Annotated in this window: 47 protein-coding genes, 1 tRNA gene and 1 pseudogene (1 of these 49 only partly in view); 21 read left to right on the top strand and 28 right to left on the bottom strand. The window is 66.4% G+C overall.

Annotated elements, in window-relative coordinates; genetic code table 11:
* The 3 genes from AC1MH0_RS13640 to AC1MH0_RS13630 form a co-directional block, all read right to left on the bottom strand.
* On the bottom strand, positions 1–122 hold the beginning of the coding sequence (locus AC1MH0_RS13640) for a hypothetical protein (protein WP_353470453.1). It extends 307 nt beyond the left edge of the window; 122 of the gene's 429 nt are visible here — the first part of the coding sequence; the start codon lies at positions 120–122; the stop codon falls past the left edge of the window.
* Between the two features lie 86 nt (positions 123–208).
* A complete protein-coding gene (locus AC1MH0_RS13635) occupies positions 209–451 on the bottom strand; it encodes a DUF2312 domain-containing protein (RefSeq protein WP_197942503.1) in 243 nt (80 codons plus the stop codon).
* A gap of 214 nt (positions 452–665) precedes the next feature.
* Positions 666–968, bottom strand: coding sequence for a DUF1244 domain-containing protein (locus tag AC1MH0_RS13630; protein ID WP_480963222.1), 303 nt, complete (start codon positions 966–968; stop codon positions 666–668).
* Between the two features lie 80 nt (positions 969–1,048).
* On the opposite strand from AC1MH0_RS13630, the gene pyk reads away from it, so the two are divergent.
* The 4 genes from pyk (at position 1,049) to AC1MH0_RS13610 (ending at position 5,822) form a co-directional block, all read left to right on the top strand.
* Entirely contained in the window at positions 1,049–2,512 is a 1,464-nt protein-coding gene (gene pyk, locus AC1MH0_RS13625; RefSeq protein ID WP_480963221.1) for a pyruvate kinase, read from the top strand.
* 555 nt (positions 2,513–3,067) lie between these two features.
* On the top strand, positions 3,068–5,122 hold the full coding sequence (locus AC1MH0_RS13620; RefSeq protein ID WP_480963220.1) for a carbon starvation CstA family protein: 2,055 nt from the start codon (positions 3,068–3,070) through the stop codon (positions 5,120–5,122).
* On the top strand, positions 5,119–5,307 hold the full coding sequence (locus tag AC1MH0_RS13615) for a YbdD/YjiX family protein (RefSeq protein ID WP_121904345.1): 189 nt from the start codon (positions 5,119–5,121) through the stop codon (positions 5,305–5,307). Before AC1MH0_RS13620 ends, AC1MH0_RS13615 begins: the two co-directional genes overlap by 4 nt.
* A 5-nt stretch (positions 5,308–5,312) precedes the next feature.
* Positions 5,313–5,822 carry a biliverdin-producing heme oxygenase gene (locus AC1MH0_RS13610; protein ID WP_480965746.1) on the top strand — a complete coding sequence of 170 codons (510 nt, stop codon included), beginning with the start codon at positions 5,313–5,315 and terminating at the stop codon, positions 5,820–5,822.
* A gap of 15 nt (positions 5,823–5,837) precedes the next feature.
* Here AC1MH0_RS13610 and AC1MH0_RS13605 read toward each other — a convergent pair whose 3' ends face one another.
* Positions 5,838–6,140: a polyhydroxyalkanoic acid system family protein gene (locus AC1MH0_RS13605; RefSeq protein ID WP_480963219.1), complete on the bottom strand. Its 303-nt coding sequence runs from the start codon at positions 6,138–6,140 to the stop codon at positions 5,838–5,840.
* A gap of 9 nt (positions 6,141–6,149) precedes the next feature.
* A complete protein-coding gene (locus AC1MH0_RS13600) occupies positions 6,150–6,569 on the bottom strand; it encodes a VOC family protein (RefSeq protein ID WP_480963218.1) in 420 nt (139 codons plus the stop codon).
* Positions 6,570–6,932: 363 nt separating this feature from the next.
* Between AC1MH0_RS13600 and lnt the strand changes: the two genes are divergently transcribed.
* A complete protein-coding gene (lnt, locus tag AC1MH0_RS13595) occupies positions 6,933–8,465 on the top strand; it encodes an apolipoprotein N-acyltransferase (protein ID WP_480963217.1) in 1,533 nt (510 codons plus the stop codon).
* A gap of 73 nt (positions 8,466–8,538) precedes the next feature.
* The gene (gene metK, locus AC1MH0_RS13590) at positions 8,539–9,756 is read left to right on the top strand and encodes a methionine adenosyltransferase (RefSeq protein WP_480963216.1); all 1,218 of its coding nucleotides are present in this window, start codon (positions 8,539–8,541) and stop codon (positions 9,754–9,756) included.
* A gap of 216 nt (positions 9,757–9,972) precedes the next feature.
* Here metK and AC1MH0_RS13585 read toward each other — a convergent pair whose 3' ends face one another.
* The 4 genes from AC1MH0_RS13585 to AC1MH0_RS13570 form a co-directional block, all read right to left on the bottom strand.
* Complete coding sequence (locus AC1MH0_RS13585; RefSeq protein ID WP_480963215.1) at positions 9,973–11,049, bottom strand: AI-2E family transporter; 1,077 nt, start codon at positions 11,047–11,049, stop codon at positions 9,973–9,975.
* A 119-nt stretch (positions 11,050–11,168) separates the two neighbouring features.
* Entirely contained in the window at positions 11,169–11,453 is a 285-nt protein-coding gene (locus AC1MH0_RS13580; protein ID WP_056061318.1) for a lipoprotein, read from the bottom strand.
* 141 nt (positions 11,454–11,594) lie between these two features.
* The gene (locus tag AC1MH0_RS13575) at positions 11,595–12,224 is read right to left on the bottom strand and encodes a phosphatase PAP2 family protein (protein WP_480963214.1); all 630 of its coding nucleotides are present in this window, start codon (positions 12,222–12,224) and stop codon (positions 11,595–11,597) included.
* Positions 12,224–13,048 carry a formate/nitrite transporter family protein gene (locus AC1MH0_RS13570; RefSeq protein WP_480963213.1) on the bottom strand — a complete coding sequence of 275 codons (825 nt, stop codon included), beginning with the start codon at positions 13,046–13,048 and terminating at the stop codon, positions 12,224–12,226. Before AC1MH0_RS13570 ends, AC1MH0_RS13575 begins: the two co-directional genes overlap by 1 nt.
* A 65-nt stretch (positions 13,049–13,113) precedes the next feature.
* Between AC1MH0_RS13570 and trmB the strand changes: the two genes are divergently transcribed.
* Positions 13,114–13,794, top strand: coding sequence for a tRNA (guanosine(46)-N7)-methyltransferase TrmB (trmB, locus tag AC1MH0_RS13565; RefSeq protein WP_480963212.1), 681 nt, complete (start codon positions 13,114–13,116; stop codon positions 13,792–13,794).
* 130 nt (positions 13,795–13,924) lie between these two features.
* Here trmB and AC1MH0_RS13560 read toward each other — a convergent pair.
* A pseudogene (locus AC1MH0_RS13560) lies at positions 13,925–14,328 on the bottom strand (efflux RND transporter permease subunit); the annotation flags it as partial.
* A gap of 7 nt (positions 14,329–14,335) precedes the next feature.
* Positions 14,336–14,409, bottom strand: a tRNA-Gly gene (locus AC1MH0_RS13555).
* A 232-nt stretch (positions 14,410–14,641) separates the two neighbouring features.
* Here AC1MH0_RS13555 and AC1MH0_RS13550 point away from each other — a divergent pair.
* Positions 14,642–17,923, top strand: coding sequence for a hybrid sensor histidine kinase/response regulator (locus tag AC1MH0_RS13550; RefSeq protein WP_480963211.1), 3,282 nt, complete (start codon positions 14,642–14,644; stop codon positions 17,921–17,923).
* A 244-nt stretch (positions 17,924–18,167) separates the two neighbouring features.
* On the opposite strand, the gene AC1MH0_RS13545 is transcribed toward AC1MH0_RS13550, so the two are convergent.
* Together AC1MH0_RS13545 and acs are read right to left on the bottom strand one after the other, a co-directional pair.
* Positions 18,168–18,791 (bottom strand): response regulator transcription factor, encoded by a 624-nt coding sequence (locus tag AC1MH0_RS13545; RefSeq protein ID WP_480963210.1) that lies wholly within the window; start codon positions 18,789–18,791, stop codon positions 18,168–18,170.
* Positions 18,788–20,743 (bottom strand): acetate--CoA ligase, encoded by a 1,956-nt coding sequence (gene acs, locus AC1MH0_RS13540; protein WP_480963209.1) that lies wholly within the window; start codon positions 20,741–20,743, stop codon positions 18,788–18,790. The genes AC1MH0_RS13545 and acs overlap by 4 nt, the downstream gene beginning before the upstream one ends.
* A gap of 154 nt (positions 20,744–20,897) precedes the next feature.
* Between acs and AC1MH0_RS13535 the strand changes: the two genes are divergently transcribed.
* Positions 20,898–22,346: a DcaP family trimeric outer membrane transporter gene (locus AC1MH0_RS13535; RefSeq protein ID WP_480963208.1), complete on the top strand. Its 1,449-nt coding sequence runs from the start codon at positions 20,898–20,900 to the stop codon at positions 22,344–22,346.
* Positions 22,347–22,378: 32 nt separating this feature from the next.
* Positions 22,379–24,046: an MFS transporter gene (locus AC1MH0_RS13530; RefSeq protein WP_480963207.1), complete on the top strand. Its 1,668-nt coding sequence runs from the start codon at positions 22,379–22,381 to the stop codon at positions 24,044–24,046.
* Positions 24,047–24,173: 127 nt separating this feature from the next.
* Here the strand turns inward: AC1MH0_RS13530 and AC1MH0_RS13525 are convergent, their stop codons facing one another.
* The 3 genes from AC1MH0_RS13525 to AC1MH0_RS13515 form a co-directional block, all read right to left on the bottom strand.
* The gene (locus tag AC1MH0_RS13525) at positions 24,174–24,815 is read right to left on the bottom strand and encodes a general stress protein (RefSeq protein WP_056484945.1); all 642 of its coding nucleotides are present in this window, start codon (positions 24,813–24,815) and stop codon (positions 24,174–24,176) included.
* Between the two features lie 23 nt (positions 24,816–24,838).
* Positions 24,839–25,150 carry a hypothetical protein gene (locus tag AC1MH0_RS13520; RefSeq protein WP_056484947.1) on the bottom strand — a complete coding sequence of 104 codons (312 nt, stop codon included), beginning with the start codon at positions 25,148–25,150 and terminating at the stop codon, positions 24,839–24,841.
* An 86-nt stretch (positions 25,151–25,236) separates the two neighbouring features.
* Positions 25,237–25,506 (bottom strand): GlsB/YeaQ/YmgE family stress response membrane protein, encoded by a 270-nt coding sequence (locus tag AC1MH0_RS13515; protein ID WP_056061356.1) that lies wholly within the window; start codon positions 25,504–25,506, stop codon positions 25,237–25,239.
* A 185-nt stretch (positions 25,507–25,691) separates the two neighbouring features.
* Here AC1MH0_RS13515 and AC1MH0_RS13510 point away from each other — a divergent pair, with 185 nt between their 5' ends.
* Positions 25,692–27,167 (top strand): PAS domain S-box protein, encoded by a 1,476-nt coding sequence (locus tag AC1MH0_RS13510; protein WP_480963206.1) that lies wholly within the window; start codon positions 25,692–25,694, stop codon positions 27,165–27,167.
* A gap of 6 nt (positions 27,168–27,173) precedes the next feature.
* Here AC1MH0_RS13510 and AC1MH0_RS13505 read toward each other — a convergent pair whose 3' ends face one another.
* The 4 genes from AC1MH0_RS13505 to AC1MH0_RS13490 form a co-directional block, all read right to left on the bottom strand.
* Positions 27,174–28,370 (bottom strand): multidrug effflux MFS transporter, encoded by a 1,197-nt coding sequence (locus AC1MH0_RS13505; protein WP_480965745.1) that lies wholly within the window; start codon positions 28,368–28,370, stop codon positions 27,174–27,176.
* A 151-nt stretch (positions 28,371–28,521) separates the two neighbouring features.
* A complete protein-coding gene (locus AC1MH0_RS13500; protein WP_480963205.1) occupies positions 28,522–29,265 on the bottom strand; it encodes a class I SAM-dependent methyltransferase in 744 nt (247 codons plus the stop codon).
* Positions 29,266–29,330: 65 nt separating this feature from the next.
* Entirely contained in the window at positions 29,331–29,603 is a 273-nt protein-coding gene (locus AC1MH0_RS13495) for a DUF1488 family protein (protein ID WP_056061362.1), read from the bottom strand.
* A gap of 76 nt (positions 29,604–29,679) precedes the next feature.
* Positions 29,680–32,886, bottom strand: coding sequence for an autotransporter outer membrane beta-barrel domain-containing protein (locus tag AC1MH0_RS13490; RefSeq protein WP_480963204.1), 3,207 nt, complete (start codon positions 32,884–32,886; stop codon positions 29,680–29,682).
* 135 nt (positions 32,887–33,021) lie between these two features.
* Between AC1MH0_RS13490 and AC1MH0_RS13485 the strand changes: the two genes are divergently transcribed.
* On the top strand, positions 33,022–33,513 hold the full coding sequence (locus AC1MH0_RS13485) for a hypothetical protein (RefSeq protein WP_480963203.1): 492 nt from the start codon (positions 33,022–33,024) through the stop codon (positions 33,511–33,513).
* Between the two features lie 132 nt (positions 33,514–33,645).
* Here AC1MH0_RS13485 and AC1MH0_RS13480 read toward each other — a convergent pair whose 3' ends face one another.
* The 4 genes from AC1MH0_RS13480 to AC1MH0_RS13465 all read right to left on the bottom strand — a co-directional run bounded on the left by AC1MH0_RS13480 (position 33,646) and on the right by AC1MH0_RS13465 (position 38,914).
* A complete protein-coding gene (locus AC1MH0_RS13480) occupies positions 33,646–36,060 on the bottom strand; it encodes a TonB-dependent receptor (protein ID WP_480965744.1) in 2,415 nt (804 codons plus the stop codon).
* A gap of 2 nt (positions 36,061–36,062) precedes the next feature.
* Positions 36,063–36,980, bottom strand: a complete 918-nt coding sequence (locus AC1MH0_RS13475; protein ID WP_480963202.1) for a FecR family protein — start codon at positions 36,978–36,980, stop codon at positions 36,063–36,065.
* A gap of 36 nt (positions 36,981–37,016) precedes the next feature.
* Positions 37,017–37,529, bottom strand: a complete 513-nt coding sequence (locus tag AC1MH0_RS13470; protein ID WP_480963201.1) for an RNA polymerase sigma factor — start codon at positions 37,527–37,529, stop codon at positions 37,017–37,019.
* Between the two features lie 107 nt (positions 37,530–37,636).
* Positions 37,637–38,914, bottom strand: coding sequence for a chymotrypsin family serine protease (locus tag AC1MH0_RS13465; protein ID WP_480963200.1), 1,278 nt, complete (start codon positions 38,912–38,914; stop codon positions 37,637–37,639).
* Positions 38,915–39,039: 125 nt separating this feature from the next.
* Between AC1MH0_RS13465 and AC1MH0_RS13460 the strand changes: the two genes are divergently transcribed.
* Positions 39,040–41,070: a S9 family peptidase gene (locus AC1MH0_RS13460; RefSeq protein ID WP_480963199.1), complete on the top strand. Its 2,031-nt coding sequence runs from the start codon at positions 39,040–39,042 to the stop codon at positions 41,068–41,070.
* Between the two features lie 269 nt (positions 41,071–41,339).
* On the opposite strand, the gene AC1MH0_RS13455 is transcribed toward AC1MH0_RS13460, so the two are convergent.
* Positions 41,340–42,275: a DUF808 domain-containing protein gene (locus tag AC1MH0_RS13455; protein WP_480963198.1), complete on the bottom strand. Its 936-nt coding sequence runs from the start codon at positions 42,273–42,275 to the stop codon at positions 41,340–41,342.
* Positions 42,276–42,408: 133 nt separating this feature from the next.
* On the opposite strand from AC1MH0_RS13455, the gene AC1MH0_RS13450 reads away from it, so the two are divergent.
* From AC1MH0_RS13450 to AC1MH0_RS13440, 3 genes are all read left to right on the top strand, one after another.
* Entirely contained in the window at positions 42,409–43,431 is a 1,023-nt protein-coding gene (locus tag AC1MH0_RS13450; protein ID WP_480963197.1) for an adenosine deaminase, read from the top strand.
* Positions 43,428–44,408 carry a bile acid:sodium symporter family protein gene (locus AC1MH0_RS13445; protein ID WP_480963196.1) on the top strand — a complete coding sequence of 327 codons (981 nt, stop codon included), beginning with the start codon at positions 43,428–43,430 and terminating at the stop codon, positions 44,406–44,408. Before AC1MH0_RS13450 ends, AC1MH0_RS13445 begins: the two co-directional genes overlap by 4 nt.
* Before the next feature lie 79 nt (positions 44,409–44,487).
* Positions 44,488–46,644 (top strand): histidine kinase dimerization/phosphoacceptor domain -containing protein, encoded by a 2,157-nt coding sequence (locus tag AC1MH0_RS13440; RefSeq protein WP_480963195.1) that lies wholly within the window; start codon positions 44,488–44,490, stop codon positions 46,642–46,644.
* Here the strand turns inward: AC1MH0_RS13440 and AC1MH0_RS13435 are convergent, their stop codons facing one another.
* On the bottom strand, positions 46,645–48,939 hold the full coding sequence (locus AC1MH0_RS13435; RefSeq protein ID WP_480963194.1) for a TonB-dependent siderophore receptor: 2,295 nt from the start codon (positions 48,937–48,939) through the stop codon (positions 46,645–46,647).
* 89 nt (positions 48,940–49,028) lie between these two features.
* Between AC1MH0_RS13435 and AC1MH0_RS13430 the strand changes: the two genes are divergently transcribed.
* From AC1MH0_RS13430 to AC1MH0_RS13410, 5 genes are all read left to right on the top strand, one after another.
* The gene (locus AC1MH0_RS13430; RefSeq protein ID WP_480963193.1) at positions 49,029–49,352 is read left to right on the top strand and encodes a hypothetical protein; all 324 of its coding nucleotides are present in this window, start codon (positions 49,029–49,031) and stop codon (positions 49,350–49,352) included.
* Positions 49,349–50,908, top strand: coding sequence for a PepSY-associated TM helix domain-containing protein (locus AC1MH0_RS13425; protein WP_480963192.1), 1,560 nt, complete (start codon positions 49,349–49,351; stop codon positions 50,906–50,908). The genes AC1MH0_RS13430 and AC1MH0_RS13425 overlap by 4 nt, the downstream gene beginning before the upstream one ends.
* Complete coding sequence (locus AC1MH0_RS13420; RefSeq protein WP_480963191.1) at positions 50,901–51,206, top strand: hypothetical protein; 306 nt, start codon at positions 50,901–50,903, stop codon at positions 51,204–51,206. The genes AC1MH0_RS13425 and AC1MH0_RS13420 overlap by 8 nt, the downstream gene beginning before the upstream one ends.
* An 86-nt stretch (positions 51,207–51,292) precedes the next feature.
* The gene (locus tag AC1MH0_RS13415; protein ID WP_480963190.1) at positions 51,293–52,639 is read left to right on the top strand and encodes an amidohydrolase family protein; all 1,347 of its coding nucleotides are present in this window, start codon (positions 51,293–51,295) and stop codon (positions 52,637–52,639) included.
* A gap of 133 nt (positions 52,640–52,772) precedes the next feature.
* Complete coding sequence (locus AC1MH0_RS13410; protein ID WP_480963189.1) at positions 52,773–53,903, top strand: alpha/beta hydrolase; 1,131 nt, start codon at positions 52,773–52,775, stop codon at positions 53,901–53,903.
* A gap of 698 nt (positions 53,904–54,601) precedes the next feature.
* Here the strand turns inward: AC1MH0_RS13410 and AC1MH0_RS13405 are convergent.
* Together AC1MH0_RS13405 and AC1MH0_RS13400 are read right to left on the bottom strand one after the other, a co-directional pair.
* Positions 54,602–56,170: a peptide chain release factor 3 gene (locus AC1MH0_RS13405; RefSeq protein WP_056484981.1), complete on the bottom strand. Its 1,569-nt coding sequence runs from the start codon at positions 56,168–56,170 to the stop codon at positions 54,602–54,604.
* 331 nt (positions 56,171–56,501) lie between these two features.
* Positions 56,502–57,383, bottom strand: a complete 882-nt coding sequence (locus tag AC1MH0_RS13400; RefSeq protein WP_480963188.1) for an aldose 1-epimerase family protein — start codon at positions 57,381–57,383, stop codon at positions 56,502–56,504.
* Positions 57,384–57,671: the final 288 nt, after the last annotated feature.

Genomic DNA, 57,671 nt, shown 5'->3' with positions numbered 1-57,671 from the left:
GTTTTCATACCGAGCTCGGTCGCGATCCGCTGGCAGAAGCTGGCGTTGGCCGCCCCCTCATCCGACTGGGCGGGGGCGGCCATAGTGGCCAGCGCGAGGGCGGCGAGGAAACGGATGTTCATAGCCGGACACTAATCCACAACCGATGACAGTTTTGTTAAGCACGTCAAAACCGACGCGTTTGGCCGTCTCACCGCCCTGGCGAAACTCAGATCATCCCCAACGCCTGGAGATACACCTCGAGGATCGCTTCCTCCTCCTGATATTCTTCCTTCTTCTTCTTCCGGATCGACAGGATTTTCCGGATCGCCTTGGGGTCGTAACCGCGGCCCTTGGCTTCGGCCATCACGTCCTTGATGTCGTCCGAGATACCCTTCTTCTCTTCTTCGAGACGCTCGGCGCGCTCGATCAGCAGGCGCAGTTCGTCCGCTGCGACCGCGCCGCCGCCCATGCCGTGTTGCCGTTCGTCAGACATCGAAAATTCCCCACTCGCCAGCGCCCACGCGCCGGTCAAAAGCCAATCAAGATACAAGCCCGCACCGGTGATCGCCGTCCGGAGACGTCCTGAATCATGCCGAATTGGGTGCGGGCCAGCGTCTAGGCGTTTACCGTGTTCGGCTCAAGCGACCCTTCGGGGGATCGTCGCGAATCAATTGCGGCCGTTCTCAGACCACTGCGTTCTTCGCGACGCTCGCCTTCATCCGTTCGAGCTGCTTGGGCGTCGCGTCGCCCTGGTGGTGCGCCTTCCACTCCGCGTACGGCATCCCGTACACCGTCTCCCGCGCCGCATCCTTCGACAGGCCGCCCGCCTCTTCCACCCAGTCGGACAGGCAATTGCGGCAGAAACCGGCGAGCCCCATCAGGTCGACGTTCTGCGCGTCCTCGCGGTGGCGGAGATGACGGATCAGGCGGCGAAAGGCCTGTGCCGCTACGGCATCGTCCAAAGTATCGAGGCGATCGGGGTTCATTACTATGCTCCGTGGTTGATCCCGCGGAGATAGGGTTTAAGGCCCGTCGCGGCAAAGACCTCCCCCAGGAAACGCACCGCATGACCCACGCCATTGCTCCCCGTTTGCGAAAAGTCCGCATCCTCGCGACGCTAGGCCCTGCCAGCAGCACGCCCGAGATGATCGCGACGCTGTTCCGCACCGGCGCCGACGCGTTCCGAATCAACATGAGCCACGGCGACCAGCAGTCGAAGATCGCCGTGATCCAGGCGATTCGCGCGCTGGAAAAGGACTATGGTCGTCCGTCGACCATTCTTGCCGATCTCCAGGGGCCGAAGCTGCGTGTCGGCAAGTTCGACGGCGGCCGTACCGTGCTCGAAACCGGCTCGACCTTCGTGCTCGATCGCGACCCGACGCCGGGCGACGCGACGCGGGTCGAACTGCCGCATGACGAGATCTTCGCGGCGATCGAGCCGGGCGCGCGCCTGCTGCTCGACGACGGCAAGCTCGTGCTGCGCGTCGTGTCGCATAGCCCGCGCGAGATCACGACGCGGGTCGAGGTCGGCGGCGCGCTGTCGAACAGCAAGGGGCTGAACGTCCCCGACGTCGTGCTGCCGATGGCGGCGCTGACCGAGAAGGATCGCAGCGATCTCGACTTCGCGGTCGACCAGGGCGTCGACTGGATCGCGCTCTCGTTCGTCCAGCGCCCGGAAGATCTCTGGGAGGCGCGCAAACTGATCGGCGGCAAGGCAGCGCTGATGGCGAAGATCGAGAAGCCGGCGGCGATCGAGCGGCTCGAGGAGATCGTCGAGGCCTGCGACGGCGTGATGGTCGCGCGCGGCGATCTCGGCGTCGAACTGCCGCCGCAGCAGGTGCCGCCGTTGCAGAAGCGCATCGTCGAGGTCTCGCGGCGGATGGGCCGCCCGGTGGTCGTGGCGACGCAGATGCTCGAATCGATGATCACGTCGCCCTCGCCGACGCGCGCCGAAGTGTCGGACGTCGCGACTGCGGTGTATGACGGCGCGGATGCGATCATGCTGTCGGCAGAGAGCGCGGCGGGTGCGTGGCCGATGGAATCGGTGGCGATGATGGATGCGATCGGCGTATCGGTCGAGGGCGATCCCGAACACGGCGACCGCATGCACTTCACCGTGATGAAGCCCGATCCGACGACCGCGGATGCGCTCGCGGAGGCCGCGAAGAACATCGCTGCGACGGTGTCGGCGGTGGCGATCATTTGCTTCACGACCTCGGGTTCGACCGCGCGCCGGATTGCGCGCGAGCGACCGTCGGTGCCGCTGCTGGTGCTGACTCCGAGCCAGGAAACGGCGCGCCGGCTCGGGCTGCTGTGGGGGACGCACGCGGTGCACACGCGCGACGTCGAGTCGTTCGAGGACATGGTCGCCAAGTCGAAGCGGATGGCGCTGCGCCACGGCATGGCGAAGGCGGGCGACCGGGTCATCGTCCTCGCTGGCGTGCCATTCCGGACGCCTGGGTCGACGAATGTGCTGCATGTGGTTCGGATCGTGGGCGATGAGCTGAAGGGGCATCATTCGCAGGTTTGAGTTGGGGGGGGCTTGAACTGGCGGCGCGCGCGACTTGCCGGTCGTTGCCATGCAAGCACAGCCCGGTGATGGGGAAAGTGGACCCCGCCCCAACTGTTCCCCCGCGAAGGCGGGGGTCCAGGGTACCGGTGCGCTACGGTATTCCGCTGGGCCCCCGCGTCCGCGAGGGAACGGTCTTGGTGGAGGTACGTCCGCCTCGTATCAGCACTGCATTAGGCTGGGGCACCAACGAACGCCACCCATGCCCGTCATGCCGGACCGTTCTGGCACCCACCGTTCCGCATGCTGCGCGCGCTTTGCAGGCCAACCGTTCCGATTGAGAACGCGAACCGGCAGCGCGCTATCATACTACCAGCAACCACCCCGGCGGAGGCCGGGGCCCAGTTTGGGGACGTTGCTAACTGAGGTCGGCGCTCCATTGTCTCGACCTTTCCAACTCGGCCCCGGCCTTCGCCCGGGTGGGGCTGTGCAGGGGTTAGTGCCTGCATCGGGGCTAGCGCTCCGCGCCTGAATACGCGATGCCGCGCAGACGGACCGCGCGGGAGGGCGAAGGCAATGACATTACGCGAGAAGATCGGCTGGGGCGCCCTCGCGCTGCTCGCAGCCTGCGCGCTGGCAGTCGTCGCGTTCGAGCGCGGCGAGCATGTCAACGCGTTGTGGATCGTCACCGCCGCGGTCTCGGTCCAGCTGATCGCGTACCGCTTCTACGCGCGCTACATCGCCCGCCACGTCATGCAGCTCGATCCATCGCGGCAAACCCCCGCCCTTCGCCGAGCCGACGGCCTCGACTACGTCGCGACCGATCGCAACGTCCTATTCGGCCACCATTTCGCTGCGATCGCCGGCGCCGGCCCCCTCGTCGGCCCGGTGCTCGCCGCGCAGATGGGCTATCTTCCCGGCACGCTCTGGATCCTCGCCGGCGTCGTGCTCGCCGGCGCGGTGCAGGACTTCATGATCCTGTTCATCTCGATGCGCCGCGACGGGCGGTCGCTCGGCGAACTGATCCGCATGGAGATGGGCGCGATCCCCGGCGTGATCGCGCTGATCGGTGCGTTCGCGATCATGGTGATCATCCTCGCCGTGCTTGCGCTGATCGTGGTGCGTGCGCTCGCGGGCAGTCCATGGGGACTGTTCACCGTCGCCGCGACGATCCCTCTGGCGTTCCTGATGGGTATCTACACGCGCTGGATCCGACCCGGAAAGGTCGGCGAAGTCTCCGTTCTCGGCGTCATCGGGCTCCTCGCCGCGATCGTCTATGGCGGTACCGTCGCCGCCTCGCCGACGCTCGCGCCGCTGTTCACGCTGACCCCGGTGCAGCTCTGCGTGCTGATGGTGGGATACGGCGCGGTCGCCTCCGTACTGCCGGTATGGCTGCTGCTGGCACCGCGCGATTATTTGTCGACCTTCCTCAAGATCGGCGCGATCGTCGCGCTGGCGATCGGCATCGCGGTCGTCGCGCCGCCGCTGCGGATGCCTGCGCTCACCCCGTTCATCGACGGCAGCGGCCCGGTCTGGTCCGGCGGGCTCTTCCCGTTCCTGTTCATCACGATAGCGTGCGGCGCGGTGTCGGGCTTCCACGCGCTGATCGCGAGCGGCACCACGCCGAAGCTGATCGCCAGCGAAGGCGATGCGCAGTTCATCGGCTATGGCGCGATGCTGATGGAGAGCTTCGTCGCGATCATGGCGCTGGTCGGCGCGTCGATCCTTGATCCGGGCGTGTATTTCGCGATGAACAGCCCGGCGGCGGTGGTCGGCACCGACTTCGCGTCGGCTGCGACTGCGGTCACCTCGATGGGCTTCCCAATCACGCCGGAAGTCCTGGCCCAGACCGCGAAGGACGTCGGCGAGACGACGATCGTCTCGCGGACGGGCGGCGCACCGACGCTGGCGGTGGCGATGTCGGAGATCTTCAGCCACCTCGTCGGCGGGCAGGCGATGAAGGCGTTCTGGTATCACTTCGCGATCCTGTTCGAGGCGCTGTTCATCCTCACCGCGGTCGATGCGGGGACTCGTGCCGGGCGGTTCATGCTGCAGGATCTGATCGGGCTCGCGGTGCCCTCGTTCCGCAATGCCTCGGCGATCGTGCCGGGGCTGATCGCGACCGCACTCTGCGTGATCGCGTGGGGGTTCTTCCTGTACCAGGGCGTTACCGATCCCTTGGGCGGCGTGAACACCTTGTGGCCGCTGTTCGGTATCTCGAACCAGATGCTGGCGGCGGTCGCGCTGGTGCTGGCGACGGTCGTGCTGTTCCGGATGAAGCGGCAGCGCTACGCCTGGGTGACGATCCTGCCCGCCGCGTGGTTGTGCCTGTGCACGATCACCGCCGGGCTGATGAAGCTGTTCGCGAGCGATCCGAAAGTGGGCTTCCTGGCGCACGCATCGAAGTTTGCAGAGGCAGCGGCACGCGGTGAATTGCTCGCGCCGGCCAAGACGATGGCGGAGATGCAGCGGATCGTGCTCAACGACCGGATCGATGCTGGGCTGTGCGCGCTGTTCCTCGCGGTGGTGCTGTCGATCGTGTTCTTCGGCATCCGTACCTGTCTGGCGGCGCTGAAGATCGACCGGCCGACGGTGACCGAAGTCCCGCCGCAGTTGGTGGCCGCAGAATGATCCGCGCACTCTACGCCAAGGCGCGCGAGACCGCGCTGCTGATGGTCGGCGTGCCGTCTTACACAGCCTACGTCCAGCACATGGCCGAGCGGCATCCGGATCACGCGCCGATGGACGAGCGCGCGTTCTTCCGCGATCGGCAGGAGGCGCGATACGGCAGCAAGGGCGGGGGACGCTGCTGTTGACCGACGTGCTTTCGACTGTCGCGCGACTCCGGGCGGCGACGGCGAGTGATCACGACGCGGTCGATGCGGGTTTCGGGCGCTACGACCTGACCGATGCAGACGATTACCGCGCGTTTTTGATCGCGCATGCCAGGGCATTGCCGGCGGTCGAGGCATGGCTGGCCGCCATTCCGGGGCTGGCGGCGGTCCGGTCGCGAGGGGCGGCCCTGGCCGAGGATCTTGCCGCGCTGGGCGAAGACATGCCTGCGCCAATGGTGTTCGACGTTCCGGCGAGCACGGCCGCCGGCTGGGGCGCGATGTATGTGGTCGAGGGCTCGCGGCTCGGCGGCATCATGCTGTCGCGGTCGGTGCCCGACGGGATGCCCTCGGCCTATCTCGGCGCGAAACATCTGTCGGGCGAGTGGCGCGCGTTGCTGGCCGCGATCGACGGTGAGCCCGCCGACGAGACCTGGGTCGAGCAGGCCATCGTCGGCGCCAGGGCGGCGTTCGAGCTGTATCGGCGCGCGCCTGCCTGAACTCACCACCTGATCTTAGCGCAGGAGTTTCGGCGCTTCCTTGCGGATCATGTCCTGCACCTTGCTCGCGAACAGGCCGAGGATGCCCGGCAGGTCGACGATCGCGTGGACGTTGGTCTCGAACACCGTGACCGCGCTCGTGATGGTCTGGCCCATCACCTGGATGGTGAAGTGCAGCGTGTCGCCGTCCCAGCGATGGTCGGTCACCGAGCCTCCAGGGATGCTGGCGCTGATCTTGTCGATCCCGCCGTCGAGCCGCGCGCGGACCGCCGCCTTGCCGAGCTGGTGGGGGACGTCGACGGTGATGGGGTTGGCCATGGAAAGTCCTTAAGTCGCGAAAAGCATGTCGTCGTGGGCGAACGCCTTGAACTCGAGTGCGTTGCCGCTGGGATCGAGAAAGAACATCGTCGCCTGTTCGCCGGGTTGGCCCTTGAAGCGGATGTACGGTGCGATCCCGAACTGGACGCCGGCGGCGGTGACGCGTTCGGACAGCGCGGTCCAGTCGTCCATCGTAAGGACGACGCCGAAATGGGGGACCGGGACGGCGTGGCCGTCGACCGCGTTCTCGACCGCGACGGGTTTGGCGGCAGGATCGAGGTGCGCGACGATCTGGTGGCCGAACAGGTCGAAGTCGATCCACTGATCGCTGGAGCGGCCTTCGCGACAGCCGAGCGTGGCGCCGTAGAAGTTGCGGGCTGCGTCGAGGTCGTGGACCGGGAAGGCTAGGTGGAAGGGGCGTAGGGTCATTTGGGGAAGATAGGTCGGGAAGGTAGGTTCGTCGAGCCGGGGGATTGCGTGGGTGCTTTCACCTACCGGGACGGTGGCCATCTCTTGTTCTCCCGCGAAGGCGGGAGTCCAGTCTGGGCTCCCGCCTTCGCGGGAGAACAAGCTTTGGGCAGGTGTGCTCACAACTCTACACCACCCCGGCGAAGGCCGGGGCCCAATTGGGGAACGTTGCTAACGGAAGGCAGCGTGTCGTTACTCCCACCTTTCCAATTGGGCCCCGGCCTTCGCCGGGGTGGTGCTAGCCGCCGGGAGGCGCTCTTCATCCCCCCGCCCCATCACACCGAAAACATTGCCCGGTCCCTTCCGCCACGCCATAGCGCGAGCGTGAACCGTTACCCTGCTCTCGCCTGCCTCGTCCTCGGTGCGCTTGCCGCGACCGGGTTTGCTCCGCTCGATCTGTGGCCGCTGACGCTGATCGCGTTCGCGCTGTGGATGAGGATCGTCCACGACGCGCCGACGTTGCGCGCGGCACTGTGGCGTGGGTGGGTGTTCGGGCTCGGTCATTTCACCGTGAACAACAACTGGTTCCAGCATGCGTTCGACTTTCAGGACGCGATGCCGCCGGTGCTCGGGTATTTTGCGGCGGTCGGCCTCGCGATCTACCTCGCGGTCTACCCGATGCTCGCCGCGGCGCTCGCCTGGCGGATCGCGCGACGGCCCGGTACACCCGATGCGACGTTCGTGCTGGTCTTCGCCGCTGCCTGGATCACGACGGAGTGGCTCCGCGCAACGCTGTTCACCGGTTACGCCTGGGACCCGCTGAGCGTCGTCTGGCTCCCCGCGATCGGCGTCGCGCGGCTGTCTGCGTGGATCGGGACCTATGCCCTGTCGGGTGTGACGATCCTCGCTGCGGGCGCGCTGCTGATGCTCGCGGTACGCCGTTGGACACTGCCAGCCGTCGCGCTTCCAGCGCTCGGCCTCGCCGCATTGTCCGCACTCTGGACGAATGCGCCGCCGCCCGCTCCCGGCACGCCCCTGGTCCGCGTGATCCAGCCCGATATTGGCCAGGAAGACCGCAGCGAGACCGATGGCGAGCGCGTCCTTACCGCGCTCGAAAAGCTGTCCGGCCAAGGCGGCGCAACCCCGCGCCTAGTCGTCTGGCCCGAGGGCGTCGTCCGCGACTATGTCGAGGACGGTTACCCGTTCTACGCGTACGGCTGGTCGAGCCCGCTCTACCTCCGCCGCCGCATGGCGCGTCTGCTGGGGCCCGAGGACATTCTGCTGATCGGCGGCACCGCATTAGAGTTCAATGCCAAGGATCAGATCTCGGGCGCGGCGAACTCGGTGTTCGCACTCGACGCGCAAGCACGACTCCGCGGCCGCTACGACAAGGCGCACCTCGTGCCGTACGGCGAGTATCTCCCGATGCCGTGGCTCCTGAAGCCGCTCGGCCTTGCGCGCCTTGTCCCCGGCGACATCGACTTCACCTCGGGCAAGGGCCCTGCGAACCTGACGCTGCCGGGCTTCGGCTCGATCGGCATGCAGATCTGCTACGAGATCATCTTCTCCGGTGAGGTCGTCGACCGCGCGCATCGCCCGCGCATCCTGTTCAATCCTTCGAACGACGCGTGGTTCGGCAAATGGGGTCCGCCGCAGCATCTTGCCCAAGCGCGGATGCGGGCGATTGAGGAAGGCTTGCCGATTCTTCGTGCCACCCCGACCGGCATCTCCGCGATCATCGCCGCCGATGGCCGCCTTCTCGCGACCGTTCCGCACGAGACTGCCGGCGCGATCGAGCAGCCGATGCCGTCCGCCCTGCCTCCCACGCTGTTCTCACGCGTCGGCAATGCGATGGCGGCGATCGTTGCAGCACTCATGCTTGCCAGCGCGGTTGCTCTCCGCCGCCGCCATCGTTAGAAGGTCATATAAAGCTTTCCTTATATGACGCTCAACCGGCAGTTTTGTCGGCGGGCATGACAAAGAGGCCCTTATGCGCAAGTCCTTCCTGTTCACGTCCGAATCGGTCTCCGAAGGCCATCCCGACAAGGTCGCCGACCAGATCAGCGACACGATCGTCGACCTGTTCCTCGCCAAGGACCCGCAGGCGCGGATCGCCTGCGAGACGCTGACGACCACGCAGCTCGTCGTCCTGGCCGGTGAAATCCGCGGCAAGGGCATCTACGAGAACGACCAGTGGGCCGATGGCGTGCTCGAAGAGATCGAGGCGGCGGTTCGCAACACGGTCAAGGAAATCGGCTACGCGCAGACCGGCTTCCACTGGGAGACGTTCCGCTTCGAGAACAACCTCCACGGCCAGTCCGCGCACATCGCGATGGGCGTCGACGAGAGCGGCAACAAGGACGAGGGCGCCGGCGACCAAGGCATCATGTTCGGCTACGCGACCGACGAGACCCCAGGCCTGATGCCGGCGACGCTGTATTACAGCCACAAGATCCTCGCCAAGATGGCCGAAGACCGCCATTCGGGCGCCGCGCCGTTCCTTGAGCCCGACGCCAAGAGCCAGGTCACGCTGTCGTACGAGAACGAAGTGCCGGTCGGCGCGACCGCCCTTGTCGTCTCGACCCAGCACGCTCCGGGCTACTGCGAGAAGGGCGACAACGCCGATCCCGCCAAGTACGCCGTACTGCGCGATTACGTGATGGGCGTGTTCAAGGACGTGCTGCCCGACGGCTTCATCACCGACGAGACCGCGATCTACATCAACCCGACCGGCCAGTTCGAGATCGGTGGCCCCGATGGCGACGCTGGCGTCACCGGCCGCAAGATCATCGTCGACACCTACGGCGGCGCGGCCCCGCATGGCGGCGGCGCATTCTCGGGGAAGGATCCGACGAAGGTCGATCGCTCGGCAGCGTATGTGGCGCGGTATCTGGCGAAGAACGTCGTCGCTGCGGGCCTTGCGCGTCGTTGCACGATCCAGCTGAGCTATGCGATCGGCATCGCCGAGCCGCTGTCGGTGTATGTCGACACGCATGGCACCGGCACCGTCGAGGAAGCCAGGCTCGAGGCGGTCCTGCCGAAGCTCGTTCGCCTGACGCCGAAGGGCATTCGCGAGCACCTCAAGCTTAACGCGCCGATCTACAAGAAGACCGCAGCCTATGGGCATTTCGGTCGTGAGCCCGACGGTGACACGTTCACTTGGGAGAAGACCGACCTGGTCGACGCGCTGAAGGCTGCTGTTGCCTGATAGAGGCGCCTTTGGGGTTACGAAAAAGCCTCCCGCGGACCAGTCCTCGGGAGGCTTTTTTTTAGCTGATCTTCCAGTCCCTCGCCCCGCCGGGGAGAGGGAGGGAGGAGCCGCTTGGCGACGGAAGGGTGAGGGGTTTAGGGGAGAGGGTTATCGAGGACGTGTCGCGACCCGAACGACCGGTCGCTCGCGCCATCCTTTGACAACGCTCAGCAGCTACTCGGGACGAACGGGGGAAACTTGGGCATGCCGCTGCTCGGTGAGGATCTGCCACGCCGTCAGGAACAGCGCCGCGACTAGCGGGCCGACGACGATACCGCTGAGCCCGACGACCTCGATTCCGCCCAGCGTCGTGACCAACACAATATAATCCGGAATCCCCGTATCGCGCCCGACCAGGATCGGCCGCAGGATGTTGTCGGCCAGACCGATCACCACCACGCCCGAGACGATCACGACCACGCCCTGCCAGATCGCTCCCGTCGCCAGCAGGTACACTGCAACCGGCACCCACACGATCGCAGGCCCGAGCGCGGGCAGCAGCGACGTCAGCGCCATCAGCAGGCCCCAGAGCAGGGCAGCCGGCACGCCGACGATCCAGAACGTCAGGCCGCCCAGCGCACCCTGGACGAGCCCGACGATCACCGATCCCTTGATCGTCGCACGCACCACCGCGACGAACTTGTCGACCAGCTTCACAGCCACCGAATGCTCGAACGGCAATGCGCGACGGATCGCAGGTCCCACCTTGTCACCGTCGCGGAGCAGGAAGAACGTTACGTACAGGCCGACGCCGAACGACAGCAGGAACGCAGCGGCGTTACGGCCGATCGATAGCGCCTGCCCGGCGATCGAGCGGACGCTGTTGCCGAGGATGTTGGACACCCGCGACTGTGCCTGTTCGAAGCTGTTAAGCCCGGCCTTGTCGAGCGCACCCTGGATCCGGTTCGGCATTGCGTCGTGGATCTGCTGGAAATACGCACCGAAGTTGATCTGGCCGTTCTGCAGCTTCGCATAGACCGAGGCGGACTGGTCGATCATCAGGCTGCCGATGAACAGCGTCGGGATGATCACGGCGACGAAGATGATTAGCAACGTCAGCGCGGCGGCGAGATTGCGGCGGTCGGGCCAGCGCTTGAGCAGCCACTGGTACAGCGACTGGAACAGGATCGCCGCGAGTGCGCTCCACAACAGCGCCGCCGCGAACGACGACACGACCACGCACAACGCGATCGTGATCGCCACCAGGAAGGTGATGAAGCCCCCCGTTTCCAGTCGACGCCTGTCGATCATTGCCGTGTCCCCCGTGATAATAGCGACCGATCGAGCCGGTCCTTTCAAAACGTCAAAACCGCCCTCCGGTGTGTACCGGAAGGCGGCCAAGACGCCGGCGCTGGTGTGCGCCTACAAGATCAACGGAGCTTTTCGCTGCCGTTGACCAGTGCATCCTTCTGCGCCTGCGGCATCGCCTGCGCGTTCACGTCGGCATCGTCGATCGCGTCCGACTGGCGGTCGCCGTCCTTGCGGACGGCCTTAGCCTGCTCTTCGAGATTGTCGGCAGTCGCTTCGAGTGCGTCGGCACGGTTGTCCGCGGCCTTCTCGACCTGGCTGCCGAGCTTGTCATCGCCCTTGCCGCCGCAGGCTGCGAGCGACACGGCCATGGCGGCGAGCGTGACGGCGATGGAAAGCTTCTTCATGGGGATAGTCCGTTCTGGTTACGATGCGGTGGCAACCGTCACGCGGGCGTAACGGTTCCGCTATCCCCTTGCCGATCCTTACAAATATTGATTTCGCCGCAATCTGTGGTCAACGGGTAACACTCGGTCGCGTCGAACCGCTCAGGCCTTGGCATGCTCGATCAGCAATGGTGCCTTGGTCGCCACGGCCGTCTCGACCGCGGGCGCGACCCGGTCGAAGACCGCGCTGACGAGCGCTTCGGCGATCCACCCGACCGCCGCACCGACGACGAGATCGGAGAGGTAATGCTTCCCGTTCACCGGTTGCGCCGCCGCGACGGCGCCAGAGATCAACGCCGCCGGACCGCCAGCGCCCGTGATGTCGCGCGACGCGGCACGCGCGACCGCAACCGCACCCGCGGTGTGGCCAGACGGGAACGACGTCTGGTCGTGATCGTCGCTCTTGCCGGGCTCGAACCGCGCCTTGCCGTCCTCAATCGCTTTTTCGGGGCGGGTGCGGTCGACCGATGCCTTGATCGCCGACTTGACGAAGGTCGCCGCCGCATGCGCCGCCAGCATCCGCACGCCGCCACGGATCACGTCCGGCCTGCGCGCGATCAGACCGATCACGACCGTGCCGATCGACGTCGCCACCAGCTGCGGCTGGTCGCCGATCTCGGCGAGGAACCCGGTCGCCTTGACCAGCGGTTCGTCGCGGTGCTCGGCAGCCTTGTGCGTCGCCTTGCGGTCCGCCTTCTCGACGGCCTTTGCGGCGTCCTTGGTCTTGCCCATCAATTTTCGCCCTGTCCGTCCATTTCACCGCGCACCTGTGCATGCGCGAGCAAGGCGAACAACCCCGCACCGCCCAGCAAGTTGCCGAGGATCGCCGGGACCATGAGGCCGCCGAACGCCTGAGCGACGCCGACCTTACCCGAAAACACCAGCAGCCACGCCTCCACCGATCCGACGATCGAATGGCTGAACGCGGCGATCGCGACGACGTAGGTGATCGCGACGATCACGAGGAACGACTGTTCGCGCGCATTCGGCAGCGACCAGGCGAGGATCGCGATCATGAACCCGGCCGGGATCGCGTTGACGAACGTCGCGCCGGGCGAGAGTTCGGTGATCGCCATCGACACCTCGATCATCGCGGTACGAAGCTCGCTGCCGCCGAGCAGGCCGGCCGCGATCATCCCGCCGGCCAGCGCCGTCCCGATGAGGTTGGCACCCAGCACGACACTCCAGAGCCGCAAGGTGCGCCGCAATGCCCAGCCCGACGGCTTGGTCACCAACGGCAACATCGCGGTGATCGTGCTCTCCGTGAACAACTGCATCCGCCCCAGGATCACGACCAGGAAGCCGATCGGATAGCCAAGCGAGACGATGATCGTCCGCCACGGCGTATCGGGCAGCGCGTGGTGCAGCGCGCCTTCCGCGATCAGCGAACTGGCGATCGCCATGCCCGCGGCGAGCCCGGAGAAGAACAGCGACGACACCGGTCGATCGAGTTCTTCCTCGCCCTCCTCGCGAACCGCCTTGTGCAGGTCCTGCGCATCGGCGGCCTTGAGATCCTCGACGTCTTCGCCGGGCGGATTGGAAGCGTTATCGACCATTACGAGAGTGCAACGGTCCGCGTCGCGCTTTGCTCCGGCGCAATCGCCCGCTAGAGCGCGCGGCGATGAACGATCCTTCTGTTATCCGCCGCCTCTATGGCCGTCGCCAAGGCCACAAGCTGCGCCTGGGCCAAGCCGCGCTCGTCGAGGAAACGCTCGCCGACCTCTCGGTGCCCGAGGAAGGGCCAATCGATGCGATGACGTTGTTCGGCGAGGACCGCCCCTTGCACATCGAGATCGGCTTCGGCGCGGGCGAGCATCTGGCGGGACAGGCCGCGATGAACCCCGACGTCGGCTTCATCGGCTGCGAACCGTTCCTCAACGGCGTCGTCGGCGCGCTGGCGCACATCCGCGACGGCGAGCTGACCAACGTCCGGCTGCACATGGGCGATGCGCTGGAGGTGATCGAGCGGCTGCCCGACGCGAGCCTCGACCGGCTGTACCTGCTGCACCCCGATCCCTGGCGGAAGGCGCGCCACGCCAAGCGCCGCATGGTCAACCACGGCCCGCTCGACACGATCGCCGCCAAGCTGAAACCCGGCGCGGAGTTCCGGCTCGGCACCGACGATCCGACCTATTGCCGGTGGTCGATGATGATCATGAACGCCCGCCGCGATTTCGAATGGCAGGCGAAGACGCCGCACGACTTCCTGACGCGCCCGGACGACTGGCCCGAGACGCGGTACGAGCGCAAGGCGCGGCGGCAGGGTCACGAGGTCTGGTATTACCGCTACCTGCGGGTCTGACCCCGCGGCGGCGATCCGGCAGTCAGGTCGTGACGCCGCCGCCGATCGCGCGGACGGTGTCGACCGCGATCTGTAGCCGCGTACTTTGCACTTCGAGCAACAGGCGTTGCGCGTCGAGCGCCGCGGTCAGCGCAGACAGACCCTTCGATTGCAGCGCCTGCGGTTCGAGGTCGATGTGCACCTGGCGCTGTTGCCCGCCCGATGGGTACGGGATCCCCGCGCCCCGGCGGTGACGAGGCCGGGGCGGATCTGGTTCACCGCGGTGTCGAACAGCTTGCCCTCGGACAGCCCGACCCTCGACAGCGCGAACTGCGGGATCGGCATTGGTCGAGCTCTAAAGTTGAGGATAAGCGGCGGGGTGACGCCCGGTGGCAACTGGCGCAGCACCGTCTGCGACACCGGCATGACCTGCGCGGCAGCAGTGCGGGTGTTGGCACTGGGCTGGAAATAGATCTTCGTGACGCCGATCCCGGGCATCGACCGGCTCTCGATATGGTCGATGTCGTTTACGGTGGCCGACAGCGCGCGCTCGTACAAGGGATGGAGCGGGTAACGGGAATCGAACCCGTGTATTCAGCTTGGAAGGCTGCTGTACTACCATTGTACTATACCCGCATGCTATTGAAACCGATGGGTTTCCAAGCAGGCTCCCGGTAGTGTTCCGACACGAGAGCGGTGCGGCGATAGCGCGGGCGGGTGATCGGTGCAAGCCGCTAGCCGCCGCGGGACGTCACATAGCGGTCGACGACCGGCGCCTGTCCTGTGCTAGGTCGTCGCGTCAATCCTGAACCGGAGCGCCGCCATCGTCGGGCCAAGTGTCATCATCGCGATCCTGACCTATGGCGCGTTGCTGTTCGGGATCGCCTGGATCGTCGACCGGCGCGGGCTGTCGACACGGCTCCAGCGGATCGCCTATCCGCTGTCGCTGGCGGTGTATTGCAGCAGCTGGACGTTCTTCGGCGGGGTCGGCACGGCGGCGACGCGGGGGTGGGATTACCTCGCCATCTATCTCGGGCCGGCGCTGGTGTTCCTGCTTGCGCCGAAGTTTCTCGCGCGGCTGGTAAGGCTGGCACGCGAGGAAGGGTCGAGCTCGATCTCGGACTTCATCTCCGCGCGCTACGGACGCAGCCGCGGGACCGCGGCGATCGTGGCGGGGACGGCGCTGCTCGCGTCGGTGCCGTATATCGCGCTCCAGCTTCGATCGGTCACGCTGAGTTTCGGCGCCATCGCGGGCGTCAGGAGTTCGGCGGAGGTCGGCACGTTCGTCGCGTTGCTGCTGGCGGTGTTCGCGATCGTGTTCGGCGCGCGGCGGTATGAAGTTGCGGGGCGCAACCCCGGCGTCGTCGCGGCGATCGCGGCGGAGTCGCTGATCAAGCTGTTGTGCTTCGTCGTACTCGGGATGGTGACGGTGGCGCTGCTGGCCGACGTGCCGGCGGAGATACTGGCGCCGCCGATGGCGCGGCTTCGGTCCGGCTTCACCTGGGGGGCGCTGACGTCCGATTTCTGGGTTCGTACCTTGTTGTCGGCGCTCGCGATCCTGTGCCTGCCGCGGCAATTTTATGTCGGGGTGATCGAAGCGCAGGGTCCGGACTCGATCGCCCGAGCGCGCGGGCCGTTCATCACGTACATGGTGGTGATCTCGCTCCTCGTGCTGCCGCTGGCGCTCGCGGGGATGACGCTGTTGCCGGATGGTGCAGAGCCCGATCTGTACGTGCTGGCGGTGCCGCTGCAGCAGGGCGCGCATCTCGTCGCGCTGCTGGCGTTTCTAGGCGGGTTTTCGGCGGCGACGGCGATGGTGGTGGTCGAGACGATCGCGCTGTCGACGATGGCGACCAACGATTTGCTCGCGCCGTTGCTGCTCCGGCGGCATGGCGAGGCGGGCGAGGGCGAACTCGGGCGGCGGATGCTGCGCGTTAGGCGGGTGATTATCGCTGCGATCGTCGCGGTTGCGCTGGTGTATGGGCGGAGTCTTGGCGCGGACCTGCCGCTGGCATCGATCGGGCTGATCGCGTTCGCCGGGGTCGCTCAGTTCGCGCCTGCATTGATTGCAAGCGTTGGGTGGAACTTCGCCAACCATACCGCGGCGCGCGCGGGACTGGTCGGGGGCGTGATCGTCTGGATCTATTGCCTGTTGCTGCCGTCGATCGGTGAAGGCGTCGGGCCGGCATTGGCGCAATTTACGCGGGGTTGGCTCGATCCCGATGCGTTGCTCGGCTGGCGGATCGGCTCGCCGTTGGTCAACGGCACGGTGTGGAGCCTCGGCGTCAACGTCGCGCTGATGGTCGGTCTGCATTTGCGCGAGCGCCACCGTGGGAATGCCGCGCTCGATCACGTCACGACGTTGGGCGAATTGCGGATGCTGGTTGCGCGGTTCGTCGGCGATGGCGAGGCGGAGGCGATCGGGGTAACGTCGCCCGATTTGCGCGCGCCGATCGACGGGCCCGCGGCGCGCACCGCCGAGCGGCTGATCGCAGGCGTGATCGGCGCACCGTCCGCGCGGAAAATCGTCGCGTCGAGCATCGCCGGGTCGGCGATCGACGTCAGCGACGTGGTACGGCTGCTCGACCAGCGTGGGCGCTCGCTGCGGTTCTCGCGCACGTTGCTGTCGGCGACGCTGGAGACGATCGATCCTGGGGTCAGCGTGATCGATGCGGACCTGAGGCTGGTCGCGTGGAATCCGCGCTATGTCGAGATGTTCGACTATCCCGAGGGCTATGTCGTGGTCGGGCGCTCGATCGCCGACCTGATCCGCTACAATGCCGAGCGCGAGGGGGTGGACGATATCGCCGCGCATGTCAGTCGGCGGGTGGCGCACCTTGCGCGCGGGACGCCGCATAGTTTCGAGCGGCAGCGGCCGTCGGGGCGGTGGATCAAGATGGTCGGGCGGCCGATGCCGGGCGGCGGGTACGTGCAGAGTTTCACCGACATCACCGCGGAGAAGGAGGCGCAGGCCGATCTCGAGGCGCGGGTCGTCGCGCGGACGCAGGACCTCGCGCGGTCGAACCACATGCTCGGCGAGGCGCGCGCGATCGCCGAGACCGCGACGCGCGACAAGACGCGGTTCCTGGCGGCGGCGAGCCATGACCTGTTGCAGCCTTTGCATGCGGCGCGGCTGTTCTGCGCGGCGCTCGACGAGGGAAAGGCGCCGCATCAAGGTGAGCTGGTACGCGCGATCGATGGCGCGATCGGCTCGGCGGACACGTTGCTGCGCGCGTTGCTCGACGTGTCGCGGCTCGATGCGGGGGGCGTCGTGCCAAAGGTCGAGCGGTTTGCGCTGGGGGCGTTGATCGACGAGCTGGCGGTGCAGTTCCGGCCGTTGGCGGGCGAGCGCGGGCTGGTGCTGGCGGCGCATCCGGGGGCGTTCAGCGTGGCGACCGATCGGTCGTTGCTGCGGTCGATCCTGCAGAACTTCCTGTCGAACGCGGTGCGCTATTCGGCGGATGGACGGATCTGGATCGGGGCGCGGCGCAGAGGTGATGACGTGCTGATCGAGGTGCGCGATGCTGGGCCAGGGATTGCGGCTGGGGATCGCGAGCGGATCTTCGAGGAGTTCGAGCGGCTGGAGAGTAAGGGGAGTGCGGGCGGCGGCGTCGGGCTCGGGCTGGCGATCGTTCGGCGGATCGCGCGGTTGCTCGGGTCGGCGGTCGAGTTGCGGTCGGACTTGGGGCGGGGGACGACGTTTGCGGTGCGGGTGCCGCTTGCGCCTGCCGGGTTGGATGTCGTGTTGCCGACGCCTCTGGCGAGCCGCGCGCTGGTGCCGGGGTTGCGGGTGCTGTGTCTCGACAATGATGCGACGATCCTGGCGGCGCTCGATGCGGCGTTGCGCGCCAGGCGGTGCGTGCCGTTGCTGGCGGCGACGATCGCCGAGGCGATGGAACTGGCGGCGGACGAGGAGCCGGATGTGGCGTTGGTCGACTTTCATCTGGACGAGGCGGAGGACGGACTCGACGTCGTTGTGCGGTTGCGGGCGATGGTGCCGGCGCCGGCGATTGCGCTGGTGACGGCGGATCGCGCGGTGGCGGAGGATCCGCGGTGTGCGGGGCTAGTCGTGTTGACTAAGCCGGTGGTGCCGGCGGATTTGTGGCGATTTATCGAGGATGCGTCTGCGGCGGCGGCGCGTGGGAGTTGAGCCTCCCCCGCAAGGGGGAGGTGGCAGGCGCTTGCCTGACGGGGGGGGAAAGAGGGAACTGCTGTTGCGCGTTCCTCCCCCTCCGCCGCCTCCGGCGCCACCTCCCCCTTGCAGGGGAGGATCAAGCCACGGACACAAGCCGTCATCCTGACGAACGTCAGGATCCAGAGCCACGATCGGGGTGGGTGGTATCCTGGGTCCTGACTTTCGTCAGGATGACGTTGGGGTAGTAGGTGGCGCGCGATTAGTCGGCGAAGTGGATGTCCATTGCTCTTGCCGCAAGGACAGCCTGCGTACGGTTCTGCACCCCAAGTTTCCGCAGGATCGCGGTCATGTGACCCTTCACAGTGCCTTCCGAAATGCCGAGGTCGAAGGCGACTTGCTTGTTCAGGCGGCCGGCCAAGACGCCGAGCAGGACTTTGAGTTCGGTTGGGGTGAGGCTTGCGACACGCGTCGCCATGTCATCTACGGAGGCACCTTCGATCGGCGCGTCGCGTTCGCCGGCGAGGGCTCGGGCTACGGCGGTTTCGAGCGTGGTCAGGTCGGCGGTCTTGGAGACGAAGCCGATCGCACCATAGGCACGCGCACGCGGTGCCGCCTCGGCTTCGTCGGCCGAGGAGATCACCATGATCGGCGTGTCGGGACGTTCGGCGTGGAGCAGCGCGACACCGGCAAAGCCTTCCGAGCCCGGCATGCGCAGGTCGAGCAGGATCAGGTCGAGCCGCGCCGCCCCCCGCACCGCGTCGACCGCCTCGCAGAGTTGCCCCGCCTCGATCACCACCGCGTCGGGCGCGGCGCGGCTGACCGCCAGTTTGAGCGCCTGGCGGAACAGCGGGTGATCGTCGGCGATGAGAATCGTGCGCGTCATGCCGGTACGGGGATAGCCTCCTCGCGCCCGGCGATCAGCGCGTCGACCACCGCGGGATCGGCGAGCGTCGAGGTGTCGCCGAGCTGGTCGAGCTGGTTCTCCGCGATCTTCCGCAGGATGCGGCGCATGATCTTCCCAGAGCGCGTCTTCGGGAGCGCGGGCGCGAACTGGAGGATGTCGGGCGTCGCGATCGGGCCGATCTCGCGACGGACCCACTGGACGAGTTCCTTGCGCAAATCCTCGCTCGGTTCGGCGTTCGCGTTGAGCGTGACGTACGCGTAGATGCCCTGGCCCTTCACGTCGTGCGGCATGCCGACGACCGCGGCCTCGGCGACCTTCGAATGCGCGACGAGCGCGCTCTCGACCTCGGCGGTGCCCATCCGGTGGCCGCTGACGTTGATGACGTCGTCGACGCGGCCGGTGATCCAGTAATAGCCGTCCTCGTCGCGGCGGCAGCCGTCACCGGTGAAATACTTGCCGGGATAGGTCGAGAAATACGTCTGGAAGAAGCGCTCGTGATCGTTCCACACGGTGCGCATCTGGCCGGGCCAGCTGTCGGCGATGACGAGATTGCCCTCGACCGCGCCCTCCAGCACCTTGCCGTCCGCATCAACCAGTTCGGGCAGCACGCCGAACAGGGGTTTCGTCGCGCTGCCGGGTTTCAGCGCGGTGGCGCCCGGCAGTGGCGAGATCATATGGCCACCTGTCTCGGTCTGCCACCAGGTGTCGACGATCGGGCAGCGACCGTCGCCGACGACGTTGTGATACCAGTTCCACGCCTCCGGATTGATCGGTTCGCCGACCGAGCCGAGCAGCCGGAGCGACTTGCGGCTCGTGCGCGTCACCCAGTCGTCGCCCTCGCGCATCAGCGACCGGAGTGCGGTCGGTGCGGTGTAGAGGATGTTGACCTGGTATTTGTCGACGATCTGCCAGAACCGGCTGTGATCGGGGTAGTTCGGCACGCCCTCGAACATTACGGTCGTCGCGCCGTTGGCGAGTGCGCCGTACAGCGAATAGGTGTGGCCGGTAACCCAGCCGACATCCGCCGCGCACCAGAAGATCTCGCCGGGCCGGTAGTTGAAGACGTATTCGTGCGTCATCGACGCCCACACCAGATACCCGCCGGTCGAGTGCAACACGCCCTTGGGCTGGCCGGTCGAGCCGCTGGTGTAGAGGATGAACAGCGGGTCCTCGGCGTTCATCGGCTCGGGTGCGCAGTCGGTCGACTGGCCCTCGACGCAGTCCGCATACCAGCAGTCGCGGCCTTCGGTCATGGTGACCTTGCCGCCGGTGCGGCGGACGACGATGACGGTCTCGACCGCGAGATCGCCGTGGTCGAGCGCGGCGTCGACATTGGCCTTCAACGGCACGGTCTTGCCACCGCGCAGCCCTTCGTCGGCGGTGATGACGATGCGGCTGTCGCAGTCATGGATGCGGTTGCACAGGCTTTCGGGCGAAAAGCCGCCGAACACCACCGAATGGATCGCGCCGATCCGCGCGCAGGCGAGCATCGCGAACGCCGCCTCGGGGATCATCGGCAGGTAGATCGTGACGCGGTCGCCCTTCTTGACGCCCTTCGCCTTCAGCGCGTTGCCGAGTTTCGCCACCTCATTGCGCAGCTCGGCATAGCTGATCTTGCGGTCGCCGGCGGGGTCGTCGCCTTCCCACAGTATCGCGGTCGCGTCGGGGCGCGCGTCGGCGTGGCGATCGACGCAGTTCGCGGCGACGTTGAGCTGGCCGTCCTCGAACCAGCGGATGTGGAAGTCGCTCTCGTCGAACGACGTGTCCTTGATCTTCGTCGGGGCGACGATCCAGTCGAGCCGCTTGGCCTCCTTCGCCCAGAACGCGTCGGGATCGGTCGCGGCCTCGGCATACATCCGGTCATAGGCGGCGGCGTCGATCAGGGCATCCTTCGCCCATTCCGCGGGGACGGGATAGCTTGCCTCGGTCATCTGGCTCTCCTTTTGCCGCGCTGTACGCGGTCGTGTCGGCACGATCATCCCGCACCAAAGTAAGGGGTGGACCGGGGGACGCAATACGCCATGATGACGACGCTAATTCCACGCGTAAGACCAGTGGAAAAGTGCGGAGACGGGGATGACATTCATGGCGTTCAAGAAACGGCTGGCCTTGACGGCCCTGCTCGCGGGCACCGCGCTGGTACCCGGCGTGGTGCAAGCGCAGACTGCGCGTGAGGTCGAGCTCGAGACTCGGCTGAAGGCGCTGGAAGCGGCGGTGCAGGACCTGCGCGGCGAGCTGAACGCAGCGCGGGCGACGGCTGCGGCCGCGCCACGACCTGCCGCTCCGGCGACGTCGACCGCCGCACCGACCGCGGTCGCGTCCGCGCCGAACGACCTGCATCCGACGGCCCCCGTCGGGCCGACTGCGCCGACCGCGCTTGCCGAAGCGAAAGCACCCGCCGCAGCGTCGACCGACGGGTTCAAGGTCGCGGGGACGACGGTCAAGCTCAACGGCTTCATCAAGACCTGGGCATCGGTCAGTCGCTACAGCGGCGGCAACATCGCGCCGGAATCGGTCGGTCGCGACTTCTATTTCCCGAGCATGATCCCGGTCGGCGGTCGCAACGAGGGCAACAGCCTGGAATCGCACGCCAAGCAGACGCGGATCGTGCTGGCGACGGACACGCCGGTGGCGGGACACAGCCTGAAGGGTCTGCTGGAAGTCGATTTCCAGGTCGTGCCGGGATCGCAGGGTAACCAGCGCGTCGTCAGCGGCTACAACCCCGGCCTGCGTCGCGCGTTCTTCACCTACGACAACTGGCTGTTCGGTCAGGAATGGACGACGTTCCAGTATATCGGCGCACTGCCCGAAACGACCGACTTCATCGGGCCGTCGGAAGGCAGCGTGTTCGTTCGGCAGGCTCAGATACGGTATACACGCAAGTTGAGCGATACGCTGACGGTGTCGGTCGCGGCCGAGAACCCAGAGACCGCGTCGACCGGCCTGACCTCTGCCGCGATCGTCGAGAATGCGGACGATCGCCTGCCCGACGTCGCGGCTCGGCTGAACTACAAGACCGCGTTCGGCGAGTTCTCGCTGGCGGGGTTGGCGCGCAAGCTGACGATCGACACCGGACCGCTGAACGAGAGTGCGACCGGCTGGGGCGTGTCGTTCGCGGGCAAGGTGCCGCTCGACGTGTCCGGCCGTTCCGACATCCGCTTCATGGTGACGCATGGCGACGGGATCGGCCGGTATGTCGGCCTGAACCTGGCGCCCGACGCCGTCTTCGCAGCGGTGCCGGGAGCGGAATTGCGGACGCCCAGCCTTTCCGCTGGATTCGCCGCGCTGAAACTCGGCTGGACCGACAAGCTGCGCTCGACCTTCATCGGCAGCGTCCAGTCGATCGATTATCCGACCGGCGGCGAACCGATCGGCGCCAGCGCTTCGGCGTGGAGCACGTCTGCCAACCTGTTCTTCTCGCCGATCAAGGCCATAGATCTGGGTGTCGAGTTCCGCCACGCGGAACGGCGGCTGGTCGACGGGCAGGTCGGCAAGCTCGACCGCGGCGAACTCGCCGCACGCTACTCGTTCTAAAACATAATTGCTCCACCTGAGAGGACACTGCCATGGCGACTACAACAGGGGATGCTTCGCCCCTCGGGCATGTGAAGCAGAGCCAGCCGCTCATCATCATCGCATCCTCCTTGGGTGCGGTGTTCGAATGGTACGATTTCTATCTCTACGGCCTGCTGGCGACGATCATCACCGCGCAGTTCTTCTCGGGCGTCAACGAAACCACCGGGTTCATCTTTGCGCTCGCGGCGTTTGCGGCCGGGTTCGCGGTGCGGCCGTTCGGCGCGCTGGTGTTCGGGCGGATCGGCGATGTCGTCGGGCGCAAGAACACGTTCCTCGTCACGATGGCGATCATGGGCCTGTCGACGTTCCTGGTCGGTCTGCTCCCCAGCTACGCGTCGGTCGGCGTCGCCGCGCCGATCGCGCTGGTCGTGCTGCGCCTGCTGCAGGGCCTCGCGCTCGGCGGCGAATATGGCGGCGCCGCGACCTATGTCGCCGAGCACGCGCCCGACAAGAAGCGCGGGCTGTTCACCAGCTTCATCCAGACCACAGCCTCGCTCGGCCTGTTCGCCGCGCTGCTGATCGTCATCGGCGTGCGGACGCTGGTCGGTGAGGAGGCGTTCGCGGCATGGGGCTGGCGTATCCCGTTTATCGTCTCGATCGCGCTGCTCGCGGTGTCGCTCTGGATCCGCATGCAGCTCGAAGAGAGCCCGGTGTTCCAGAAGATGAAGGACGAGGGCAAGACCTCGAAGGCGCCGCTGACCGAAGCGTTCGGGCAGTGGAGCAACCTCAAGGTCGTGCTGATCGCGCTGTTCGGTGCGGTCGTCGGCCAGGGCGTCATCTTCTACACCAGCCAGTTCTACGCGCTGTTCTTCCTCGAGAAGAACCTGCGCGTCGACGGACCGACCACCAACATCCTGATCGCGATCGCGCTGTTGATCGCCACGCCTGCGTTCATCTTCTTCGGTTGGCTGTCGGACAAGATCGGGCGGAAATACATCATCCTGACGGGCTGCGCGCTCGCTGCGCTGACGTACATGCCGCTGTTCCACGCGCTGTCGAAGGCCGCCAACCCGGCGCTCTATGCGGCACAGGCCAATTCGCCGGTGAGCGTCGTCGCTAATCCCGACGAATGTTCGGTGCAGTTCGATCCGGTCGGCAAGAACAAGTTCGACAAGAGCTCATGCGACATCGCCAAGGCGTATCTGGCGAAGGCCGGCATCTCTTACGCGAACGTGATCGCACCCGCGGGCACCGTCGCGCAGATCCACATCGGCGGCACGACCATCCCGGTCGTCAACCCCGCGGTCGTGTCGGGTCCTGACAAGGCGGCGGCGATCAAGGCGTTCGGTGCGGAAGTGAAGACTGCCCTGACCTCGGTCCGCTACCCCGAAAAGGCGGACCCGGCACAGATCAACAAGCCGATGGTGATCGCGATCCTCGTCCTGCTCGTGCTGTACGTGACGATGGTCTACGGGCCGATCGCCGCGCTGTTGGTCGAGCTGTTCCCGACGCGGATCCGCTACACTTCCATGTCGTTGCCTTATCATATCGGCAATGGCTGGTTCGGCGGGTTCCTGCCGACCGCGGCGTTCGCGATGGTCGCGGCGACGGGGGATATTTACTACGGCCTCTGGTATCCGATCGTTGCCTGCGCGGTGACGGTGCTGGTCGGGCTGGTATTCCTGCCCGAGACGTTCCGTCGGTCGCTGCACGGCTAGGGTCTTCGGCCTTTGGTTGAACGACGAAGGGGTCGGTTTGGTTGAACCCAAACCGACCCCTTCGCTATTCCGACGCTGTCACACCCGCCGCCCGATACGCTGGCGGCAAGGATCGTGACGGCATCGTTCAGTAGGTCGACGCGTTTGTCGAAGATACCGAACCATAGCGGCCACGCTCGGCAACGACTTCGTCGCGCGTGTATGCGGGCGCTGCCTCGTCGAAGCGCGTCCAGCCGTCCTGGCGATACGCTGCACCGCGGGTCGTCGCGTCGACCGAGCGATGACGATCGAGAACCGCTTCGGCCTCGGTGGCGAGACTGTCGTCGACGCGTGCGCTGAGCAACGTGCCGCCGCGACGGACGCCTTCCGAATAGACATGCGCTTCGTCATCGGTGTGACCGGCGTCCTTCAATGCGCCGACGATCGTGCCGGTTGCGGCACCGCCTGCGGCACCGATACCGGCACCGACGACGGTGGACGCGAGCCAGCCGGCGGCGACGATCGGCCCCAGGCCCGGGATCGCTAGTAGGCCGAGACCGGCGAGCAGGCCACCGACGCCACCGACGGCTGCACCGGTCGAGACACCGCGGCTTACATCGCCACGATCGTTGACGTCGTCCAGCGACGTGTCGTGATCGCCGTGCGCGCCATCGGCGTTGTTCGCGACGATGCTGATCGAGTCATGTGGCACGCCGAGACGCTCGAGATCGTTCAGGGCGGACTTCGCATCCGAATAGTCGTCGAACAGGCGGGTAAGGGTCTTGGTCATCGTTTCTCTCCTGAAAAAATGGATCAGCGTGCGGTCACGTTGCCCTTGTAGTCGAGTCCGACATTGACCTTCTTGCCGGCCTTGGTCGCGCTGCCGCGCCAGACGCCGTCCTTGTCCTTCGCCAGGCGCGAGACCGACTGGTAGCCGGCCTTGGTCAGGCGACCGCGAGCCTGGTCCTCGGAGAAGGAGTTGGCGCCCTTGGCCGGGGCCGCGACATGGGCGGCATCGTTGTTCTTGACGGCCGGGTTGTGCGCGCCGGCATGCGTTGCGGTCTGCGCGACGGCGCTGGAGGCCAGCAGCATTGCGCCGCATGCCATGAATGCTCGAACGGTCATGATACTCTCCTGAGTTTCTGGTTTTGGAAACGGGGGCGTTCGCCGAGTGGGAGGCGGCATTTGAGCCACGCCGCCTCCCGGTCGCATCAGCGAACCGTACCGCGACGAAACATGTTGACGATCGCGAGCAGGATCACCGCGCCGACCAGCGAGATCAGGATCGACTGGATGTTGAGCGCGCCGTCCATGATCGATGCGCCACCGATCAGCGGCGTGATCAGGAAGCCGGCCAGCAACGCGCCGACGATGCCGACGACGATGTTGAGAAAGATGCCCTGCTGCGCATCGGTGCGCATGATCATGCTGGCGACCCAACCGATGAGCCCGCCGACGACGAGAAGAATGATGAGGTTCATGATGAGGCTCCTGGACGATGATGGTACTGGGTTATGGTACAGGGGGCTCAACATTCGGGGCCGCCGATCCGTTCAGTTTCGACGCCGCGCCAGAATTTTACGATTGGTGCTCACATACCGGTCGTATTGGTATAAATGTAGCGCCGGGCACGGAACCGCAGCCCCCTTTTGGTCGCTGGACAGGCATGACCAAGACCAACGGAAAGCCGCTCCACGCCCCGACGCTGCATCACCTGGAACAGCTCATGACCGGGTTGCTCGAAGGGGTGATCCTGATGGATCCGACCGGCATGATCCTCAGCGCGAACCCGGCGGCGTTGAAGATGCACGGCGTGAAGGCGTTGGCCGAGCTGGGCGAGACCGCGGACGATTACGCGGCGCGCTTCAGGCTGCGGTACCGTGACGGTCGCAAGCTGCCGCGCCGCGAGTATCCGTTGATGCGGCTGCTCGCCGGTGAAAGCTTCCCCGATCTGATAGTCGAGGTCTCGTCACCGGATGCGGACGAGCCGCGCTGGGTGCATCAGGTCCGCGACATCGTCATGGACGAGGATGGCGGCGATCCCGATTGCCTGGGGATGGTCATCAACGACGTCTCCGAACGGTTCGACGCGGAGGACCGGTTCCAAGCGATGTTCCATGCGAACCCCGCCCCTGCCCTCATCATGCGGGTCGCCGACCAGCGCTATGTCCTGGTCAACCAGGGGTTCCTCGATCTCTCCGGCTACGACCGCGACCAGATCGTCGGCAAGACGCTGTTCGATCTCGACTTCCTCGCCGAGGTCGAGCGCAAGCCGTTCGTCAAGGAACGCGTGGCGGCCGGCAAGACCGTCCCACAACTGGAGGCGGAACTACCACTCGCTGGGGGCGACAAGACGCTGGTCATCCTCGCCGGCCAGCCGATCGAACTCGCCAACGAAGACTGCCTGCTGTTCACCTTCGCCGACCTCGAACCCCGGCGTCGCGCGCAACTCGCGTTGCAGGCGAGCGAACGGCATTTCGCGTCGGTGTTCGAGATGGCCCCCGTCGCGATGGTCATCACCAAGGGTGACGAGAACCGCATCGTGCAGGTGAACGCGGCGTTCAAGAGCCTCACCGGCTATACCGATCACGCGGTCGTCGACCGGATCGCCGACGATCTCCAGCTATGGAACGACGCCGCGCAGCGAGTGGAGCTGGAAACCGAGATCCGTGAGCGGAACGGCATCCGCGGCCACGATGTCCGCCTGCTGCACAAGAACGGCGAGACGCTGGACTGCCTCGTCTCCGCCGAACGGATCAGCGTCGACGGCACGCCCTGCGTCCTGTGGCTGTACCAGGACATCACGGCGCGCCGCCGCGGCGAACTCGAACTCGTCGAAGCGATCGACGCGGTGATGAAGGACGCCAACTGGCTGAGCCGGTCGATCATGGACAAGCTGGCGACGCTGCGAAATCCACGCGCCAGCTCGGGTGCCACGCCCCCCACCACCGAACTCAGCAAGCGCGAGCGCGAGGTGCTCGAACTGATCTGCCAGGACCTCGACGATGCGGCGATCGCCACCCGGCTCGACCTGTCGCGCAACACGGTGCGCAACCATGTCGCACGGCTTTACGCCAAGATCGGCGTCAACCGGCGCAGTGCCGCGATCGTGTGGGCGCACGAACGCGGCGTCGGGGCGTAACGCGTATCAGGCCTTGTGGTGCGCGTGGAACAGCTTGCCGCCTTCGACCACGTACACCACCGCCAGCACGCCCAGTCCGATCGCCAGATAACCGATCGCGAGCGGATAGGTCGTGCCATTGTACGACTGGCCGATGAGCGACCCGACGATCACCGCGCCGACGCTGGTGATGAACCCCTGGATCGACGATGCGGTGCCGGCGATGTGCCCGACCGGCTCCATCGCCATCGCGCCAAAATTGGAGCCGCAAAGGCCGATGCACGTCATGCTCAGCGCCTGGAACAGCATGTAGGTCCACAGCGACTCGGACCCCGCGGCGATCACGCCGATGTGGACCACCGACAGCGCGATCAGCCCCAGCACCGCGGCCTGCGATATGAGGCGCGTGCCGAGGCGCTCGACCAGCCGGCTGTTGGCGAACGACGCGCACCCCATCGAAAACGCGCAGACCGCGAACAGGATCGTGAACCGCTCGCCGGCGTGGAACTCGTCGACGAAGATCTGCTGCGCGGACGAGACGAAGGCGATGATCCCGCCGAACGTCATCGACGCGGCGACCGCATAGCCTGCCGAATAGCGGTTGGTCAGCGTCAGCGTGTACGCTTGGCGGAGCGACGCGAACGACAGTGGCGAGCGGCGCTCGATCGGCAGCGATTCCCGCAGCCGCGTCACCGACCACGCGAGGACGAACGCCGCAAAACCGGCCAGCGCGTAGAAGATGAACCGCCACGGACCGAACTGGAGCAGCACCTGGCCCAGGCTGGGCGCCATGATCGGCACGAGGAAGAAGATCATCTGCGCCACGGACAACGTGCGCGCCATCTGGCGACCCGAATACCGATCCCGCACGATCGCGACCGCGAGCACGCGCGTCGATGCGGACATCAGCCCCTGCAGAACGCGCGCGCCGAGCAACGCCGCGAACGTCTGCGATCCAGCCGCGAAAATGCTTGCCGCGACGAATCCCGTGAGCGTGACGAGCAGGATGATCCGGCGGCCGTAGCGATCGGCGAGCGGCCCGTAGACGAGCTGCCCGGCGCCGAAGCCGAGCATGTACGCCGTGATGATCCACTGGCGGTGATTCGCGGTGGCGATGCCAAGCTGGTGGCCGATATCGGCGAGCGCGGGCAGCATCAGGTCGACGCCGAGCGCGTTGACCGCCATCAACGCGGCGATGAAGGCGACGAACTCGCCTGGACGCATCGATGGGGCAGCAATTTTGTCGTTCATCGACGTCGCTTAGGACTGTCCCGGCTGGAACGCCATGCCCGAGCGCGGGACTCGATCGCGATGACGGAAAGGCGATGGCGACTGATCGAACGACGAGGATGCCGTCGATCAGTCGCCGATGCGCTTACGGCTTCTTGAACTTGTAGACGAACTGGTCGGTCGTGCCGCGGATCGCGGGGTCGAATACCGGCTTGGTGTGATCGTCGGCCGCATTGCGCAGTGCGGTGGACTCGCCAACGAACTTGAACCCCGCCGCCTGGACCTGCGCCTTCACCGTGGCCGGGTCGATCCGGTGCCGCGTCTCGGTTCCGCCCAGGCCGCTGCCGGGGGCATCCGCATGATCGATCACGACGTAGATGCCGCCGCGCTTGAGCATGTTGAACACTGCCTTGTCGAACGCCTTCAACGCGCCCTCGCCGCCGCCGTTGTTGGCGATGTCGTGGTAGTTCTGCACGGTCCAGAACAGGTCGACCGGCTTGGGCGAGGTCGGCAGGTTGGTGGTCTGGACGACGGCGGTGACGTTGGCGAGGTTGCGCGCCTGAAGTGCCGGCAACGTCTTCTCAGCGTATTTCGCGCTGGCTGCCGGCCACACTGCGTAGACATGGCCCTTGGGTCCGACGACGCCGGTGAAGATCCGGGTCCAGTATCCCGCACCCGGCAGGTAATCGACGACGACGTTGCCCGGCCGCACGCCGGAGAAGGCAAGGACGTCGGCGGCCTTGCGGCGGGCATCGTCACCTTGCTGATCGGCGCGCGCCGGATCGGCAAGCGCGCTGGTGACCGCGGGGCTGACCTTCTGCGCTTGCGCCGTCGGCGCGCCCGCCGCGATCGTCATCGCTACCGCAACGCTCGTCCAGATCGTCTTCATCATCCGTCTCCCACCGTCCGGACGACAATGCCGGCTCGGTGGGGAGGATCGGCCGGAAGCTGGCGCTAGTCCAGATCGTTTTCACTGATGACGACGATCTCCTGGTCGGGATCGCGCGCCAGTGCGACGACGCCGAGCTCCGCGATCTCTTCGGCGTGCTGCTTGAAGATCGCCACGGCGTCGCCTTCGGGCGATACCGTACTCAGCGCTTCGAGCACGTCGTACTGGACCGCGAACTGATAGCGTTCCTCGCTCACTTCGGCCTCGAACTCGACCTGGCGCAGGTCGCTATTGTCCTCGAGGGTCTTGGTGTCGATGTTCAAACGGTCTTCGGCCATATCTTCGCTCCTGCTATGCGCCGACAACAGTCCAGGGGCGGAATAGAGCCATTCCGCCCCTGAAAAGTGCGGTTGCCTAAAGCCCGATCTGGAGGTTGGCGCGCAGCGACAGCGCGACGCGGCCCTGTTGCTGCTCGGCGTTGAACTCGCCGCCCATCCGGAAGATGCCATTGCCGCCGACGCCGCGCAGCTTGCCGACCCAGCCGCTAGTGCGCTTGTCGGGGGTCAGCGTGAACGACTGGCCGCCTTCGAACGACGCGGTGGTCGCGCCCAGGCCGCCGCCGACGATCTGGCGACGGCCGCCCTCGGCTTCGACGCGGAACCAGCCATTCTCGAACTTGGGTCCGCCGAAGTTCAGCCCGAGTGCGCCGCTGCCGGTGACCGCCAGCTCGTCGCTGGTCCGCGACCGCACGACCAGGTCGATCGCCTTGCCGCCGCCGGTCTCGCTATAGCCGTCCTCCTTGAGCTTGTAGTAATCGATCGCGAGCACCGGGCGGAAGGTGAGCATGCCGGTGCCGGCCTCGTACGACAGGCCGCCGGATGCCGCGTACAGCGTGCCGTCCCAGTTGCCCTTCGAAGTCCGCGAGACCACTTCGCTGCCGATCGCGCCGGCGAACTGCCGGACACCGTCGAATTTCACCTTGGCGCCCGACGCGCGCGCATTGGCCTGCAAGCCGCCCCAATGCCCGCGCCAGTATCCGGCTAGTTCATACTGGTCCGAATTTACTTCATTATCCGTGCCGTCGTCCGCGTCCTGCCCGTGGAGATAGGCAATCGAGGTCCCGAAATTGCCTACGCCCGTCTTGTATTCGGCGCCCGCCGAAACGCCCCAGCCGCTGATGTCATAGCCCGCGGTATCGGCGACGCTTTTCGATGTGCCCCATGCGACCTGCGTTACCCAATAGCCCCACTTTCCCTCGTCCTTGAACGGGCCGTGCGGGTCGGCGAGCACGCGCGCGGTCGCGCGCGAGCCCATCGTCACCGCCTCGAACGTACCGCCGGCATGGTCGGGCAGCATCTGGCGGACCGAGCCGCGGAACGCGTCGGCCTCAGTGATGTTGAGAAACGCCCCGCCGACTTTCGCATCGTTGCCGAGCGCCTTGTAGATCGCGTCATAGGCCGAGGCCTGCGAACGGTTGAGCCCGAGCTCGGTCGACGATTTGCGAGCGACGTCGACGGCCAAGTCGTTGCCCGTGCCGGTCGCGATGCTGCCCTTGTAGAGGAACGGGAGCAACGTCGTGGTCGCGGTAAGGTTGGCGGCACCCGTCAAGGTGCCGGCGCGAAGGACGGTGTAGCGGCCTTCCGCGTCGACGACGCTGGTGAGCTTCAGGGCAAGCTTCGAATCCTTGTCGAACGATGCCGTGCCGGCGACCTGGATCATCGTGCTGGTGCCGCCGGCCTTGTCGAGCGTCACGGCGAGGATACCGCCGCCAGCGACCGATAGCGACGCGATCGACGCGGCCTTTGTGATGTCGAGCGTGCCGCCGTTGACCGCGACCGCGAGGCCGCCTGAATTGGCGAGCGTGCCGGAGAAGCGCGAGGTGCCGCCGAGCGTCAGCGTGTCGGCACCGCCACCGAAGTCCGCCGCGCCGCTGAACACTGAAGTCCCGGCGAGCGTGAGCGCGTCGTTGCCCGCACCGAACACTGCGCCGCCGTTGAAATTGGCGTCGCCCGATAGCGCGAGGCGGTTGTTGCCGCTGCCGAAGCGCGCGGTGCCGGCCACCGTGCCGTCTGCGACGTCGAACACGTCGTTGCCGCTGCCGAAGCGGACGTCGCCGACGATCGCGGGCGCCGCGATGCCGGTCGCGACTGCGGTCTGGCGAACAATCGTACCGGTGGTGTTAGCCGAGAGGTCGATCGCGACGTTGCGCTCGGAGGTGGCGAGCGCGCCCGATGCGCCGATCCCGCCGCTGTTCTCGACCAATGTGACGGTGCCCGATCGATCGAGGATCGCGATCGCCGTGCCGTCGGCGGCTTGTGCGGCAGCCTTGATGGTGCCGCTGTTGCGGATCGTCGCGACGGATGCGCCGGTATCGACCAGGACCGCCGTCGAGCGCGATGCGGTCGTACCGCCGCCTGCCGCGGAGATCGTGCCGGCATTGCGGATCTCAGGCGTGGACGCACCCGTGCCGAGCTTCAATGCCGTCGCACTTGCGCCGTTCGCTACGGCAGCGACCGTGCCGTTGATGCCGATCCCGCCTGCGATCGTCACCGCACCGCCAAGGCCGCCGATCGCCAGGCCGTTGCCCTCGACGCCGCCATAGACGCCGCTGCCCGCGATGCCGCCGTCAACGATCAGGCCGAACCCGGTTCCGGTCCCCGCGACAGCACCGATCGCGATGGCACGCGTGGCCGACCCGATCTGCACCGCCGGCGCTGCGCCGAACGAGGTAATCGCCGCCGAGCCTTCGGTGGCGTCGGGAAGACCGTCCTTGTCCTCGTCGGTATCGGTCGTGCTCGCGTCCTTCGGCGGGATCGCGAAGATGATCCCGCCCGAGACGTTGCCCGCGACGACCAGCGCGGATCCGCCCTGCAACAGGTCGTCGGCGTCGAGCTTGGTCGTATCGGCAGGCGCCGTCGCATAGCGATAGCCGGTCGAGCCGAGCGCGCCCTGCACCACGAGCGCGCCTGCGATGTCGCCATCGACGCGCGCGGCGACCGCGCCCTGTCCGATCGCCGCGATCGTGCCCGCGAGCCGGACGTTGCCGGTGACGTCGGCGATCCGCACGCCGGTCGATCCGTTGCCGGTGACAGAGGTCTGGCCGTCGTGCGTGAAGGCGCCGGTCAGCGGCCCGCCCAGCCAGATGCCGGCGGAGTTGTTGCCCTTCACGGTGATCGCGCCGCTGTTGACGATCGCGCCGGTGTACGCGCCCGCGGTGCGGATGCCGGTGCGTCCGGTGCCCGCCGCGAACGGGCCGTCGAGGTCGCCGTCCTTGTCGGTGTCGGTCGCGACATAGCTTTCGTCGATGATGATCTTGCCGGTCGCGGCGTTGGTAATGCCGCCGCCGGTACCTGCGTTGGCGAGGATGCCGGTCGATCCGTCGGCGTTGGTGACCTGGATCGTGCCTTCGTTCGTGACCGAGTTGACGCTGTCGATGGTGACCGCAGTGCCGGTGGTCGGCGTCACCGAACCAGCGGCGGCGATGCGGATATTGTCGGGGGCGCCGGCCTTGATCGTCGAGGTCCGCACCGTGTCGGTCCGCTTGGTATCGATCACGGTCTGCGCCTGGGCGCCCGTCGTTACCGCGAACAGGCAGGTGGTGGTCAGCAGGAGACGACGCATACGGAACCCTTTTCGATGTGTTTTCGAGAAGAGGACGGAGACGCGGCTCGCGAACCTTAACGTTGATGCAGCATGGCGCGGCACCAGGACCGCGGCGGCGCGTTATCGGCCCAACATCTTCAGGGAAACGCCAGCATGATCACCACCATCGCCGAACTCGACCGCATCCGCGACGACAGCAAGCGCCTCGTCACGACGCGGTCGATGATGTCGGCGGGCGCGGCGGTCGTGCCGATCCCCGGCGCGGACATCGTCGCGGACATCGGCCTGCTCACCAAGCTGCTGCCCGAGATCAGCAAGCGTTTCGGGCTCGATCACGACCAGGTGCAGAAGCTCGAGCCGCAGCTTGCGCAGCAGGCGCTGGTGATGGCGTCGAGTCTCGGCAACACGATGATCGGCCGGATGGTGACCAAGCGCATCGTCGTCGCGCTCCTCCGCCGCGTCGGCGCCCGCATCGCGGTTGGGTCGATGGCGAAGTTCGTGCCTTTTGCGGGCTCGGCGGTGGCGGCGACGATCAGCTTCGGCGCGATGAAGCTGGTTGGCAATTCGCACGTTGAGGATTGCTACAAGACCGCGCTGGCGTTGCTGCCGGCGGATCAGCGCGCGCTGGTGAACGCGAAGGGGTAAGCGTCGGGACCTTCTAGCTCCCCTCCCTGAAAGGGAGGGGCTGGGGGTGGGTCGGCCCGCTCGGGCCACCACCGTTCGAACACGCGGAAGCCGACCCACCCCCTACCCCTCCCTTTCAGGGAGGGGAGAAAGTCAGAAAGCGGCATCCAGTCCGATGCGGATCGTCCTCGGGCGTTGCGGAGTGATTTGGCCACTCCCGACTTGGAACGGTGTCCCCAGCGCGAACCGGTTGCCGACGCTGTCGGTCAGGTTCGTTACCCCGAGCGTCACGCCCAACGCAGGTCGCCCGACTCGCGCGGTGAGCGCCGTGTCGAGATAATCCCCCTGCTCCTCGCCCAGTACCGGGCCGACACCCAACCGCGAACGCCCGACATAGCGCGCCCAACCATACACGCGCAGTTCCAGACCTCGCCCGACATCACGTCGGTAGTCCGCGCCCAGCCGGCCGGCGTAGCGTGCGATATTCGGCACCTGGCTCATCCGCGCGAGCGCCACGAACAGGGCCGCGCTCGGTTCGGTCACGCGGCTGTCGTTATAGGTGAAGCCCGCATCGAGCGTCAGCCCCGCGACCAGCTTCCACCCGCCCGCCGCGCTGAACGTCCAGATCCGCCCGTCGCCGATGTTGGCGGTACTCGGCAGGCCGGTGGCGTCGATGAAGTCGGCCTGGATATCCTGCCAGATCGTGTGCGACACGCTCGCCGTCAGGTACGCGCGATCGACACCGGCGAGCCCGAAGCGCATGCCGGTCTCCAGCGTCCGCACGCGATCATTCTCGAACCGCCGGACGAAATCGCTCTCGATTGCCAGCCCGCCAGGTCGAAAACCCTGCTGGTATCGCCCGTACAACGACACCTTCGGCAACACTGCCGCGATCAGCGAGGCGGACGGCAGCACGCTCGTCTCGATCCGGTCGGCCGTCACGCGCGCACGGGCGAGCGCGACCGTTTCCAATCGTGCCGGTGCGATGTCCTCGCCGGTCCCCGCGAGCGACGCCCGCGTGACCCGCGCGCCGGCGGTGGCGGTCAGGCCGCGCACCAGTTGCACGCTGCCCTCGCCGTACAGCGTCGCTTCGTCGATGCTGTTGGTCACCCCGGTCACCGGCGCGGGCGCATCGACCGGGCCGAGCGAGCGCGACAACCGCGTGCGATTGTGCGTGAAACTGCCGCCGACCACCCAGCCGAACCCGTTGCGCATCGGCCGCCATACCCGCGTCTCGTTCGCGATCATGTCGGTCGCATTGCGCTGCGCGAACACGCGCGGACTGCCCGCGGCTGCCGTTGGGGGACTGCCGAATGCCGGCCAGTTGGTAATCGGTAGCGTCGGATCGATTGCTGGCAGGGTCGCGTCGTACCGTTCGGTCAGCGTCTGGCTGACGATCCCGGTCGAGGATTTGACCTTCACCCCGCCGATCGCGCCCGAGACGACGACCTGCCCCATCGTGTAATCCGCGGAGAACCCCTGCGCGATGGCGCTCGACCGGGTCAGCCGCGGCGCGTCGCGGTCGGCATATTGGCTATCGTCGCCCTTGGTCCACTGCCCGATCCCGCCGAGATCGACCGTCCAGCCATTCCCCGCATCGAGCCGCAGCGCCGCCCGGCCCCCACCGATCCGCGTCCGGTTGACGTCGCGGCGGTCGAGCACCGGATTGTCGATATACCCACCCTCGCTGACGCCGTAGCCGACGACGCGCAGCGCCACGCGCTCGCCGAGCGGCACGTTCAGCGTCGCGCCCAAATCCGCGCCCGGATCGCCGTGCCACGTCGCGGAGAGGCCGCCCGCAATCGACGCCGACACCGCGCCCAGTTCGGGTGCGTTCGGCACCGTGCGGATGATGCCGCCAAGCGAGCCTGCGCCGTACAGCGTACCCTGCGGCCCCTCGAGCACCTCGACCGAGGCGATATCGTAGAGCCGCAGGTCGGGATCGGGCGCATTGTAGCTCAGCCGCAGGTCGCCGAGATACTGGCCGACGGTAGTCTGGGTCGGCCCGGTAAAGCTGGAATCGGCGATGCCGCGGATGAACAGCTTGTTGCGGCCGGCGCCCAGATGCGTCGACGATACGCTCGCTAGCCGCGCGAGGATCGCCTCGGTCCCGCCCGCACCGCCGAGCGCGAGATCGACTCCATCGAGCAACGCGACCTGCCCTGCGAAATCGCGTAACCGGACGTCGCGCTTGCTGCCGGTGACGACGATGTCCGCGCCCTGGACCGCGGGTGGCACGGCGATCGGAACGACTTTCGGCCGCTTCACCCGAACGACGCGGGGCGTGCAGGCAGTCAGCCGCCATCCGACCGCACCCGCTGCGACGACATCGGCATTCGCCGCAGTCGCCAGCCGGTCCAGAGCCTCGCGTGCAGTCATCCGACCGCGTACCGCGGGCACGCGCCGCGCCCAAAGCCCTGGATCCCCGACGACGATACTCGTCCCCGACTGACGCCCGAGCGCCAGCACCGCGTCCCCAAGACGCCCCGCCGGCAAGTCGACCGCCCCCTGCCCCGCCTGCGCAGGAGCGGCGACGGCGAGCACCGCGACGACCAGACATCCGCGCATCTTCACGAGCGGGAGGACATCACCCAGTGACCGCCACGCTTGCGAATCGCCACCCCAAGCAACGGCGCGGCGAGCCGTGGATCACCGGACAGCTTGGCGGTCGCGATGCTGCCGCTGAACGCGCGCTTCGCAACGCCCGGATCGGCGCGCAGGTCGACGCCGAGCGCGCGCGACAGGTCGTCCGCGACCTCCGCCAGCGTCGCGCCTTCATACGCCAGCACGCTGTCACGCCACGATCCGACGCTGGCGACATCGACCGCGGTCACGGTCGCCTTGCCGTCGCGCACGACCAGCCCCTGCCCCTTCACGAGCCGGATGCCGTCCTGTCCCGGATTATAGTCGACCGCGCCCTCCGACACCGCGACACGCGTTTCACCGCGCCCGCGCTTCACGTCGAACGCGGTGCCGACATCGACCAGACGCGCGCCGCCGACGCTCACCTCGAACGGATCGCTGTCATCGTGCCGAACGACAAACATTGCCTCGCCGCGCTCTAAGGTCGCGATCCGCTGATCGTCGCGATCGAGCATCAGCCGCGTCGCACCACCCATCGCGATCGTGCTGCCATCGGCAAGCCGAACCGTCCGCATCGTCCCCGCCGCCGTCTCGACCGCGTAAGGATGCGCGCGCGTCTCGATCGACTCATACCCGGCGAACAGTGCGAGCGAAGCGGCGATCGCTCCACCAGCCCATACCGGCCAGCGCCGCCGTGAAGGCTGCATCCCGATCGGCGCGGCCTGCACGGGCGGCACCGTCGCCGCCATCTCCTCGATATCCATCGACATGGCATGATACGCCGCCGCATGGCGCGGGTCCGCCTCCAGCCAGGCGTGGAACGCCGGCCAGTCGTCGAACGCATCGCCGCCGGTCCGGACGACCCAGTCCAGCGCGCGCGCTTCGATATCGTCATGCTCCGCCATCATGGCCTCCTATAGCCGAAGACGGAGACGTTGCGATCAAGCCTCATCGTAACGTCGCTTCGCATCGATCATCGCGCGATACGCCTTGCGAAGATCGCCCTCGACGGTGCTGAGGCTCACCCCGAACTCGGCCGCCACGGCGCGCTGCTCGACGCCGTCGATCCGGTGACGTCGGAAGATCCGCGCCGCCCGGTCGCCGACCGACTGCAACGCCGATTCCGCCAGTGCCGCCTGCTCGCGTGCGATCACGACGCGTTCGGCGGAGGGCTCCTCGGAGCGGTCGAGCGACGGTCCCCCCGTCGCCTCGGTCCATTCGCGATCGCGCTTCTCGGCCTGCCGCACCGCGCGGTGGCGATCGAGCATCAGGTTGTTCGCCATCCGGTAGAGATACGACAGCGGCGACGCGATCGGCCCGGTAGGGGCAGTCTGGATCCGTACCCACAGCTCTTGCAGCAAATCCTCCGCATCGCCCGCGCCGAGCGAGCGGATGAACCGCAGCAGCGTATCTCGATTTGCTAGGAAAACGGCCTCAAGGCCCGAGGAGTCCATGTCATGCCCGTGTCGATAGGCCGCCGATCGGCGCTCGGCGGCACCGTGTTCCCGGCGGGACGTACAGCGCTTGGCGGGGAGACACAATCAGCGCGCCCCGTACCGGGTTACTGGTGCAACAGCGTCCAGCCCTGCGGCAGGTAGTCGGTCGACATATAGTAGTAGAACAGGCACGTCCCATCGCGACGATAGGTGCCGCCCTTGACGAGGCCGAGCGCGGTGCTGCCCTCGAACACCGGCGCGCCGCTGTCGCCGGCCTTGCACGTCGGCCCCTCGACCGCGACCCAGGTCGGCAGGCACGCGCCACCGCAAAGATCGCCCGCCGGCGCGAAATCGACCATCGCGATCACCGCACAGCTATAGCCGGTACGCTCGCCGCGATGGCACACGAAGTCACCGGCGCGCGTGCTCGTGCGGTAGCGCCACGTCGCGACGGGCCGCGCGACCGTCTTGGCGGTATCCGCGTAGAACAAAGGTGCGTAGCTGACGTCAGGTGCGGTCGCGACGTTGACCTGTACGTCCTGATACCCCCAGCCCCATTGCCCGACGAACGCCAGCGGCCATTCCTCGCGACTGCCGTCCGAAGGGCGCTTGCCGACATAGGATAGCGCATCCGGGCAATGCGCCGCGGTGACCACGCCATTGCGCAGCCCGTCGGACACGACGAAGCCGGTCGTGCAGGCGTAGCGCTTGCCGTCGACCGTCCCGACCACGCGCCCGCCGCCCTCGATCGCGCCGCTATCGACCGGGGCGGGTATGAGCATGGGGACCGGAGCGACCTGATCCTGCGCCATGTCCGCGGGCGGCTTATCAACGGCTTCGATCCGCACCGGAACGCCGGTCATCGTCGCGGTCCGGGCGCGCAGCGCGCCATCGCGGTCGAGATCGGCATCACCCGATGCGATCATCACTACCAGTTCGCCTGTCCTCTGATCGACGCCGAGCCCGGGCGGGTGCGGGAGGGACTCGCGAATCTTCGCCTGATACGCCGTGATCGCGGCGAGCACCGCCTCGCGCGTTGCAGGTGCGCCGGTCCGAAAGACGATCGGCACAACCATTCCACCCGCCATCACCGACTGGTCGGCTACCGGATCGGTGCCGGTCAGCAGCACGACGATGCGGTAATTCGGCTGATGCTCGATCGCGACCCCGGCCCAGCGATCCTTGTAGGTTTCGCGCAGCGCGTCGGTCGTCGGCACGGTGGCGCCCTGCGCACGCATCCGCCGCAGCGCCTCGTCGAACGGCACGCCGAACCGGGTCGCATACTCTCCCGCATCCTGCATCAGCGCGTCGACCGGCAGTTGCACCTGCGCCGCCGATGCTGGCCCCGCCCCGAGTGCAAGCAGCGCCGCCGCCAGAAACCACCGAACAGACATAGTGAACATGAACGACGAAATCCTGGGCGCGCGGGTCTTCTGAGGCGTCATACCCCCATGATCTGAACCGGTGCTTTCACGCAAGCGATCGAGGTGATTGCGCGCGATCTCGCAAGCGTCCTATCAAGCACGCCATGAAGATCATGCTCTCCGCCAGCCTCGCCGTGCTCGCCTTTGCGAGTGCCCCTGCCGCTGCCCGGCAACTCACCATCGACGACGTGACGATGCTCAGCCGCGTCGGTGCGCCGACCGCGTCGCAGGATGGGCATTGGCTCGTCTGGGCGCAGCGCGAGACCGATCTCGCGGCGGACAAGGGGCGCTACGATCTCTGGCGGCTCGACCTGACCACGCCGGGCGCGACGCCGGTGAAGCTGCTCGCCGATCCGCAGGTCAACGAGAACGACCCGCAGATCGTCGGTTCGACCGTGTATTTCACGTCCGACAAGGGCGGCGAGGATGCGATCTGGTCGGTGCCGGTAACGGGCGGCACCCCGCGAAAGCTGACCAGCTTCAAGGGCGGGTTCAGCGGCTTCAAGGTTGCGCCGACCGGCGACAAGCTGCTCGTCTGGGCGGATCGCAAGCCGGGTGCGCCGAGCCTCGAGCCGGCGATGGTGAAGAAGGATCCTAACGCGGGTGCCGGCCGGACCTACGACCAGCTGTTCGTGCGGCATTGGGATACGTGGGCGGACGGCACGCGCTCGCAGCTGTTCGTGTTGCCGCTGACCGCCGCAGGCGCGACCGGAAACGGCGTTCCACTGGTCGGCGCGTTGGTTGGCGATACTCCGTCCAAGCCCAATGGCGGCGGTGAGGAAATTTCGTGGAGTCCGGACGGCCGCACCGTCTATTTCGCGCTGCGCGAAGCCGGCCGGATCGAAGCGCTGTCGACCAATCTCGACATCTTCTCGGTGCCCGCGGACGGCTCGGCGGCACCGGTCAACCTGACCGCGACGAACAAGGCGACGGACAACCTCCCGACCGTATCGCCCGATGGCCGCACGCTCGCATATTTCGCGATGCGTCGGCCGGGGTTCGAGGCGGATCGCCAGGTGCTGACGCTGCGCGATATCGCCAGCGGCAAGACGGTGTCGCTGACCGAGCGCTGGGACCGATCGGTCGGCTCGATCGCGTGGGCGCCGGACTCGAAGTCGCTTTACGTGACGGCGGACGATACGCAGGAGACGCCGCTGTTCCGTGTCGATGCGACGAGCGGCGCGGTGACGCGGCTGACGCAGGAGGGTCACGTCAGCGCGGTCGCGATCACGTCGCGGGGGCCTGTGGTGGCGATCGACAGCCTCACCGCACCCGCCGATTTCTTTCGGGTGGGCACCGGCGCACCGCTGCGGCTGACGCAGGTCAACGCCGCAAGGCTCGCCGGGATCGACATGCCGACCGTTACGCGGTTCAACTTCAAGGGCGCGAACGCCGACACCGTCTGGGGCTATGCGGTGAAGCCCTACGGGTCGAACGGGAAGGTCCCGATCGCGTACATGGTCCATGGCGGCCCGCAGGGATCGAGCAACAACAGCTGGTCGTATCGCTGGAATCCCGCGGTGTTCGCGGGCGCGGGCTACGGCCTGGTCGCGGTCGATTTTCATGGGTCGACCGGCTACGGGCAGGGCTTCACCGACGCGATCAGCAACAACTGGGGCGGCTGGCCGCTCGAGGATCTGCAAAAGGGTCTAAAGGCCGCGACCGACAAGTTGGCGTGGCTCGATGCCGACAATGCGTGCGCGCTCGGTGCGTCGTACGGCGGCTACATGATGAACTGGATCGAGGGGCAGTGGCCCGATCGCTTCAAGTGCATCGTCCAGCATGACGGCGTGTTCGATGCGCGCGCGATGGCGTACGAGACCGAGGAGCTCTGGTTCGACGAATGGGAGCATGGCGGGAAAGCCTATTACGAGGACCCGCAGGCGTTCGAGAAATGGAACCCGGTCAATTATGTGGCGAAGTGGAAGACGCCGATGCTGGTGATCACCGGCGAGAAGGACTTCCGCATTCCGTACACACAGGGGCTGGCGACGTTCACCGCGTTGCAGCGGCGTGGGATCCCGTCGCGGTTGCTGGTGAACCCGGGCGAGAACCACTGGGTGCTGAAGCCGAAGAACTCGCGGCAATGGTATGGGGAAGTGTTGGGCTGGATGGGGAAGTGGACGGCTAAGTAGGGGCTGCCTCTTTCCCTCCGAAGCTGCCACACCGGCGGATGAGCACCACCCCGGCGAAGGCCGGGGCCCAATTGGAAAGGTCGCAGTAACGACGGGCTGTCCATCGTTACCTCCGTTCCCCAATTGGGCCCCGGCCTTCGCCGGGGTGGTGTTTTATGGTGGTGGTAGCGTCTTACAACCGACCGCGACGTGTTTCCCCGCGAAGGCGGGGACCCAGACTGGGCTCCCGCCTTCGCGGGAGAACAAGGTAGGGTGGACAACGCTCCCGGTCAGTGCGCCTTCGGCTTCTTCACCGCATGCAAGCCCAGCGCGATCACGCCACCCAGGATCAACCCGACGATCCCCGAGAAGAACGCATTCATCACCCAGTTCACCGCGCCCTTGGCGAACGGCACCGCATGCGAAGCCGCCTCAGCCGTATCGTGGATCCAGTGCGGCAGCGTCGTGAGCCCGAACTCCTCGATCCCGTGAACGATGATCTGCCCGCCGACCCACACCATCGCCGCCGTCCCGATCACCGACAGTGCCGACATCACGATCGGCATGCCTTTCACCAGCCCACGTCCGATCGCCTGCACGACCGCGCTGCCGCGCTGTGCAAGATGCAGCCCGATATCGTCCATCTTCACGATCAGCGCGACCACGCCGTAGACGCCGATCGTGATGACGATCCCGACCAGCGCCAGCACGATCGCCTGCTCCCAGATCGGCTTGGTCGCGACATCCGACAGCGCGATCACCATGATCTCGGCGGACAGGATGAAGTCGGTGCGGATCGCGCCCGAGACCTTCTGTGCCTCAAGCGTCGCTGCGTCGACCGGCTCGGCGACGACCTCCTCGACATGGCCGCCGCCGAACGCCTCGAGGATCTTCTCCGCGCCCTCGAAGCACAAATAGGTGCCGCCGATCATCAGCAACGGCGTCAGCAGCCACGGTGCGAACGCGCTGAGTGCCAGCGCTGCCGGCAGGATGAAGACCAGTTTGTTGCGGAACGATCCCAGCGCGATCTTGCCGATCATCGGCAGTTCGCGCTTCGGCTCGAACCCGACCATGTAGCGCGGCGTGACGGCGGCATCGTCGACCACCACGCCGATTGCCTTGCTGCCCGCCTTGCCGGTGGTCGCGGCGATATCGTCGAGGCTGGCGGCGGCGAGCTTGGTGATCCCGGCAATGTCGTCGAGCAGTGCGACCAATCCTGTCGGCATCGATGGTGTCCTTCGCGTAAGTATCGGCGCTCGGTAACGTGACAGGATTGTCATGCAACGGCTTTCGCACTTGCGGTAGTGCGTGGCGGGCGGAATGGTTGCAGCCGACGCGACCCAAGCGACAGGACGGATCATGACCCCCTTCCCGAACGACGACTTCATCACGAACCTGCCCAAGGCGGAACTGCACCTCCATATCGAGGGCAGCCTCGAGCCCGAGCTCATGTTCGCGCTGGCCGAACGCAACAAGGTCGCGATCCCGTTCAAGATCGTCGAGGACGTCCGCGCGGCGTACAGTTTCACCAATCTCCAGACCTTCCTCGACATCTACTACGCGGGTGCCGCGGTGCTGCAGACCGAGGAGGATTTCCGCGATCTGGCGGTCGCCTATTTCGACCGCGTCGCGCAGGACGGCGTCGTCCATGCCGAGATCTTCTTCGATCCGCAGACGCACACGCATCGCGGCATACCCTTCGATGTGGTCGCACGCGGGCTGTTCGCGGGGATCGACGAGGCGCAGGCGAAGCACGGCATGTCGGTCGGGCTGATCATGAGCTTCCTGCGCCATCTTGACGAGGAAGACGCGTTCAAGACGTTCGCGCAGGCGGAGCCGTGGCTCGACCAGTTCATCGGCGTCGGGCTCGATTCGTCCGAGGTCGGCCATCCGCCCTCGAAGTTCGCGCGCGTGTTCGCGGCGTCGGCGGATGCCGGGCTGATGCTGTGCGCGCATGCCGGCGAGGAGGGCCCGCCCGCCTATATCCACGAGGCGCTCGATATTCTTCAAGTCGACCGGATCGACCACGGCAACCGCGCGCTGGAGGATCCGGCCTTGGTCGCGCGCCTCGCACGCGATGCGATGACGCTCACCGTGTGCCCGTTGTCGAACGTAGCGCTGCGCAACGTCGACCGGCTGGAGAACCATCCGATCGACCGGATGCTCGATTTCGGCCTGCGCGCGACGATCCATTCGGACGATCCGGCCTATTTCGGCGGCTATATCGGCGAAAATTTCCGGCAGACGGCGCGAGCTAAGAACTTGTCGCGCGAGCAGGTCGTGACGCTCGCGCGCAACAGCTTCCTTGGCAGTTTCCTGGATGACGACGCGCTCAGCGGTCATCTCGCGACGCTCGACGCCTATGTGAAGGCGCATCCATGATCGGGCGGTTCCTCTCCGTCTTCGAGCCGTTCATCCTGATGCTGCTCGGGACGGTCGTCCTGGCGAGCCTGTTGCCGGCACGCGGCGAGATGGCGACGATCGTCGGCTACGCGGCGGATATCGGCATCGTCCTGCTGTTCTTCCTCCACGGCGCGAAGCTGTCGCGCGAGGCAATCTGGGCGGGGCTCCGCAACTGGAAGCTGCATCTCGCGGTGCTGGCCATCATCTTCGTCGCGTTCCCGCTGTTCGGGCTCGGGCTGACCGCGTTGCCGTTCGTGACCGGGCCGCTCGCCGCCGGGCTGTTGTTCCTGACGCTGCTCCCCTCGACCGTGCAGTCCTCGATCGCCTTCACCGCGATTGCGCGCGGCAATGTCGCGGCGGCGGTGTGCAGCGCGTCGTTCTCGAATCTGCTCGGTATCCTCGTCACGCCGGCGCTGGTCGCGCTGCTGATGAACACTTCGGGCAGCGGGGGGATCTCGATCGAGAGTATCGAGGCGATCGTGCTACAACTGCTGGTTCCGTTCGTCGCAGGACATCTGTTGCGGCCGTGGATCGGTGCGTGGGTGACGCGCAACAAGGGCCTGCTGACGGTGGTCGATCGCGGTTCGATCCTGCTGGTCGTCTACAGCGCGTTCGGTGCAGCGGTGGTCGAGGGTCTCTGGACCAAATTGTCGATCGGCGACCTGATCCTGATCGGACTGTTGTGCGCCGCGCTGCTCGCCTTCGTGCTCGGGCTGACGTTTGCCGTCGCACGGCTGATGAAACTCCCCCGCAAGGATGCGATCGTGCTGCAATTCTGCGGCTCGAAGAAGAGTCTCGCGTCGGGCGTGCCGATGGCGGGCGTGCTGTTCCCGCCCGCGCAGGTCGGCGTGATCCTGCTGCCCGTCATGCTGTTCCACCAGTTGCAGCTGATCGCCTGCGCCGTAATCGCGCGGCGCTATGCCGAGTCCGCGCCAAGCGATACTGCTTCAGATTAATATCGTAACCCGCTGCGGGTATTTGCTTTGTTCCGCCGGGGGCTGCATGATTGAGACTCGATAGGAGAGTTTCGGGTAGATGAACGCGTCGAGCGATATTGCCGGTTCCACCGATGGCGTGGGGCTGGACCTCAATGCGTGCGACCGCGAGCCGATCCACATTCCCGGTGCGATCCAGCCGCATGGCCTGCTGCTCGTCGCCGATGTGGCCAGTCTGACCGTCGTGGCGGGTGCGGGCGATCTGGAGACTCGCCTGACTCCCGACTGGCTCGGCCGCGACCTGTCGGCGCTGTTGGCGCAGGACATCGATGCGACACTCACCGCCAATGACACGGTCGCCGGCGTGGCACTTGCCGGACTGCCGGTAGCGGGCCTGACCGAACGGTTCGACGTCACCCTTCACCGCACCGCGGAGCATGTGCTGGTCGAACTCGAACTTGTCGAAGGTGAGCCGGTCACCGCGGCCGGCATGCTCGGCCGTCTCAACGCGATGGCGATGACGTTCGAGCGCGCGAGCAACCTTCAGGCGTTGTGCGAGCGCGCCGCGACCGCGTTCCGCCAGTTGACGGGTTTCGACCGCGTCATGGTCTATCGCTTCCTCGACGACGAGGCGGGTCGCGTGATGGCGGAGGACAAGGCGACGGGGCTCGGTACGTTCCTCAACCACCATTTCCCCGCGTCGGACATTCCGAAACAGGCTCGCGCGCTGTACGTGCGCAACCGGACGCGAACGATCCCGACGATCGATTACGCGCCCGCGGTGCTCCGCCCCGCCGGGTTCGAGACGCTCGACCTGAGCGACGTGGCGCTGCGCAGCGTGTCGCCGATCCATCTGCGGTATCTCGCCAACATGGGCGTGGCGGCGTCGGCCTCGATCTCGATCGTCAAGGACGGGCTGCTCTGGGGCCTGATCGCCTGCCATCACGGCTCGTCGAAGGGCCTCACGCCCGACATCCGTGCGGCGTCGGCGACTTTGGCCGGCGGGCTCGCGCGCCAGATTCGCGCAAAGGAAGAGGCGGAGACGTACCGCGAGCGGCTGCGGCTGCGTGCGGCGGAGGATGCGGTCATCCCCAAGCTCGCGACCGAGCCGGCCCCGCGCAGTATCGTTGCTGCGTTGCGCGACGATCTCCGACGGATGCTCGACGGCGACGGTTTCGCCTATGTCGAGGGCTCGATCGTCGACACCGACGGGCCGTGTCCCGGCAAGGACGACATTCTCGATCTTGCCGCATGGGCACGCACGCGGGGCGTGATCGAGCCGTTCACGACGCATGAACTGTCGGCACTGTTGCCCCGCGCCGAAGCTTACCGTGCGCAGGCGAGCGGCCTGCTCGCGCTGCCGCTGGTCGACGAGGGAGCGGTGCTGTTGTGGTTCCGGGCCGAGCAGATCGAAGAGGTCGAATGGGCGGGCAATCCGCACAAGGCGGTGTCGGTCGATCCCAACGCCGTGCTGACGCCGCGCACGTCGTTCGAATCGTGGACGCAGGCAGTCAGCGGTCGATCGCGGCGCTGGACGCGGGAAGAGATCGAGGCCGCTCACCGCCTGCGCCGCGCGTTCCACGACGCGCATATCAACCAGCGCCTGCGCCTGCTCAACGCCGACCTGCAACGGACGCTGGCCGACAAGGATGCATTGATCGCGCAGAAGGACGTCCTGATGAAGGAGGTCAATCACCGCGTACAGAACAGCCTGCAACTGGTCGCGGCGTTCCTGTCCTTGCAGGCGAAGTCGTCCGACGACGCGAAGGTGAAGGAGCATCTCGCCGAGGCGCAGGCCAGGCTCGCCGCGGTCGCGCTGGTGCATCGCCGGCTGTACCGCGACGACCAGGTCGAGTCGGTCGACCTGTCGCGCTACATCGAGGAACTCGCGGGCGACATGCAGACGTCGCTGGGCGAGGACTGGGCGGCGCAGATGACGCTCGATCTCGCCCCCGTGCTCGTCGCCACCGATCGCGCGGTGAACATCGGGCTGGTGCTGACCGAACTCGTCATCAACGCGAGCAAATACGCCTATCGCGGCGATGCCGGCCCGATCCACATCATCCTCGAACAACATCGCAACCGACTGCGCCTGATCGTCGCGGACCAGGGCGTCGGCAAATCGGGCACGCGGATCGGCTTCGGCAGCCGGATGATGAACGCCATCGTCGCCGGGCTGTCGGGCACGATCGAGCAGGACGACAACATGCCCGGCTTGCGCGTGATCCTGACGGCGCCGGTCGACGACGTCCGCTGATCACCAGTTGAAGCGGAGCGATCCGACGACGGTGCGCGATGCGCCGAAGTAACAGCTGTTGACGAAGAAGCAGCTCGCGATGTGGCGCTTGTCGAACAGGTTGGCGACGTTCGCGGTCAGGCTCAGGCCCTTGAGCGACTCGTGGAACTTGCCGAGATCGTAGCCGAGCACCGCATCGACCAGCACATAGCCCGGCGACTGGAACCGCGTGGTGAGCGTCTGGTTCGCCTCCACCCGGGTCGCGGTGCCGTCGGACTTGCCGACATACCGCACGCCGCCGCCGATGTTGAACCCGGACAGCGCGCCGCCGCCGGCGCGTGACAGGTCGTAGTTGACGAAGCTCGACGCGCTCCACTTGGATATGCCGAGCGGCTTGGTGCCCGTGACGCCGCTCAGCTGATCGCCGGTGCCGACGACCGGCGTACCTCTCGTGACTTCGGGGACGGTATAGGTGCCGGCGACCGTGACGGTCAGGCCCGGGGTGATCTCCCCTCGCCCGTCGAGTTCGATGCCGCGCACCGCGACCTCGCCGATCTGGATAGAGAAGTTCGGGTTGGCGGGATCGGTCGTCGGCACGTTCTGGCGGCGCAGGTCGAACGCGGACAGCGTGAACAGTGCGTTGGTGCCGCGTGGCTGGTACTTCAGCCCTGCCTCGTACTGGCGCCCGGTGACCGGCACGAACGATGCGCCGTCGAAGCCTGTGCCGGTCTGCGGCTCGAAGCTTTCCGAATAGCTGACGAACGGCGCAAGGCCGAACTTCGTCTCGTACAGCGCGCCGAGGCGGCCGGTGAACGCGGTCTGGTGGAGCCGCGTCATGCCGCTAGCCGCCCCTGCCGCGGCGTTGCGGTTCACCGTCGTCTGGTCGTACCAGTCGTAGCGGCCGCTCGCGATCAGTTGCAGCCCACCGATCGCGATCTGGTCCTGCACATAGGCGCCGACCTGGTCGATCTTGCGGAAACTGCGCGTCTGGGTGAGCGGGAAGTTCGGCTGCACGCCGCCATAAACGGGCGCGAACAGGTTCAGGTTCGGGATGCTGGTTGCCGGATTACCCGTGACGCCGGTGTTGAACTGCTGGTCGTTGTTACCCTGGTTGTTCTGCCAGTCGACGCCCGCGAGCAGCGTATGCTGCAACGGCCCGGTCGCGAATTTCGCGGTCGCGTGGTTGTCGATCGTGATCGTTCGGAACGACTCGTCCGACCCGCCGCCGCCGCGCACGATCGTCGAGAAATCGGTGTTGCGATTGGCGCCCGTGCCGGTCGTCGCGAATGCCGAGAGATAGATCTGGCGATAATGGAGATCGACGTCGAGATAGCGCGCGCTGGTCGCCCAGCTCAGCTTGTCGTTGAAGTCGTGGCGGAACAGCAGCGTGGCCGATTTCTGCTTGCGATCGAACGCCTCGTACGCCGGCTCGCTTACGTTGAAGTCGGTCGCAAACTGGCCGAACGGGTTGGTGAGCGCGGAGCCGTAGACGGGCACGCCGCTATACGAAGCAGACTCCGGATCGCGCTGGTAATTGAGGATCAGCGTCACGCTCGTCGCCTCGTCCGGCGCGAAAGTCAGCATCGGCCGCGCATAATAGCGCCGGTTGCCGGTCATCGCGACGAACCCGTCCGATCGCTCCGCGCCGGCGATGACGCGGAACAGCCACTTGTGGTCCTTGTCGAGCGGCTGGTTCACGTCGATCGCGCTACGCAACAGGTTGAAATTGCCACCCGCCAGCTCGATCCGACCGCCGGACTCCGCATAGGGGACCTTGCTGGTCAGGTTGACGAGGCCGCCCGGCGTCGAGTTGCCATAGAGGACCGACGCCGGCCCCTTGATCACGTCGACGCGCTCGACGAGGTGAAAGTCGATCTGCGGCGTGGAATAGACGCCGCCGAGCAGCCGCATCCCGTCCATATATTGGCCGGGCGCGAAGCCGCGGACGTAGAGCTGGTCGTAGCGGGTGGCGACGTTGCCGCGCTGGTTGGGCGAGACGCCCGCGACATAGCCGAGCGCCTGGTTGATCGACAGCGCGTTGCGGAGCGTCAGTTCCTTCTCGTCGATGCTGGTGATGACCTGCGGCGTGCGGATCAGCGGCGTCTCGGTCTTGGTGCCGGTGCTGCCGGTCTTGCGGATACGCTCGCCGTTGACGACGATCTCGTCCTTGCGCGTCTGGATATCATCCTCCGCCATCGCGGGTTCGACCGCGTCAACGACTGCCGGGGCAGGCACATGCTCTGCCGCGAATGCAGGCACTGCGATGCTGCCCAACGCCGTCCCCAACAGCATCCCGACCATGAAACGTCCCCGCATAAGCGCTACCCACTTTGATATTGATAATGACTCGCAAAGCCCGCTAAAGGCGGTTTGGAAGCGCGGCAAGGAAAAATGACAAAATGTTCATGCACGGCCGGATCCTGAAAGCCGGCCCTTTTCCCTCGGGCCGAAGAGTGCGCCCGTTCGTCTGGAGGATGGCGCTACGCAGCGTGACGGCGCTGGTCGGCGGCTATGTAGCGGCGGCGGTGCTGGCGACGTTGATTGCCTGTCTGTTGCCCATCGCGCGCGTCGAAGCGACGAGCTGGGGCATGATCCTGTCGTTCCCGATCTATACCGGAATCGCCTTGTGGTGCTTTCACGAACACCGGCTTTTGCGAGTAGCGGCCGCAGTGTGGGGGATCGCGACCTTTGGCGGCGGATTGCTCTGGCTGCTCGGCGTTCGTCCATGACCTCGGCGGTCGGAACTACGCTGCGCCAGAGCATGGCGTGGATCCACGGCTGGCTGGGGTTGCTGGCGGGATGGATCCTGTTCGCGATGTTCCTGACCGGCACCGCGAGCTATTTCCGGCCCGAGATCACGCAGTGGATGCAGCCGGAATTCCGCGCGACGCCTGTGTCGACCGCGCACGCCGCACAGACTGCGGTCACGCATCTGCAACGCGTCGGCGCGGACGACCTGCAATGGTATATCTACCTTCCCGATGCGCGGACTGCGGTCACGCGGATCTTCGAACAGCGCAAGCCGGACCCCAAGGCCGCCAAGCGTCGCGCGCCGGAGATCGTGCTCGATCCCGCGACCGGTGACGACGTGCACGCCCGCGAGACCCGCGGCGGGGAGCATTTCTATCGCTTCCATTTCCAGCTGCAATTGCCGCATCCCTGGGGACGCTGGCTGGCCGGGCTGTGCGCGATGTTCATGCTCGGCGCGATCGTGTCGGGCGTCATCACGCACAAGCGCATCTTCGCCGACTTCTTCACGCTGCGCTGGAACAAGGGGCAGCGTAGCTGGCTCGACGCGCACAATGTGTCCGCGGTGCTGGCGCTGCCCTATCACGCGATGATCACCTATACCGGGCTGATCACGCTGGTGGCGATGTACATGCCGTGGCCGGTCGTCGCGAACTACGCGAAGCCCGCCGATTTCGCGCAAGCCGCGTTCGGCACGCCGTCCGAGCGCGAGGCGACGGGTACGCCGGCTCCGCTGGTCGCGATCGGCCCGCTGGTCGCGGATGCTGAGCGGCGCTTCGGTGCGTCCGTGGCGACGGTCGTGGTGCGCAACCCTAACGATGCCGCGAGCACCGTCACGCTGTACCGTCATTCGAGCGCGTCGCTCAACGGAAGCGGGCCGTCGGTCACCTATGCGGGCAGTGACGGACGGTTCCTGGAGGGCGCCGCCGATGTCGGGCCCGCGCTCGCCACTGCGGGCGTGATGCTGGGACTGCACGTCGCGCAATTCGCGGGCCCGGCGTTGCGCTGGGCGTATTTCGTGCTGGGGCTGACCGGCGCGGCGATGGTTGGCACCGGGCTGCTGCTGTGGACCGCCAAGCGTCGCAAGCCGGGCGCGGTGCCGTTCTTCGGACTGAAGCTGGTCGAGCGGCTGAACATCGGCGTCATCGCCGGCCTGCCGATCGGGATGGCCGCCTACCTTCTTGCCAACCGCCTGATCCCCGCCGACGTCGCGAACCGCGCCGATACCGAAGTCGCGACGATGTTCTGGGTATGGGGCGGCGTTGCGCTCCTGCAATTGCTGCGACCGGCGCGCCGCGCGTGGACCGAGGGGTTCGCGATCGGCTCCGTCACCTTCGCAGCTATCCCGGTGGCCGATACGCTCACCACATCGCGTGGGCTGCCCGGATCGATGCTGTCCGGCGACACGCTATTCGCAGCATTCGACTTCGCCATGCTCGCGGTCGCCGCTTTGCTCGCGCTCGGTGCATGGCGGTCGGCCCGAAGCAAACCCGCCGCAAAGATCCGCAAAACACTCCCGGAGACCGTTCATGCTTGAAGCTACGATGCTGTGCTTCTTCGGCTGGCTGCTGCTGGCGGCGACTGCGTTCAAGTATCGCCGCGACCTCGGTATCGTTGCGCCGTCCGCTATCCGCGCCCTGCGCATTGTCGCGTCACTCGTGCTCGCGGTGGCGCTGTTCCACTGTGGCGCGCCGCTGACCGGCGAGCGGTTCGTGCGGTTCCTTGGCGCGGCGTCGATCGCTGGCGTCGCACTGGTGATGCTGCTGTCGTTCAAGCCGGTCGAGACGATGCAGCCGGTCCGTATCGCGCTGAAGGTCGCGCGCGCTCGGCGTTGACGGACACGGATCGGAACGGGCGTCATCCGCTGACGTTTCAGGGAGATGGCGTCCCGTCGGCGCATCCTCCCGAGAAGGACATCATCGTGCGCCGAACCAAAATTTCCGCTCGCCTCGGCACGATCGCCCTCGCGGCATCGGCCCTCACCGCCGGATCCGCTACCGCGCAGACGATCGCGCTGACCGGTGTCCGGTTGATCGACGGGCGCGGCGGCGCACCCGTGGACGATGCAACGGTGGTGATCGCGAACGGACGGATCGTCGCTGCGGGCAAGGTCGCGGTGCCGGCGGGCGCGGAACGGCGCGATTATCGGGGGCGCACCGTGTTGCCCGGCTTCGTCTCGGACCATAGCCATGTCGGCCAGGTGAGCGGCACCGAGACGGGTGCTAAGAACTACACGCGCGCCAACATCGTCGCGCAGCTCGCCCAGTATCGCCGCTACGGCGTGACAACGGTGACGGCGCTCGGCAACAACGGTCCGGCGTTCGTCGGGATACGCGCCGACGCGCATGCCGGACGGATCGACGGCGCGGACCTATTCGGCGTGATGCAGGGGATCGGCGTTCCCAACGGCGCGCCACCGCAGGCGATGCTGAAGGTCGGGCCCGACCAGCTGTTCCGCCCCTCGACGCCCGAGGAAGCCCGCAAGGCGGTCGCGATGATGGCCGCGGAGAAGACTGACCTCGTAAAGTTGTGGCTCGATGATTTCGGCGGCAGCGTGCCGGTCAAGATGACCCCTGCCGTCTACCGCGCGGTGATCGCCGAGGCGCATGCGCGCGGGCTGCGCGTGGCGGCGCATATCCACGATCTCGCGGATGCGGAGGCGATCGTCGCGGCGGGCGCGGACATCATCGCGCACGGTATCCGCGACACGCCGGTGCCCCCTGCGTTCGTCGCGACGCTGCGGGCGAAGGGCGTCTGGTACATTCCGACGTTGCAGCTCGACGAGGCGACGTTCGCCTGGGCCGATCGCGCGCCGTGGACGCAGATGCCGTTCGCCCGCGCCGCGCTGTCGCCTGCCCTTGCGCAACAAGTCGACGATCCGGCGTGGCGGGCGAAGATTCTCGCCGATCCGAAGACGGCAGACGCGCGGAAGTCGCTGGCGATGAACCTGCGTAACCTGAAGACGCTGTACGACGCCGGCGTGAAGATCGGGTTCGGCACGGACAGCGGCGCCAACGCGGTGCGCGTGCCGGGCATCGCTGAACACCGCGAGCTGGCACTGATGGTCGAGGCGGGGCTGACGCCCGAGCAAGCCTTGCGGGTCGCCACGGCTGCGGGCGCGGACCTGCTCGGATTGCGCGATCGCGGCCTGATCGTGGCCGGAACGCGCGCCGATTTGCTGGTCGTCGATGGCGATCCCACCCGCTCGATCGCCGACGTCGACAAGGTCGTAGAAACCTGGGTCGCAGGACACGCTGCGCCATTTTAATACGACGGAGAGCAACTTCAGCAGCAAAAAACACGTGTGAAAAGCGTTGGTTACAAGAGCCTGCGGGAACGTAAACCCGATCACGCGGTTCTAAGCGGCGAGTGGGGGCACTCGAAACAGGATACCATACCGCATGACCAACCGCTCATCGCGCACCCTGATGGCGCTCGCCACCGCGACCTTGATCACGACATCGGGTATCGCCCTGACGAGCGGCGCGATTGCGCAGTCCGCACGGTCGGTCGATGCGCCACCACCGCCGCCGCCCGCACCGACCGCGACCCAGCCGGCAAAGGCCGCGCCCGACATGCAGGTCGTGCTCGACCAGCTCGCCGCGCTCGGTGGCAAGCCGATCGAGACGCTCACGCCAGCCGTCGCGCGGATGCAGCCGTCGGCAGCCGATGGCGCCAAGCAGGTCATGATCAAGCATGGCCTGTCGGCAACGCCTGACGCGACCGTGACGACGCGCGACGTGCCCTATGGCAGCGACGCGAACCAGTTCGCCCGGATCTACAAGCCTGCGTCGCTCGCCAACGCCAAGAACCTGCCGGTCGTCGTCTATTATCACGGCGGCGGCTGGGTGATCGCAACGGTCGACACCTACGACGCGGCACCACGTTTGCTCGCCAAACAGGTCGGTGCGATCGTCGTGTCGGTCGAGTATCGCCATGCACCGGAGTTCAAGTTCCCGGCACAGCATGACGACGCAGCAGCCGCCTATCGCTGGACGCTGCAGAATGCGGCAAGCTGGGGTGGCGATCCGCGCAAGATCGCGGTCGCAGGCGAGAGTGCCGGCGGCAATCTGGCGGTCGCGACGGCGATCTACGCGCGCGACAACCGGCTGACCACGCCGCTGCACATCGTATCGGTCTACCCGATCGCGAACAGCAGCATGACGCTGCCGTCGCGGATCGATTCGGCGAACGCGAAGCCGCTGAACGGCGCGATGCTCAAGTGGTTCGGCTATTATTACCAGACCAATCCCGCCGATGCGCAGGACCCGCGGCTGAACCTCGTGAAGGCAAACCTGCGCGGCCTGCCGCCGACGACGATCATCAACGCGCAGATCGATCCGCTTCGCTCCGATGGCGAGACGCTGGCAGCGGCGATGCGGGCGGCGGGTGATAAGGTTGAGCAGCGTACTTTCCCGGGTGTGACGCACGAGTTCTTCGGCATGGGCATGGTCGTGCGCGGCGCACAGGACGCGAACATGCTGGCGATCGCCCGAATAAAGGCTGCGTTCGCCGCCAAGCCAAGGCGTTGATCTAGGTGGGCCGAGGTGGCGTTAAATCACCTCGGCCATTTTCGACAATATTCCGGTCCGCGCGGGTTATCCGACGATGCGAGGTGCCGCACAGCGTACTTGGGGAATGTGTATCGCCAAGTAATTTCGAACGCTGAACTCTATGATCCAATCGGGCGGCGGCATCCTTCCGATAATAGGCGTTATCCAGTCTCTGCCCATCTGTGAGCTGTTAAATGCAGCTACTCCTCGGCAATCAGTTGCGAGCAATCATTTTCTTTTTTTGTTGATCATAACCCCGAATTACCCATGACGAGTCAACGGTTTACGATATAATATCGTCTCAGTTCACAATTTAATTACAGATTATGCCAATATTTGATATCCCATCTATCCGAAGTGGGGCTGATAGATGAACGTTCAAGTTATGGTTACTAGTGTATTACTAGTTGCCGCCATCGTGGTCGCAGTACGATGGCAGCGAAAGCTTGCGCGTACTAAACGATATGGGGCGCGACGGCATCGGCATCGCAAACCAACCAGGCGCGACAATTGGGTAGCGAAAGTGCTGCGAGACAACCCCGCACGACGCATGATTGAGCGACGTCACTACAGATCGCCGGGCAAGACGGACCAGACGCTGTAGCCCTGACGTTGCGGCCGACGAGGACCGAAGACTTTGATAAGTTTTCGGAGACCTGGTCAGCTCCGGCGGTCTTTTATCTTTCGCGCGTCGCAGCGAAGCGGATCTTGGCGTAGCGCTCGGCGATGTAGTTCACTTCCCAGGCGCTCTTGGCGAGGAAGACGGGGTTGCCGTCGCGGTCCTTGGCCATCGCGCCGCGGTTGATCTCGGCGAAGGTCTTCAGTTCGAGCGGATCTTCCGCCGAGATCCAGCGTGCGGTCTCGTACGGCGCCGGCTCGAGTCCCGCCGCGACCTTGTACTCCGCATCCAGCCGCGAGAGCAGCACTTCGAGTTGAAGCTGGCCGACGACGCCGATGATCCAGTTCGAGCCGATGTCGGGGTAGAACACCTGCGTGACCCCCTCCTCGGCCATGTCGTCGAGGGCCTTGCGCAACTGCTTGGTCTTGGTGAAGTCCTTGAGCACGACGCGGCGCAGGATTTCCGGCGCGAAGTTCGGCAGGCCGGTGAAGCGGATCGCGGCCTTCTCGCTGAGCGTGTCGCCGACCCGGAGCGTGCCGTGGTTGGGGATGCCGATGATGTCGCCGGGGAATGCCTCGTCCGCGAGTTCGCGGTTCTGTGCGAAGAACAGGATGGGAGAGTGCACTGCGATCGGCTTGCCGTGGCCGGTGGGCGTAAGCTTCATGCCGCGCTTGAACACGCCCGAGCATAGCCGCATGAACGCGATGCGGTCGCGGTGGTTGGGGTCCATGTTGGCCTGCACCTTGAACACGAAGCCGGTGACTTCGGGCTCGTCCGGAGACACGGGCGCAGGCTCGGCTGGCTGCGCGCGTGGTGGCGGGGCGTAGTCGGCGAGTGCGGCGATCAGTTCGGCGACGCCGAAGTCCTTGAGCGCCGAGCCGAAATAGACTGGGGTCAGGTTGCCTGCGCGATAGGCTTCGGGGTCGAAACTCGAATAGCCGCCCTGTGCGAGTTCGGCTTCGTCGTTCAGGCGGATCATCGCTTCGGGGCTGAGGATTTTGGCGAGTTCGGGATCGTCGATGCCGGTGAACGGGATCGCCTTGCCCATGAATTCGCGGCTGTCGCCCTCGGGGCGGCTCAGCGTGTTGGCGTAGAGATCGTAGACGCCCTCGAACTCGCCGCCCATGCCGACCGGCCAGCTCATCGGACACACGTCGAGCTGGAGCATCTCGGCCACCTCGTCGAGCAGCGAGAACGGATCGCGGCCCTCGCGGTCGACCTTGTTGACGAAGGTGATGATCGGCACGTTGCGCAGGCGGCAGACCTCGAACAGCTTCCGCGTCTGCGGCTCGATGCCCTTGGCGGCGTCGATCACCATGACCGCCGAGTCGACCGCGGTTAGCGTGCGATACGTGTCCTCGGAGAAGTCTTCGTGGCCCGGCGTATCGAGCAGGTTGAAGGTGATCCCCTGGCGCTCGAACGTCATCACCGACGAGGTGACCGAGATGCCGCGCTGCTGCTCGATCTTCATCCAGTCGGAGCGCGCGCGACGCGTCTGGCCGCGCGCCTTCACCTCGCCGGCGAGATGGATCGCACCGCCGAAGTAGAGGAGCTTCTCGGTCAGCGTGGTCTTGCCGGCGTCGGGATGCGAGATGATCGCGAAGGTGCGGCGGGGAAATTGGGTCATGGCGTGGGTCCGGTGAGCCGAGTCGTCGGACTTGGCTGGGAAAAGAAGGTTAGGCCGGGTTAGGCCAAGCTGCAGCCCGCGCGCGGTGCGGCGGGATGCAGTGGGAAAACGCGGCGGGCTTGGCGCCGCTCTTGGCAGATGTAGGGCGTGGAGGACAGAGGGCGCTTGGGGCGAGGTGTTGTGACAGGACCCCGTCTGCTCCCCAAACGCAACGCTCTCCCCTCCCTGAAAGGGAGGGGTTGGGGGTGGGTCGGTCGGCTTTGGCCGCAACCGTGCCATGATGCGGAAACCGACCCACCCCCTGCCCCTCCCTTCCAGGGAGGGGAGTCCGTCAGTGCTCGGCTGCCAGCGTCACGCTCATGCTGATGCGCTTCGTACCCCCCGCATCGATTTCGAACACACCGGGCTTGTCACGATAATCGCCGGTATAGCCTTCGGGGTCGGCGATGCCGTGCCAGGGCTCGACGCAGACATAGGCCGCGCCGGGTTTTGTCCAGATGCCGAGCTTGGGGGTGTCGGGGAAGGCGATCTTCAATTGCGGGCCGGTCTTAGCGCCATAGGTGACGGCGTCGGAATGGATCGGGTCCCAGACCAGCGCATCCTTGGCGAACAGCTCGTCGCGCAGGGCGATGACGCGGTCCTCGACCGGCGAGGGGCGCTCGTCGACGGCGATCTGGCCGTCGGGGCTGATCGCCTTCAGCTTGCCGGGTTCGTCCGCGTCGAACGTGATGCGGTGATCGGCGCGGGGTTCGCCGTAGGGGAGCGGCCAGGCGAAGGCGGGGTGAAAGCCGAAGCTTGCCGGCATCGCCGCGTCGGTGCGGTTGTGGATGTGCGCCTTCAGCGTGAGCGTCGCGCCGTCCAACGTGAAGACGATGTCGAGCGCGAACGCGAACGGGTAGGCCTTCCGGGTTTCCTCGCTGTCGGTGAGGCGGAAAGTGGCGGAGTTTTCCGACTGCGCGACGACGTCGAACGTCGAATGGCGCGCGAAGCCGTGCTTCTGCATCGGGTAGGCCTGGCCATCGAGGCGGATGACGCCTTCGTTGACGACACCGACGACGGGGAAGAGGATTGGGGCGTGACCGGTCCAGAAGGCCGGGTCGGCGTTGGTCATCAGTTCGCCGCCGTCGGCGTCGTGGAGATGGGTGAGTTCGGCACCGTGCGGGTTGATCTGCGCGGTGAGGTGATCGTTGGCGATCGTGATCAGGTCGGTCATGGGATTCCTTCCGTGAGCTTCAAACGCGCGAGGTCTCAAAACGCTCACCTCACTCCACCCCGGCGAAGGCCGGGGCCCAATTGGGGGACGTTGCCAACGACGCGCATCGCTCCGTTATACCGGCCTTACCACTTGGGCCCCGGCCTCCGCCGGGGTGGTATTAGTACGCCAGCGCGTGCCCTCACCCTCGCCGCCTTCGGCGTCTCTCCCTCTCCCCTGCGGGGAGAGGGAAGGGGCCCGCGGCCGCTTGGCCGTGGGAGGGGTGAGGGCACGTTTGGTCATCCACGC

The sequence above is a fragment of the Sphingomonas sp. AP28 genome (genome assembly GCF_056680455.1).
The sequence above is the reverse complement of the archived record's forward strand: the minus strand, read 5'-3'. Positions and strand labels throughout refer to the sequence as shown.

Bases quoted from the DNA above. Each gene is read 5' to 3' on its own strand.
- AC1MH0_RS13635 (WP_197942503.1), bottom strand. From the start codon at position 451: ATGGGCGGCGGCGCGGTCGCAGCGGACGAACTGCGCCTGCTGATCGAG.
- AC1MH0_RS13630 (WP_480963222.1), bottom strand. From the start codon at position 968: ATGAACCCCGATCGCCTCGATACTTTGGACGATGCCGTAGCGGCACAG.
- pyk (WP_480963221.1), top strand. From the start codon at position 1,049: ATGACCCACGCCATTGCTCCCCGTTTGCGAAAAGTCCGCATCCTCGCG.
- AC1MH0_RS13620 (WP_480963220.1), top strand. From the start codon at position 3,068: ATGACATTACGCGAGAAGATCGGCTGGGGCGCCCTCGCGCTGCTCGCA.
- AC1MH0_RS13615 (WP_121904345.1), top strand. From the start codon at position 5,119: ATGATCCGCGCACTCTACGCCAAGGCGCGCGAGACCGCGCTGCTGATG.
- AC1MH0_RS13605 (WP_480963219.1), bottom strand. From the start codon at position 6,140: ATGGCCAACCCCATCACCGTCGACGTCCCCCACCAGCTCGGCAAGGCG.
- AC1MH0_RS13600 (WP_480963218.1), bottom strand. From the start codon at position 6,569: ATGACCCTACGCCCCTTCCACCTAGCCTTCCCGGTCCACGACCTCGAC.
- metK (WP_480963216.1), top strand. From the start codon at position 8,539: ATGCGCAAGTCCTTCCTGTTCACGTCCGAATCGGTCTCCGAAGGCCAT.
- AC1MH0_RS13585 (WP_480963215.1), bottom strand. From the start codon at position 11,049: ATGATCGACAGGCGTCGACTGGAAACGGGGGGCTTCATCACCTTCCTG.
- AC1MH0_RS13580 (WP_056061318.1), bottom strand. From the start codon at position 11,453: ATGAAGAAGCTTTCCATCGCCGTCACGCTCGCCGCCATGGCCGTGTCG.
- AC1MH0_RS13575 (WP_480963214.1), bottom strand. From the start codon at position 12,224: ATGGGCAAGACCAAGGACGCCGCAAAGGCCGTCGAGAAGGCGGACCGC.
- AC1MH0_RS13570 (WP_480963213.1), bottom strand. From the start codon at position 13,048: ATGGTCGATAACGCTTCCAATCCGCCCGGCGAAGACGTCGAGGATCTC.
- trmB (WP_480963212.1), top strand. From the start codon at position 13,114: ATGAACGATCCTTCTGTTATCCGCCGCCTCTATGGCCGTCGCCAAGGC.
- AC1MH0_RS13545 (WP_480963210.1), bottom strand. From the start codon at position 18,791: ATGACGCGCACGATTCTCATCGCCGACGATCACCCGCTGTTCCGCCAG.
- acs (WP_480963209.1), bottom strand. From the start codon at position 20,743: ATGACCGAGGCAAGCTATCCCGTCCCCGCGGAATGGGCGAAGGATGCC.
- AC1MH0_RS13535 (WP_480963208.1), top strand. From the start codon at position 20,898: ATGGCGTTCAAGAAACGGCTGGCCTTGACGGCCCTGCTCGCGGGCACC.
- AC1MH0_RS13530 (WP_480963207.1), top strand. From the start codon at position 22,379: ATGGCGACTACAACAGGGGATGCTTCGCCCCTCGGGCATGTGAAGCAG.
- AC1MH0_RS13525 (WP_056484945.1), bottom strand. From the start codon at position 24,815: ATGACCAAGACCCTTACCCGCCTGTTCGACGACTATTCGGATGCGAAG.
- AC1MH0_RS13520 (WP_056484947.1), bottom strand. From the start codon at position 25,150: ATGACCGTTCGAGCATTCATGGCATGCGGCGCAATGCTGCTGGCCTCC.
- AC1MH0_RS13515 (WP_056061356.1), bottom strand. From the start codon at position 25,506: ATGAACCTCATCATTCTTCTCGTCGTCGGCGGGCTCATCGGTTGGGTC.
- AC1MH0_RS13510 (WP_480963206.1), top strand. From the start codon at position 25,692: ATGACCAAGACCAACGGAAAGCCGCTCCACGCCCCGACGCTGCATCAC.
- AC1MH0_RS13505 (WP_480965745.1), bottom strand. From the start codon at position 28,370: ATGCGTCCAGGCGAGTTCGTCGCCTTCATCGCCGCGTTGATGGCGGTC.
- AC1MH0_RS13500 (WP_480963205.1), bottom strand. From the start codon at position 29,265: ATGAAGACGATCTGGACGAGCGTTGCGGTAGCGATGACGATCGCGGCG.
- AC1MH0_RS13495 (WP_056061362.1), bottom strand. From the start codon at position 29,603: ATGGCCGAAGACCGTTTGAACATCGACACCAAGACCCTCGAGGACAAT.
- AC1MH0_RS13490 (WP_480963204.1), bottom strand. From the start codon at position 32,886: ATGCGTCGTCTCCTGCTGACCACCACCTGCCTGTTCGCGGTAACGACG.
- AC1MH0_RS13485 (WP_480963203.1), top strand. From the start codon at position 33,022: ATGATCACCACCATCGCCGAACTCGACCGCATCCGCGACGACAGCAAG.
- AC1MH0_RS13480 (WP_480965744.1), bottom strand. From the start codon at position 36,060: ATGCGCGGATGTCTGGTCGTCGCGGTGCTCGCCGTCGCCGCTCCTGCG.
- AC1MH0_RS13475 (WP_480963202.1), bottom strand. From the start codon at position 36,980: ATGGCGGAGCATGACGATATCGAAGCGCGCGCGCTGGACTGGGTCGTC.
- AC1MH0_RS13470 (WP_480963201.1), bottom strand. From the start codon at position 37,529: ATGGACTCCTCGGGCCTTGAGGCCGTTTTCCTAGCAAATCGAGATACG.
- AC1MH0_RS13465 (WP_480963200.1), bottom strand. From the start codon at position 38,914: ATGTTCACTATGTCTGTTCGGTGGTTTCTGGCGGCGGCGCTGCTTGCA.
- AC1MH0_RS13460 (WP_480963199.1), top strand. From the start codon at position 39,040: ATGAAGATCATGCTCTCCGCCAGCCTCGCCGTGCTCGCCTTTGCGAGT.
- AC1MH0_RS13455 (WP_480963198.1), bottom strand. From the start codon at position 42,275: ATGCCGACAGGATTGGTCGCACTGCTCGACGACATTGCCGGGATCACC.
- AC1MH0_RS13450 (WP_480963197.1), top strand. From the start codon at position 42,409: ATGACCCCCTTCCCGAACGACGACTTCATCACGAACCTGCCCAAGGCG.
- AC1MH0_RS13445 (WP_480963196.1), top strand. From the start codon at position 43,428: ATGATCGGGCGGTTCCTCTCCGTCTTCGAGCCGTTCATCCTGATGCTG.
- AC1MH0_RS13440 (WP_480963195.1), top strand. From the start codon at position 44,488: ATGAACGCGTCGAGCGATATTGCCGGTTCCACCGATGGCGTGGGGCTG.
- AC1MH0_RS13435 (WP_480963194.1), bottom strand. From the start codon at position 48,939: ATGCGGGGACGTTTCATGGTCGGGATGCTGTTGGGGACGGCGTTGGGC.
- AC1MH0_RS13430 (WP_480963193.1), top strand. From the start codon at position 49,029: ATGCACGGCCGGATCCTGAAAGCCGGCCCTTTTCCCTCGGGCCGAAGA.
- AC1MH0_RS13425 (WP_480963192.1), top strand. From the start codon at position 49,349: ATGACCTCGGCGGTCGGAACTACGCTGCGCCAGAGCATGGCGTGGATC.
- AC1MH0_RS13420 (WP_480963191.1), top strand. From the start codon at position 50,901: ATGCTTGAAGCTACGATGCTGTGCTTCTTCGGCTGGCTGCTGCTGGCG.
- AC1MH0_RS13410 (WP_480963189.1), top strand. From the start codon at position 52,773: ATGACCAACCGCTCATCGCGCACCCTGATGGCGCTCGCCACCGCGACC.
- AC1MH0_RS13405 (WP_056484981.1), bottom strand. From the start codon at position 56,170: ATGACCCAATTTCCCCGCCGCACCTTCGCGATCATCTCGCATCCCGAC.
- AC1MH0_RS13400 (WP_480963188.1), bottom strand. From the start codon at position 57,383: ATGACCGACCTGATCACGATCGCCAACGATCACCTCACCGCGCAGATC.